This is a genomic window from Marivita lacus (assembly GCF_014637725.1).
GTDB classification, from domain to species: Bacteria; Pseudomonadota; Alphaproteobacteria; order Rhodobacterales; family Rhodobacteraceae; genus Marivita; species Marivita lacus.
Genome location: NZ_BMFC01000009.1, coordinates 112,808 through 169,496, shown reverse-complemented (window position 1 = coordinate 169,496; position 56,689 = coordinate 112,808). Strand labels below are relative to the sequence as shown.

The window sequence follows — 56,689 nt, the reverse complement described above, 5'->3', positions numbered from 1 at the left end:
ACGAACTCCACCGCGCAGATCATGCCCTCGCCGCGCACTTCGCCGACATGGGGGTGATCGGCAAGCGCATCGCGCAGTGCGCCGTTGAGGTAGGCACCGACCTCGCCCGCGTTGGAAATCAGGTTCAGGTCATCAAGAAGTTGCAGATTGGCCACACCGGCTGCCGCCCCGATCGGGTGCGCGGAATAGGTCCAGCCATGGCCGATGGGTCCGTTCTCGTCCGTGCCACGTTCGAGCACGGCCCAGACCTTGTCGGACACGATGGACCCGGACAGCGGCGCGTAGGCCGAGGTGAGACCCTTGGCGATGGTGATGATGTCGGGTGTGATGCCGTAATGTTCGGACCCGAACATGGTGCCCAACCGCCCGAACCCCGTGACCACCTCGTCGGCGATCAGCAGGATGTCGTGTTTTTGCAACACTTCCTGGATCGCCGCCCAATACCCGGCGGGTGGCGGCACGATGCCTCCGGTGCCCAGCATCGGTTCACCAATGAAGGCGGCAATGGTGTCGGCCCCTTCGCGGTCGATCAGCGCTTCGAGATCGGCGACGCACTGGTCCACGAACTGCGCCTCGGTCTGATCGAGGTTTTCGCGGCGGTAGTAATAGGGGGCGGTCGTGTGGATCACCTGCTCGACCGGCAGATCGAACTTCTTGTGAAACAGCTCGAGCCCGGTCAGTGATCCTGTGACAATGCCTGACCCGTGATAGCCACGCCAGCGCGATATGATCTTTTTCTTCTGTGGGCGGCCAAGGATGTTGTTGAAATACCAGACCAGCTTGACGTTGGTCTCGTTTGCATCCGAACCGCCCAGCCCGAAATAAACCTTGGACATATGCGACGGCGCGCGGTCGAGGATCATCTTGGACAGCGTAATCGACGCCTCGGTGCCGTGCCCGACATAGGAATGATAATAGGCCAGTTCATGAGCCTGGGCTGCAATGGCGTCGGCGATTTCGGTGCGCCCGTAGCCGACATTCACGCAATAGAGGCCCGCAAAGGCATCCAGCAGGCGATTGCCGTCCCGGTCCTCGATATGGACACCCGACGCGGTCTTGATCACGCGGCTCGGGCTTTCACCCCGCGCGTGTTGGGCAAGGTGGGTGGATGGGTGGAAGAAGTTGTCTCGATCCCACTGATCCAGTTGGTCATTCCGCAGCATGTCGTTTTCCAGTCATTTCGTGTGACAAATCGTTGTGCACATCAGGCGGGGATTCCTGATCATGTCAAGAAAAGTAACCCCGATTCTGTGCATCCTTCGGCAATCTGATTACCGAGTTGTGTACATCCTTACGTGAATTTGTGCCGAGGACCAACCATGCCCGACGGAAAAGCCCCGTTTAGCCGCTTTGAATATGATCGACGGATCGCGCTGACGCGCTCTGCCATGGACGTGGCGGGACTGGATGCCCTTTTTGTCACGGACCCGTCGAACCAGGCGTGGCTGACCGGATATGACGGCTGGTCCTTTTACGTGCACCAAGGAGTGCTTCTGAGGCTGGACGGTGAACCGATCTGGTGGGGCCGCTTCATGGATTCGATGGGGGCACTGCGCACCTGCTGGATGTCGGCCGACAACATCTTCGGCTATGCCGACAGTTATGTGCAGTCCACTCTGCGGCACCCGATGCAAGAGCTCGCCCTGCGTCTGCGAGACATGGGCCTTGGCGCGGCGACCATCGGCGTCGAGATGGAAAACTACTATTATTCGGCCAAGGCGCATGAGGTGCTGGTGACCGAAATGCCCGAGGCGCGGTTCGCCGATGCCACGGCGCTCGTCAACTGGCAGCGGCTGATCAAGTCACATGAAGAGATCGCGTTCATCCGCAAGGCGGCGCGGATTTCGGAACGGGTGATCGAGACAGCCATCGACCGTGCCGCGCCGGGTGTGCGCAAGAATGACGTGGTCGCCGATATCATGCATGCCGGGATCACCGGGGTGGACGATATCTGGGGGGATTATCCCGCCATCGTGCCGCTGACCCCGTCCGGTCTGGATGCGACCGCAGCCCACCTGACTTGGAACGGTGATCCGATGCGCCACGGCGAGGCGACGTTCTTCGAACTCTCGGGCTGTTATCGTCGGTATCATGCGCCGCTGTGCCGAACGGTGTTTCTGGGCACGCCGCCGAAAGAGATGCTCGATGCCGAAGCCGCGCAGCTTGAAGGGATCGAAGCCGCGCTTGATATCGCGCGGGCGGGCAACCGGACCAGCGATATTGCACAGGTGCTGTTCGATGTGTTGCAAAGCCATGGCATTTACCGCGAAGGGCGCTGCGGCTATCCGGTCGGGCTCAGCTATCCTCCGGACTGGGGCGAACGGACGGCATCGCTGCGGGTCGAGGACGAGACGATCCTGCAACCGGGGATGGTCTTTCACTTCATGCCCGCGCTCTGGATGGACACCTGGGGGCTTGAGACGACAGAAACCATCCTGATCACCGAAAACGGTCCGGCAGAGGCGCTGTGCAACATCGAGCGCAAGCTGTTCGTCAAGGATTAGAGCCGTGGATCACCTGCAGCGCACAACCGAGATCCTTGCAGAGCTGATCGGCTATCCGACGATTTCGGCGGACAGCAATTTCGACATGATCCTGCACATGGCGGGGCTTTTGGAAGACGTGGGCGCGCGCTGCGAGGTGATGTCCTCGCCCTGCGGGACCAAGGCCAACCTGTTCGCCACGCTGGGGCCGGACCGCAATGGTGGTATCCTGTTGTCGGGTCACAGCGATGTGGTGCCCGTGGCCGATCAGGCCTGGACCCGCGATCCGTTCCGTATGGAGGCCGCAGAAGGGTGCCTTTACGGTCGCGGAACCTGCGACATGAAGGGGTTTATCGCCGCGACTCTGGCGATGGCCCCGCATCTTGCAGAGCGGGTGCGTGACAGGCCGCTTCATTTCGCCTTCACCTATGACGAAGAGGTTGGATGTCTGGGCGCGCGCAACCTGGCCGACACCCTGTCGGAACGCGGTTTGACTCCGGGTGTGGCCATCATCGGCGAGCCGACGGAGATGCGTATCATCGACGGTCACAAGGGCTGCAACGAATACACCACGCGGTTCAATGGACTGGCGGGACATGGGTCATTGCCGGATCACGGGGTCAACGCGGTCGAATACGCGGTGCGTTATGTGACTCACCTCCTGGGTCTCAAGGACGCCTTGCGCGCCCGTGCGCCGGGTAATTCGCCTTTCGATCCGCCATGGACGAGTGTGAATGTCGGCGCTTTGGTGGGCGGTGTGGCGCACAATGTCATTGCGCCATCCGCTCAGGTCGATTGGGAAATGCGCCCGGTTCAGCCGGGCGATGTGCAATTCGTCAAGGACAGCCTGCACCATTATTGCGAGACAGAGCTTCTGCCACGGATGCGCGCGGTTCATCCCGGTGCCTTCATCACCACCGAAGTGATTGGTGAAGTGGTGGGCCTGATCCCGACGGATGAAAACGAAGCCCGCCGGATCGTGTCGGAACTGACCGGAGCCAACAAAAGCGACGTGGTGGCCTTTGGAACCGAGGCCGGGTTGTTTCAGGCGCTGGGCATGGATGTCGTGGTCTGTGGTCCCGGGTCGATCGAACAGGCGCACAAGGCCGACGAGTTCATCGCGATCGACCAGTTGGCGCAATGTCTGGGCATGCTCGAACGGCTTGGGGAAAGGCTGGATGGCTGATGCCGACTCGGGCCTGACGGTCAAGGATCGTCACGCGGCTGTCTATGCCGAACTTCGGCAACGGATCTGCCTGCTGGATTATCCACCGAGGGCGCAATTGTCCGAGATCGCCTTGGCCGGTGAATTCGGCACAAGCCGCACGCCGATGCGCCGTGTTCTTGCGCGGCTTGAGGAGGAAGGGCTTGTACAATCGGTTCACGGTGTCGGAACGTTTGTGACCGATGCCGACATCACCGAACTGGAACAGGCCTACAGGCTGCGCGTCGAATTGACCGGGCTGACCGGGCAGCTTGATCCGGTGACACCGGACACTGTGTTCCTGATGGAGTTGCAGCGACTTATTACCCGCGCGGCACAGATGATCGTGTCTGGCACGCCCCGCAGCTTTACCGAACTCGATATGGACGTGTTTCAGGCGCTTTTGCACCTGACGGCGAACGAACCGCTGCGGCGGGTTCTGGAACGCCTGTACTATCAGACCAAGCGGCTCTGGCTGGTCAAGGCGATCAAGGCGGAACTGGATTTGCAGGAGGAGTACGGGATTTTCCTGCACGAACTTCAGGCGATCCGGATTGCGCTGGAGTCGGGCGATCTGATGGCTGTCGCGCAGATCCAGCGCGCGCATATCTCGATGAGCTTCAACCGGCTGCGCAAGCAATCCGCGATCTGATCAGGGCCGAGGTCCGCCTTCAGATCGCAGTTTTGCTGACGGCGATCCCCGGGAGCAGATTATTTGACTTTGCTCCCGCCAACACCTGCGTCCGTATCACGTTGTCAGCCGCTGTTCGTCAGCCGTGTCGATACCGGATTGCGAACAGGGGCAACAAAGCCCCCAGAATGACCAGTCGAAAGACGTGATGCGCCGCCACCAGAGCCGGTTCCAACCCGGTTTCGATGGCAAGCGCGGCCATCACCTCGACCCCACCCGGAGCGAAGGCCAGGAACAGCGCGGCAGGCGGCATTCCGATCAACTTGGCCGCAAGATACGCCCCTGCAGCCGCAATCACACAGCCTGCCAGCGTGCTCAGCAATCCGGCAAGAAACGCGTTCTTTAGCAAGGACCGGTCAATCCCGCTGAACCGTGTGCCGATCAAGGCACCCATGCAGACAAAGGACGCGATGGTCAGCCAGGCTGGGGCGATCCCTGTCACGAAACCGCTTCCGTGGGTCAGCGCCGAAACCGCCATCGCCCCGATCAGCAAGGGAGCGGGAACGGTCAACCGTTTCAGGCCCAGCCCCGCCGCCAGCGCCAGCAGCAGCACCAGACCCAGATCAAAGGCTGAACTGGTGCCGTGATCCGCAAAGGTCGCCGTTCCGGTGACACCCCAGAACGAAATCAGCACCGGTACCAGAAGCGTCAGCAGGAACACCCGCACCGTCTGGATCAGCACGACCTGTGGCACATCTGCCCGCAAATCTGCGGAAAGACCCAGCACAAAGGTCAGGTGACCGGGGGCAGCCGACAGAAATGCTGTGACCCGACTGTGGCCGAAAAGCACCCGCAGGCTGATCGGGACAATCAGCATGATGGCGATCAGCGTCAGCGTCAAAATCAGCAGCGACACCGGCCAGCTCAGTGCTGCGGCGATCACGTCAGGTGTGACCGTGCTGCCGATCTGCGCGCCAATGATCAGAAAAATGATGTCGCAGAGGCGTGGGGGGATCTCGGTGCGCAGACCCATCAGGGTTGCAGCTGCAACAGCTGTGGCTGGTCCCGTGACCGCAGCGGCGGGAAACCCGATGAGATGAAACAGAAGCGCACCCGCTGCGGCGATCAGAAGGGTCGGCAGAACAGGCGGCAGCGTCAAGTCAGTTGCCCTCATAGGTCCATCGGTAGGACGGCGGGGTCGGGCCTTTGTTCCGACCACCCTGTTCCGTCTGCTCCCACGCATGGGCGAGGATACCGACAGAGCGCGACAAGCCGAAAAACCCGCGCGCCAAGGGGGGCGGACAGCCCAGTTCGGCGAAGATCACGGCGGTCGCACCGTCGATGTTCATCGGAACCGGCTTGCCACGCTCTTCGGCCAGCCGGGCCTCTATGGTGCGGCCTATCGTGGCATAGGCTCCGGACACAGCACCTGTCTTTGCGGCTTCGTCAACGAGGCCAAGCAGTCGCGGGGCACGCGGATCGACCGGTTTGTGAAACCTGTGTCCAAAGCCGGGAACGAAGCGACCGTGCTTTTCGCGCCACGCATCCAGACACGGAACCAAACCGTCCGGTCCGGCCTGTTCGATCTGACGGTAGAGCGTGACCGCCTGTTCGCCCGCGCCGCCATGCACGTCGCCCAGCATGTTCAGGCCCGTGGCCATCGCCGATTGCAAGCCGATGCCGCAGGTCGACGCCATCCGCGCGGCAGCGATGGAGGGGGCCTGCGGGCCATGATCGACCGCCGAGACCAAGGCCGCTTCGAACAGATCGGCGCGCGGGCCAGAAATGTCTTCGCCCACCACCATCAGCCAGATCATCCGGGCGAACCCCGTATTGCCGATCAGATCCTGCACAGGGTGCCCGCGCAGGTGAATGCGGCCCGGTTCCATGTCGATGATCCGGGTGCGCCACCAGTCGGCGACGTCATTGGCTCCGGTCAAATCACGCCCTCCTTGCGCAGCGTTTCGATCGTTTCGGCACTGTAGCCCATGCTTTCCAGAATATGTGTCGAGTCCTGACCCAGTTCCGGGGGCGGTGTCTTGACCGTCGGTCGTTTGCCATTGAATAGCGCGCCTACCGAGACAATGTCGACGGGCCTGTCAACGCCCGGCACGGTTTCGAACCGTTTGATGAAATCCCGACCCGTGATCTGCGGATGCTTCAGCGCGTCGGGCACCGACATCACGGCACCGGCGGGCACACCGATTGCATTGAGCTCTTCGGCCCAATCCCGCGCAGGGCGCGTGGTCAGCACGGTTTCGAGTTCCGCTTTCAGACGCAGCCGGTGCGCCTTTCGGTCCTCGCGGGTGGCGTATTCCGTTTGTCCGAGCAGGTCCGCACGTCCCAGATGGTGCGCCAGTAGCGTCCATTGCTCGTCCTTGTTGGCGGCGATGTTGATCAACCCGTCGGCGCACTGGAACGCCCCCGACGGCGCCGAGGTCGGGTTTTCATTGCCTTGCGCGGAAGGTGCAACGCCCCCGACAAGGTGGTTGGACACGACCCATCCCATGGTCGCCAACACGGATTCAAGCATCGACACGTCGATGAACGCGCCGTTCTCTTCGGCGTTCAGAGCGGCGCAGATCGTCATTGCGGCAGTCAGCCCGCCGACCGTATCCGCCAGCGGATAGCCGACCCGCAGAGGTGCGCTTTGGCTGTCGCCGGTGATCGACATGACACCGGACGCGCCTTGAATGATCTGGTCATAGGCGGGGCGGTCTGCCCATGGCCCGGTTTGCCCAAAGCCCGAGATCGCGCAGTAGATCAGCTTCGGATTGGTTTGCCGCAGTGTTTCGTAGCCAAGGCCCAAACGGTCCATCACGCCTGGACGGTAGTTCTCGACCAGAACGTCAGACCCCTGCACGAGCGTCTTGAGCACATCCTTGCCGCGCGGATCCTTGAGGTTCAGCGTCAGGGATGCCTTGCCTGCATTCTGCGCCAGAAAGCTGATCCCCATGCCCGCCGCCGACAGATCGGGATCGGCACCAAGGTTGCGCGCCAGATCGCCCCGTCCCACGGCCTCTACCTTGATGACCTCGGCCCCGAGATGGGCAAGCTGTTGGCAGGCGAACGGGCCTGCCAACACATTCGTCAGGTCAAGAACCCGGACCCCGCCAAGAGGTCCGGAGACTGTTTCAGTCGCCATCTGCAATGCCTTGCGCCCGCTTTCTGGCACGGTAGCCGCGATAGCTTGGCAGGACGACAAGAAGCATCGCCAGCACCAGGAGGCCCAATGTCATCGGGCGTTCAAGAATGAAGTCGAAGCCGCGATAGAGTTGCATTGCGCGCGCAAAGTTGTTCTCGAGCATGGTGCCGAGGATGAACCCGATCAGCAGCGGTGCCAGCGGGTAATCCGCAAAGCGCAGGATCGTGGCGATCACACCGAACCCGACAAGGATCAGCAGTTCCGTCGCATTGTTCTGACCCAGGTAACTGCCCATGAGGGTGAAGAACAGGATGAACGGGATCAGGAATGTGCGTGGGATCGTCAGTATCTTGGCGATGTAGGGGATCAGTGGCAAGTTGAGGATCAAGAGCACGAGGTTGCCCAGGTACATCGAGATGATGACAGCCCAGAACACCTCGGGCGTGTCGGTCATCAGCCGCGGTCCCGGTGTGACGTTCAACGCCAGCAAGGCCCCCAGAAGGATCGCAGTGGTGCCCGAACCCGGAATGCCCAGCGTCAAAAGGGGCACGAAAGACCCGGTACAGGCGGCGTTGTTGGCCGTTTCCGGAGCGGCCAGCCCCTTGATCGATCCTTTGCCGAACTCTTCCTGTTCTGCCCCCTTGGCGATGTTGCGTTCAACGGCGTAGCCGAGGAAAGAGGCAATCGTGGCCCCCGCGCCGGGCAGGACACCGATGAAGAAGCCCTGCAGGGATTGCCGACCGATCACGGGTGCGATGCTGCGGGCTTCGGCGCGGGTGATGCGCATGCCGGTGATCTTGCCGCTTTCGGCGCCAGACCCACTCGCCGCGCGGGCCGGGTTCATGACCAGAAACAACGCTTCGGGCAGGGCGAACATGGCCATGGCCAGAGTGATGAACGAGAAGCCGGATTGCAGATCCATCATTCCGAAGGTGAAGCGGGGCGTGTTCGACAGCGCGCCTTCGCCGACGGTGCCCAGCATCAGGCCCAGCAGCGTCATCATCAGCGCCTTGGCCACCTGTCCGGTGCCTGCAAACGCGGCGATGGCTGACAGGCCCACCACCATCAGGGCGAAATATTCCGCCGAATGGAACAACAGAGCGACCGAGGACAGCGCAGGGGCAAAGATCATCAACAGGATCGCGCCGATGGTGCCGCCGGCAAAGCTGGCGATGGCCGCGATGGTCAGCGCCTTTCCGGCCTGTCCCTTGCGGGCCATCGGGTAGCCGTCAAAGCTGGTGGCGACGGTGCCCGCGACCCCCGGCGCATTGAGCAGGATGGACGAGGTCGATCCACCGAAGATCGCGCCGTAATAGACCCCGGACAACAGGATCAGCGCCGCTGTCGGATCGCCGATGCCAATGGCTACGGGGATCATGATGGCGATGATCGACATTGGCCCAAGGCCGGGCAACATCCCGATCAGGGTTCCGATAACGCAGCCCATGACCACCATCATCAGGTTGAACGGTGTGACGGCCGCTGACAGTCCGATGAGAATTCCTTCGATCATGTCTAGGCCCCCCTACATGAACATGCCTGGCCACGGGCGCAGGAAGATCCCCAGCACCTCCTGGACCAGATACCAAATCGACCCGGCAGCAATGACAGCCACAGGGATCAGGATATGAAAACGACGTTCTCCGAGAATGATCGCCCCGAGCACGAGAAAGCAGACCGTCGATCCGACGAAGCCCAGCGGGCGCAGGGTCAACGCATAGGCGACCATCAGCACCAGCAAACCCAGCGCCTGCCCGACATGGTAGTCTCCGAGGCGGGTCAGATCGATCACGCCGTCCTTGGGCGCGCCGCCATCTGCGGGGGCTTTCTTGGTGAACAGGACAATCAGTCCGACCACTATTCCCATCACGGTCAGGATTTTCGGAAACGTCGACGGCCAGACCGGGTTGCGTTGCAGGATGGGCGGCAATTCACCATCCATGGTGAAGAACGCTGCATAGCCGTAGATGCAACACAAGGCGATAAAGGCCAAAGCGATCCAACGATCGAGCGCCATCTCTCAACCCTCCAAGCGATTTTTGTGAAGTCATGTGCGGCGGATACCCTGCGCCAGCCGTTCTGGCCGGGCATCCGCCTTGAAAAAGTCTCGACCCGAATGGATCGTGACGAGGATCAGAGGAAACCGAGTTCCCGCATCAGATCGCCGATCTGCTTTTCCTGCGCTTCGAGGAAGGCTCCGAACTCGTCACCGGGACGGAAAATGTTCACGAGGCCCATACGCCCGCGCACCTCTTCCCACTCGGGGGTTTCCATCATTGCCGCCAGCATGTCCTGATAGGCAGTCAGCTTTTCCTCGGGAAGACCGGGGGCTGCGAAGAAGCCGCGCCAGTTGACGAACTGCGCATCGATGCCCTGCTCGGCAAAGCTCGGGGCCTCGTCGAAGGCAGGCACGCGTTCCGGCGCGGTCACGCCAAGAATGCGGATCTCGCCTTGTTCGGCAAGGGCAACGGCTTCGGAGAAACCTGTCGACAGAGCGTCGATCTCACCGGAGAGCAACCCAGCCATCGCTTCACCGCCCGCATCATAGCCGATATAGTTGAACGCAGTCGGGTCTTCGCCCGCGGCCTGCATCACGATTGCTGCAACGAGGTGATCCATGCCACCCGGAACTGATCCACCGCCGATGGCGAAAGCGTTCGGGTCTTCACGGTACATCGCCAGCGCATCTTCCATGGAGTTGATCGGGCTGTCCGCAGTCACGACGAGTGCCGCATAGTCACCGACAGTGCCGGCCACCAGCGTCAGGTCGCGGAAGCTTTGCGAGATCTCGCCTGTCAGCGCCCGGATCACGATCGGGGTTGAATTGACCATCAGCGTGCCTTCGCTGCTGGCCGCGTTTTCGATCAGGTTGCCGATGGCCACACCGCCGCCGCCGCCGGACATGTTTTCATAGGTCGCCGTTCCGACAAGACCGGCATTCATGAGCGCTTCGCCCGTGCCGCGTGCCGTGCCATCCCAGCCGCCACCGGCGCCGCCGGGAATCAGGAAATGCACCGAGTCCATCTTCTGATGTCCACCGGCATACGCAATGCCGGAAACGGCAACAGTTGCAGTGGCCGCAGCAATAAGCGCACGGCGTGACCACTCAAGAGTGTTCATTGGTTATCCTCCCATTTGACAGACGGTCCTCCGCCGCCCATGGTCTTACATCACCACACAAAGCTGACAGAAGCCTGACACGGGGCCACGAGGGAGAGACGGGGTGCGCTATCTTCTGGTCGAGGACAACCAAGAACTGGCCGAAGCCGTCGTCAATCGGCTGGCGCTGGATGGACATGCGGTGGACCATGCCGCCAGTCTGGCCGAGGCCGAAGACTGTCTGGCTGTCGCGCAATACGACCTCATCCTGCTGGATGTGATGCTGCCCGATGGCGACGGCCGCGATTTCCTTGCCCGCAGCCGCGCGCATCTGGAAACGCCGGTCATCGTTCTGACCGCCCGGTCACAAGTGTCGGATCGCGTTGGTGCGCTGGATCAGGGCGCGGATGACTACATCACCAAACCCTTTGACTTTTCCGAGCTCGAAGCGCGATGTCGCGCCGTTCTGCGCCGCCGGGGCGGAGAGGCGCGGAACGAGATCCATCTGGGCGATGCCGTGTTCGATCCCTTGGCCGGCAACTTGCGATTTGGTGCTGAAACGATCGACCTGCGCAATCGCGAGATCAGATTGCTCGAGGTGTTCGCGCGCCACAAAGGGCAGATCCTGTCCAAGAGCCAATTGATGGACCGGCTTTTTTCCTATGATGCCGAGGTCACCGAGAACGCCATCGAAGTCTATGTCGGCAGGTTGCGCCGCCGGATCGACGGCATGGGCGTGCGCATCGAGACCGTGCGCGGCTTGGGCTACCGAATGGAGACCACGGAGGCGTGACCGGCACGGCCTCTATCGGGCGGCGGCTGACGCTGCTGCTGGCCGGGGTCGCCGCGCTTCTGTCGGTGCTCAGCTGGTGGATGGTGACCGGCCTTGCCCGGCAAGCGGCGGAACGCACGCAGGACAATGTCCTTGCGGCATCGGTGACCACCATCGCGGAAACTCTGCGCAGCGAACAGGGCGAGGTGCGGCTCGAGCTGCCCTATTCTGCTTTCTCGATGCTGGGCGCGATCAGCGAGGACCGGGTGTTCTACCGGGTCGCAACCGGCGACACCTTTCTGACGGGGTACGACGATTTGCCGGTTCCGACCGAGCAGATCTCCTCCGGGGGGCGCGTCATCTTCGATACCGGCGTCTACAGCGGCGAAGAGGTTCGGATGGCCACGGTCTCGCGCTTGGTTCTGGCGGGAACGCAGCCGGTCTCTGTCAAGGTTACGGTGGCCCAGACGCGGGGTGGTGTCGCGTCGATCTCTGCAGAGCTGTCTCAACTCGCCGCGTTCCTGTCGGTGGCGTTCTTTCTGGTTGCGGTGTCCCTGTCGGCCTTTGCGGCGCGCACATCGCTCAAGCCGCTGAACGAGATCGCCGCAGCCGTGTCGCGCCGGGGGCCGTCCGACTTGCGGCCCTTGCGCCGCGCGGCCCCGACCGAGCTTGCACCGCTGATGACATCGCTCAACCGGTTGATGGACCGGCTTGGTCAATCCATTCGCAGCGCCGAGGATTTCATTGCCGAGGCTGCGCATCGCATTCGCACGCCGTTGGCCACGGTCCGGGCGCAGGCCGAAATCGCGCTTCGGTCGGCAAAGGATGAGGACCAGAAACAGCGCCTGCGCCAGATGATCCGCGCAGTGGACGAAAGTTCGCGCTCGGCGGGGCAGTTGCTGGACCATGCCACAGTTGTCTACCGGTCCGACGATCTTGTGCGCACCCCGATCACCCTGTCGGATTTGGTGCGGCAGACTGTTGCCGGGCTGGAGCCGACCGCCGCCATGAAGGATATCCGCCTGCAGGTCGAGATGATGGAGGGCAAGGTGCAGGTCGATCCCGTTCTGATGGACAATGCCCTGCGCAACGTTCTGGACAATGCGATCAAGTATTCACCACCGGAAACCGATGTCACGATTGCCGTGTCCGCAGGGGACAGCGAAATCCGCATCGCCGTGTCTGATCAGGGGGCGGGACTTGGTGATGGCCCTGTCGACATGTTAACCCAGCGTTTTCAGCGCGGCACCAATACCCAAGGCGTTGTCGGGTCCGGACTTGGGCTGACCATCGCCAAGGATGTGCTGGTCGCGCATGGTGGCCGACTTGAGCTTGAAACCCTTGAAGGGAATAAGGGAACATGCGCCACACTTGTCTTGCCGTCCTCCTGAGCTGTCTTGCGACGTTCGTATCCGCGCTCGAAATCGAGGATTACCGCCTGTTCCCCGGAACCGGGGATCGTGTCTTGCGGGTCATCTCTACCGGCGATCTCGAGGTGTTCGAGCCCTACCTGCTGGCGTTTCAGGCACGCCAGCCCAGCTTGTCCATCGATTATACCGTCGTGTCCTCAGCGCAGCTTTATCAGGCCATCCGGGGTGGCGCTGTATTCGATCTTGCCTTGTCCTCGGCCATGGATCTGCAATTCCAACTTGCAAATGATGGATTTGCACAAAGCCACAGGTCGGAAACCACCACATCGCTTCCCGACTGGGCCAGATGGCGTGACCTGATCTTTGCCTTCACGGCTGAACCCGCGGTGGTCGTGTTGTCGACGCAACGTTTCGAGGGGCTGGACTTGCCAACGACCCGGCAGGAACTGGTCACCTTGCTGCGCGAATACCCGGATCGGTTTGATGGCGCGGTGGGCACGTATGACGTGCGCGACAGTGGTCTGGGATACCTGTTCGCAACCCAGGAGGCCCGGTCAACGGACGCCTATTGGCGCTTGTCCGAAGTCATGGGGCGATTGAACCCGCAACTTTACTGCTGTTCTGGCCAGATGATCGATGATGTGGCCGAAGGCAGGCTGGCATTCGCTTATAATGTGCTGGGCAGCTACGCCGCGGACCGGCTTGCACGGGATTCCGGTGGGAGGGTCCAGATCCTCGGGATGCAGGATTTCACGAATGTGATCCTGCGCACCGCGATCGTTCCGACCACAGCACGGGAAACCGCCGCTGCCGGGGCACTGATCGACATGCTTGCGGACTTGGGACAACGCGAAGCGCCCGGAGACTGGCCCCTGCCGCCGCTTGGCCAGACAGGCACCGACAACCTTGTCGAGTTCGGGCCGATCCGGCTTGGCCCCGCGTTGATGGTCTATCTCGATCCACTGAACCGTAGGGCGTTTCTGACGGAATGGGAAAACGCGATGGAACAGCGGTAGGGGCTGGTCATCCAAGCCAGCGGGCCGCCCGTTTCAATGTCCCGGACGTGGTGGCCTTCCGTCGTCAAGATGCACGAACGGCATGCAGTTATCGGCATTCCCGGCCCTTCCAGCCCTCTGAAACCGGGAAACATTTTGAAAACCCGCCCATGCCATGGTTCTTTAGGATATGGGAAAAGACGTTTTGAACAAAGAAAAAACCCCGGCACTCAGCCGTGCCCTCGCGGTCAAGGTCCACGAGATTTACCCTGACATCGATGCCGATATTCTTGCCTCCAAGGTGATCGACACGTTCTGGCCCGACGGCACGCATCGGCGGAAACGCGGGCGCAAGCCGGGCAATGCGCTCTGGTCGCAGCGCGATGCGTTGCTGATAACCTATGGCAATTCCATCGTCGATGGTGCGCACAAACCGCTGGACCTTCTGAATGACTTCCTGCGCCGCTACCTCAGGGGGGTCGTGAACGGGGTGCACATCCTGCCGTTCTTTCCGTTCACATCAGATGATGGTTTCGCAGTGACCGACTACATGGCCGTGAACCCGCAACTGGGCGACTGGCCGGACATCAACCGCATCGCGAGCGAATTCAAGCTCATGTCCGATCTGGTGCTGAACCATGTGTCGAGCCAGGGCACATGGTTCAATGCCTATCGGCAGGGTCAGCCGCCCTATGACCGCTTCTTTTTCGAGGCTGACCCCTCGCTCGATCTGAGCATGGTCGTGCGCCCCCGGACAACGCCGCTCTTGCAGGTGGTCGAGACAAAGACTGGCCCGCGCCATGTCTGGTGCACGTTCAGCCATGACCAGATCGACCTCGATTTCCGCAATCCGGAAGTGTTGCTTGAATTCCTGCGGATCATCCGGACCCATATCGACAACGGGGTTCAGATCATCCGGCTCGATGCGGTGGCCTTTCTGTGGAAAGAGGCGGGCTCGCCCTCCATCCACTTGCGGCAGACCCATGCCATCGTGAAGCTGATCCGCCTGCTCTGCGATTACGCCGTCGAACCGATCGTGCTGTTGACCGAAACCAACGTGCCCAAGGCCGAGAACCTGAGTTACTTCGGCAAGCGCGACGAGGCGCATGTGATCTACAACTTTCCGCTGCCGCCACTGATCCTGCACGCGCTGTTGTCGGGCAGTGCATCCAAGCTCGACAAGTGGCAACGCTCCATGCCACCTGCCCCGTTGGGCTGTGCCTATCTGAACTTCACCGCCAGCCATGACGGCATCGGAATGCGCCCCGCAGAGGGGCTTTTGACGGCCGAAGATCAGATCGCCATGATCAGGGCCGTCGAAGCTGCCGGCGGACTGGTGTCAATGCGCGCGCTGCCCGATGGCGGCGAGGCGCCCTACGAATTGAACACCACGTATTTCGAGGCACTTGGCCAGACTTTCGACGGGCCGGACGCTTATCATCTGGACCGGTTCCTGTGTTCGCAGACCATCGTGATGTCGCTCGAAGGAATACCGGCCTTCTACATCCACTCCATGCTTGCCACACCAAACGACATCGAAGCGGTGGAGCGGCGGGGTATGAACCGGGCGATCAACCGTCACCGCTGGGACTACGGGGCATTGCAAGCGCTTCTGGCAGAGGACACTTCGGTTCACGCGCAGGTGCTGAGCGGATTGAAGCGGCGTTTGAAGATCCGGCAAGAGCAATCGGCCTTCCACCCGAACGCGACGCAGTTCACTGTGAACACCGGGGATACACGGGTCTTCGGCATCTGGCGGCAGAGCCTTGACCGGCAGCAATCCATCTTTGCGCTGCACAATGTCAGCAAGGACACCGTGGCGCTTCCGGTCAGTACGCTGAATATCATCGCCGATGAGGATTGGCGCGATCTGCTTTCAGGCGAGGTGATCCCCGACGCGGATATTATCCTTGGGCCTTACCAGTGCCGCTGGATCAGCAATTCCGGTCACGTGTAGTCCTGCGCGTCTGCTGCTGCTGCCGCCTGCATGTCCCGCAGAAAGGTGGGGTCGGCGGCATGAACCCGGTTCCAGGTTGCGATGAACGGGGTCTCGTGCGGGTTGTCGAGAAAGGTCTGACCCGCGCGCATGATGTTTTCGGCGAAAAGTTCGATAGAGGCTTCTTCGGCATGTCGATCCACTGACAGCCCGTTCATCTGCGCATCGCTGTAATAGGCATCGAGGAGATCCAGCGCGCTGCGGTAATAGGTGGCCTTGAGGGTCCGGAACACGTTGGTGGTAAAGATCGTGCCATCGGCGGCCAGCTTGCGGAAAATCGCCTTGCAGATATCGGTCGACATTCGGTTGAGGCCGGTCTCTGCGTCCTCGGGGCTGAGCGCCTGATGCTTGTGATCATAGGCATCCGCGATTTCGACCTGGCACACGGCCTTGGGCGCGAGGTTGCGCCAAGCTTCGGACAAAACGCCGATCTCGAGCCCCCAATCCGACGGGATGCGCAGATCCGGCAGGATATTCGTCCGCATCGCGAATTCGCCCGACAGCGGATAGCGAAAGCTCCGCAGGTAATCGAGATAATCACGGTCGCCCACAACCCGCTTCAGCGCGATCAGGAGTGGGCTGACCAGAAGCCGGGTCACCCGCCCGTTCAGTTTTTCGCCGCCGATCCGTGCGTAATACCCCTTGGCGACCTGGTAGGGGAAGGTCGGGTTGGCCACGGGATAGATCAGCCGCGCCAGCAATTCGTTGGTGTAGGTGAGGATATCGCAATCGTGGATCGCCATGACCGCGCTGTCCTGACATCCGATCAGGTAGCCGATGGAGGTCCAGACATTCTTGCCCTTGCCCTGCTCGGCCGGTGCAAGACCCATCTCCTCGAGCCGGTTGTCAAGCGCGATCATGCGCGGGCTGTCATTCCAGATCACGATATGGTTCTGGTTCAGGCCTTCGAAGAACTGTTTGGCATGGCGAAACTGGTCCGCATCGGCCCGGTCAAGACCGATGATCACCCGGTGCAGATAGGTGACCTTGGCCAGCTCCGACAGGATGTTCGGCATCGCGTCGGTTTCCAGTTCGGAATAGAGACAGGGCAGGATCAGCGACATCTTCCGCGTCTGCGCAAAGGTCTCGAGCTCGTAGGTCATTTCCTCCAGAGAACGGGTCCGCAGGTTGTGCAGTGTCGCGATGTTTCCGTTCTGATGAAAATCAACCATTCCGCCTGTGTCCTTCTGCTGAACCGAGTGTATCGAGAAAGGCCATCACGGCGGCGTTCCAGCCAACTGGGCCCGCGTCCTGCGTGCGTGTGATCCGTCCCGCCTTTTCACCTACAAGCGAGGGCAGAGGCGGCCGGTGTGGATTCGCGACGATCACGCCCATATCGGCCTTTTCAAGCATGGTTCGGTCATTCGGCGCGTCCCCGAGTGCAAGCGTCAGGTCCGGGCAAAGCGCATTGATCACCGCGTCCATCGCATCCGCCTTTGTCCCGCCGAACGACACTGTCAGGAACCGCCCGCCGTGCTGGGCTGTCATGCCGCCTGCGGATAAAACTGCGATGAAACGATCAAGTTCCGTGTCGCTGCCCGACCAGATGCCCGGTTCGGAATAGCCCCGCGCCTGGGCAAGCCGGGCCATGTCAGGTGGAAGGCCGGTCACCTTGGTCAATTCTGCAACCGTCATGTCTCCGAACCCCCGAAAGCTGTGCCTGAGTGCGGGTGCGATCCGGTCCAACGCCTCGCGCAGGGCAGCGTATGTCTCGGCCTTGTCGATCCCCGGCACACCGATCACCCCGGCGCCGTTTTCGACAATCGCGGGCCGTCCGCTCAGCCCCATTTGTTCTTGCAGGATTTCGATCTCCCGCGCGGTCTTGCTACTTGCCAGCACAACCGGAATATCGCGTTCTGCTAGTCGATCCAAAGCAGGTTTCGCGGCGTCCCAGCTGTAGGTGTCATGATCCAGAAGAGTGCCGTCGAGATCCGAAAAAACAACAAGCTTGCGAAGATTCTGCATGCCCCAGTGTCGGCCGCTCCTTCCCTTGGCTCAAGTCCAAAAGGGCCGCTTGCGAAAGCCGAAGGTATCTTGCCGAAAAAACAGGCAGTTTTGGTGAGGTGGTCTAGGGTGCCGTGATGCGAGGTGGCGGTCGTAGTTTTCCGGAAACGGCCTTCCTGACTCGCCCGAGGCGCTTTTGCCGACAGACTTGTGACAGCACGAGATCCGAGGATGATCTGCGAGGATCGCTAAAGGAAATCCCTGACAACTGCCTGGAAGAGCGTGGATTTTTCCAGATGCGCCGCGTGCGCCGTTCCCGGGATCACGGCCAGCTTGCTGTCGGGCAAGCCGCGCCAGAGCGCCTCGACCTGGGGCCAGCGATAGGACTGATCGCCATCACCCCAAAGGACCAAGCTCGGCATTGAAATGCGCGCCAGCGCTGCGCGTCCGTCCCAGTGGCTCATGGCGTCCAGTCCGGCTTGCGCCGCTGGTTCTTTGGCCTGCGCGCCCAAGGACGCGACGAGATTGAACCCGGGGGCTGCATCCCCGTCCCGGAACCATGTCGCGCCGATGCGACGGATCGTACAGGCAACGCCATCCTCTGCCAAACGGCGCCGCGACACGTCCAGCGGTTCGAACCGATCCGGCATGAGGCCCAGCGGGCCCGTTCCGTACAGGATCAGCTTTTCGACCCGATCAGAAAACTGCGCCGCAAATTCCTGCGCGATCATTCCACCCATCGAGTGGCCCAGCAGGCAAAATCGCTCTATCCCCAACTCATCCACAAGCCCGGCCAGATGATGGGCAAAGCCTTCGATCCGGTCGATGCATCCAGCTGCGGCCGCATTCCCGTAACCGGGCAAATCGGGAGCGATGACATCAAAGCTGTCGGACAACCGCTCGAACTCGTTCTGCCACTGCGCCGCCCCGCCAAGATACCCGTGTACCAACACCAGGGCCGGGCCTGTCCCGGCGCGACGATAGGTCGAGCCATCGGCCCGCGTCACTTCATCTGTTCGGGCAACCACAGGGCGGTCTCCGGTATCAGGATCAGGACGAAGATGAGGACAACCAAAGCCGCAATGAACGGCAGGCAGCCGGTGATGACTTCCCCGATCGTGACCTGCCCGCGGCTGATGCCCTGGATCACGTAGAGGTTCAGCCCGACGGGTGGCGTCAGCACCGCGATCTCCATCGTGATCGTGTAGACCACGCCGAACCAGATCAGGTCGAAGCCGGCTGCGGCCATCAATGGAAAGATTGTGGGCAGCGTGATGAAGGTCATCGACACCGGTTCAAGGAACATCCCCAGAAGGATGTAGAACAGCAGAACGATGGTCAGCACCACGTATGGTGACAGGTCGAAGGCGAGGAAGAACTGCGTGAATTCATAAGGCACGCGGTAATAGGTCAAAACGAAGCCGAAGAGCGTACCGGCCGACAGAAGCAGGCCCAGATAGCCCATCGTTCGCATCGTCGACAGCGCGGCATCCCGAAACCCGTCCCATCGCAATCCTCCGACGCCAAAGGCCAGGATGACCGTCAGCAAAGCGGCGACCGCTGCGGCCTCGGTCGGGGTGGCGATGCCAGCATATATCGCGACGGTGATCACGAGGCCGATCAATGCGATGGGTCCCACGGTGGCGGCGATCTGGAACAGACCCATGCGCACGGCGTGTTCCTGTGCCGGGATGTCGTCCGGGCGCAGAATGCCCCAGATCATCACCACGATGCAGAACATCGTCACAAGGATCAGACCCGGAATGACACCTGCAATGAACAGATCGCCAATGCTCTGGTCGGTCACGATCCCGTAGAACAGAAGGATCAGACTCGGCGGCAGCAGCACGGACAACGTGCCCCCTGCTGCAAGCACGCCAGAGGACAATTTCTTGCCATAGCCCAGCCGCAGCATTTCGGGCAGCGCCACGCCACCAATGGTCAGCGACCCCACCATCGACGACCCGCACACCGCGCCGAACCCCGCGCAGGCCCCGATCGAGCCATAAGCGGCGGACCCGCGCAGTCGGAACCCCTGATGCAGGAACTGGTAGAGATTGGGTCCGATGTTTGATTTTCCAATCAATTCACCCAGGAAAACGAACAGCGGCACCGCCAGCAGGATATAATCGATCCATACGCCCCAGAGTTTCAGCTGCGAGGACACAAGCGATGTCTCAAAGGTCTGGATTTGCCACAGAAACGGCAGGGATGCCGCAGCCAGGGCGAAGGGGATGGGCAGACCGATGCCGATCAGCAGCATCAGGAGCCCCAGCAGGCCAAGCCCGACCTCGTACCATTCCATGTCTCAGACCTCCTGTGCAGGGGTACGGATCAAGCGCGCGAGAAGCAGAACCGCGTAGAGCGAGAAAACGATCAGTGAAACGGCGCCCGGTGCCCAGAACATCCAGCGGGGCCAGAGAAGGATTTCCGAGGATGCGCCGGAATTGAACGCGCTTTGGGTTGCGCGGATACCGGCCAACGAAAAGAACAGACCCACACCCGCCATGATCGACAGGTTGAGGATCCCTACAAGCTTGCGCCCCATTGGCGGCATCCGGTCTGTCAGCATCGTGACCTTGGGATAGGCATCTTCGCGCATCGCATAGGCCAAGCCGGCGAATGCGACCGGGAACAACAGGAGCGCGGTGGCTTCGGTCACCATTCGGTCAGGCGCGTTCAATGCGTAGCGTGTAAAGACACCGTAGCTGATCCAGACCATCTGGATCACAATGATCAGCGCCCCACCGGCAGCCAACCAGACGACACTCCGTTCCATCACGGCGATGGCGCGATCCAGTCCCGTTTGCATGTCACATTTCCTTGCACGTCAAACCCTCCGCCCGGCACAACGCAGGGCGAAGGGTATAGCCATCGTGATCAGGGCGCGTTTTCGGCGAACAGCGCCAGCACCGAATTTGCAAGATCAGCACCGCAGGCTTCCTGAACGGTCTCGTTCCAGGTGCCTTGAACGCTGTCGATCAACTCCATCCGCTTGTCTTCGCTGATGGCAACAGCAGCACCGCCACCCTTCATCACGGCATTGCCGACCCGCTGATCGACCCAGTCTTCATAACGCGGCTTGAGCCATTCCTCGGTCTCGCGGGCAGCAGCCGTCACGGCAGCCTGCTCATCCGGGGTCAAGCTGTCGAACTTGGACTTGTTCATCATGTACTGGATGTTGCCGTAAAACAGGCTTGCATTGACCATGTAGGGCATGACTGTCCAAAGCTGCCAGCTTGAATAGGTGGCCACACCCATGTTGATCCCGTCGACTACGCCGCGTTCGGCAGACTGGAACACTTCCTTCGGAGCGACGAAGACCGGTGCGCCGCCCCAGGTTTCGATCATCATGCTGACCAGAGGTCCGATCGACCGCACCTGTTTGCCCTGCAGATCGCCCAGATCGGCAATCGGTTCCTCGAACCACCATTCCTGATCGTAGGAATAGTTCGAATTGAACAACGGCACGAGGCCCACATTGGCCGACTCGTCGCGGATCAGGTCGGCATAGGCGGCATCCATTTCGACCTGGTTGTCCAGATTGATGGCAACGGGGTAAAGCGATGTGACGCGGTAGCAGGGCAGCCGTTCATCCGCCGAGATCCAGCTGATGTCGGATACGCCGCCTTGCAGCGCATCGACGCCTTCGGACCAGCCATGCAATGTGGAGGACGGGAAGATCTGCACTTCGACGCTGCCCCCGGTCTTTTCCTCGACCAGTTTGGCAAAATGCACAAAGCCATCATACCGGATGTCGGACTCGTTCACATAGGTGGACAGGCGGATCGTGGTATCGGCAGCCTGTGCCGCAACAGTGGCCGCCGCAATCGCGCCGGCGGCCGAAAGAACGGTTTTCCAGGAAAAATTCATCTCAAACTCCTTGTCGTTGGGATCGCGAGGCCGCGTGCCGACCTTCTTGCATCTGTTTTTCGGACCTGTGCCGATTCGGCGCCATGCCGTGGCAGGGAACACGAGGATGATAGGGCCGGGTTTCGGAATGAGACCAATTCAAATGGAACATCAAACTATTCTGATATTGCATGGTTGGTGAGCGCCGCCTAGCGTGGGACTGAAAGGGGGCTGGTGTGGACATCAATTGGCTGGGCGATTTCGTCTGCCTCGGGCGGACTCTGAATTTCACCCGCGCGGCGGAAGAGCGGAACATCACCCAATCCGCTTTCAGTCGCCGTATCCGGTCCTTGGAAAACTGGATCGGGGTGCCGTTGATCGACCGCGCGACCTACCCTGTGCAACTTTCCGAAGCGGGACGGCACTTCCTCCCGATCGCGCAACAGACCGTGGCACAGCTGACCGACACACGCCAAGCCATCCGCGAAGCGGAACGCGGCAATGCGTCATTCCAGCGGATTGCTGCCCTGCACGCCATTTCTGTGAATTACCTGCAACCGCGTTTGGCGGAGTTCGAAACCCGTCACCCAGAGTTGCGCACGCGCGTGCTGTCCGACACTTTGACCGCCTGCTGCCAGCTCTTGTCAGAAGGCGCGTGCGAGTTCCTGCTCTACTACCGGCATCAGGACGTGGCACCGATCCTCGACGAAACACGTTTCGTGCGGAAGGATATCTGCACCGAACTGTTGATCCCCGTGGCGCTGCACGATGCGGCGTCCCATCACGGGTGGCGATTGCTGGGCGACGGCAGTATCGCGGTGCCGTACCTGAGCTATGATCCCAACACGTTCCTTGGCACGGTGGTTGATCGGACCATCGGCAATCGCGGGACCGCGCTGTCGATCAGGTACATGGACGCGCTCGCCGAAGCTCTGAAGCGGCGCACTCTGGCCGGCGCGGGCGTTGCCTGGCTGCCGGAATTCTCGATAAAGAACGAATTGGAGGATGGCACGCTTGTGCGCATGGGCGGCGAGACGTGGACCGCCAGATTGACCATCTCGCTCTTTTGTTCGATCGAACGGCTGGACGACATGGGCAAGATGATCTGGGATGAGTTCTAGATTGGAATGGTCGGAATGGAAAAGGCTGCTGCCAGTTCGCAGTCACTGTGACCTTGTACAGTCCGGATATGTGGACCGACCCCAAGGTCAACGCACGGGGTCGGTCCAAGGTGCATCGGGTCAGTCCTGCTGCAACTCGTAGAGATACGCCAGAAGGTTCTTCCGGTCCTCCGCGTTGCGCAAACCGGCGTAGGACATCGAGGTCCCGGGCGCATATTCGCGCGGGTCTTCCAGCCAGGCATCAAGCTCTTCCGGCGTCCATTCCTGCCCTTGAAGATCCTTCAACGCATTGGAGTAGCGAAAGCCCTCGATCGAAGCCACGTCACGACCAATGATCTCGACGAGATGCGGACCAACACGGTTCTGTGTCTCATCCGCCACATGGCACGCCGAACATTGGCGCCAGACACGCTCACCGGCATCGGGGTCGCCATCAAGAAACGCGACTTGTTCCGCGCTCCACTGGTTGCCTGACGCCCCTTCGGAGGCTGTTGTTTCCGCGTCACTTACCGCGGCTGTGGTGGCAGTGGCATTTTCATCACTCGCTGCGGTTTCAGCTTCGTCGGAACCTGCTGTTTCCGTGCTTTCACTCGCATCGGTTTCCGCTGTGGAAGCACTGGTGTCCTCGTCCGATACCTCCGCAGTCGTGTTGCTTGCCTCATCAGTTGCTGCGTCGCTTGAAGGCGCCTCGCCCGAAGTTTCCTCGGACGTGTCTTCCATCGTGTCCGTCGTGGTCTCCTCGGTCATTTCGGCCATCTCCGCCGGAGGCTCCGACACGTCTGGCGAAGGATCCTCTACCGTATCTGCCGCCGCCATCTCGGTGTCGTCCTCGGCGGGCATCATGTCTTCCGTGCTCGCCTCGGAGGTCGTATCGGTCTCCGCGCTTTCTTGTGCGTTGGCTTCCTGCCGATTGTCTTGGCCCATATCCAGTGCGGCTAGAAAAAGGATGATCACAAGACCTGCAATGGCCACCCCTTTGACGGCCTTTTCGCCGTCGATATTCGAGTAATTCATTGTCCTGAAGCTCCCATTCTTCACGAGGATCAAAGTGGGGCAACGCGCTTGTATGCCAACAGTTGCACACCGCGACGAATTGGCCCCCTACCTCAATCCGCGCCGATAACCACCTGTGAATGCTGAACCACCGACCATTCCTCATGCGCCTTGCGGCGGTAGACAGAGGTGCACGCTGCCTTGAAGCGCTTTTCGCCCTTTTCGGCGATGATACGATAGCCGACGACGATCAACCCTTCTTCCGGCCTTGAGATCGTTTTCTCGGAGAAGCTCACACTCTCCCATTCCGGCGTGCCGCTGACGGCTTTCACTGCGTCATCACCGCTGTAGAGATAAGGAGCGTGGCTCAGCGCCATCACGCATTCGGCATCGACCTGCTCATGGTAGTGATCTTCCGAAGCCCTCCAAAGGCTCTCTTCAAAACGCCAGACCCTGTCATCATTCATCTTGTCTATCCCCTTGTAATTCTGACGGCTAACCAAGGCGCTGCTTTTCAGTTCCAAGATTTCGGACGCATGGATCCCAAGACAGGGAGCCCAATGGCTGATTTTGAAAAGGCCTTTTCCGGTTTCAACCGGAGGTAAGTTCTGCGGGGTGGGTTTGAGTCTTCGACCAACCAAGACGCGTTGGTGAATTTTCACATCGAGAAACGAATATGGCTCAGCTGCTCGAAATATCGAGTGAAAGCCGATCAACGCCTGTGCAATCGGTGCTTTCAGCTATTTTGATGGTCATAAATGGTGCCCGGGGGCGGAATCGAACCACCGACACGAGGATTTTCAATCCCAGATTGTGGATGGAAGATCAGGCGGTTACGGGCGAAATTTCTGTCAAACCCACCACGGGAAATCAGGCACTTACGGGCCGATTGTCAAACCATTTGCAGGCCCGGAAAGAGGCTTTGGGCGGATGGTGCGACGGCGTTTTCCGTTCTGTCAAGCGGTATGATCCGTCGCCGCCAAGGGGTCGCTGCGCCCCCTTCCCGGGGGGCCGCGCATGAGCTGGAAGATTGCCAATCTCTGCGCCGACCGGATCTTCGGCAGCGCCGCGCGCAAGCAGATCATCATGTTCCTGGCCGACAAGGCGAGCGATGACGGATCGGGCATCTGGTGTTCCAAGGGCACGATCCAACGGCACACCGAATTGGGCGAAAGCACCGTGAAGCGGACCATCACCGACTTCCTGCGCGAGGGCATCCTGATCGAGACCGGGCGGCGGACCTGCAAGAACGGTTTCACCGTGATCTACCGGATCGTGCTCGACCGCGTGATGGCCTTGGAAAGCTCCGCCGAACCCGACGAAGGAACGGGGTCCACAGTGGACCCCGTCCAGCATGACCCCAGTAGGGGGTCCAGGGTGGACGGGGTACCGGGTCCACGGTGGACCCCAAACCACCCTGAAACCATCCATAAACCACCTACGCGCAGGCGCGCGGAGGCGGCGGTGGATGAAAGGGTTGAGAAGATCTGGTCGGCCTACCCCAAGGACCGGCAGCGCGGGAGGGCTGCGTGCTTTGCCCAGATCGGAGAGGCACTAAAGGAAGGGATCGACCCCGACGACCTGCTGCGCGCCGTGCAGGCCTATGCGGCAGAAAGCGCGGGTTTCACCCGGTCGAAGGTCTGTTTCTCCGACAACTGGTTCGCCACCCGCCGCTGGCAGCGCTTCCTCGAAGTGGCGGCCGAGGAACGGCAGGCGCGGACAACGCTGGCCGCCGATCATCACGCGCGGCTGGCGGCCTGGGTGCGCGACCGCAGCCCGATGTGCAAACACATCACCGCCCCGCAGGTGACAGCACTGGTGGCGGCGGGGCTGGTCACTGATGGGCAATTGCGCGCGGCGGGGTTGGCGGGATGAGCGGTGTGTTCTCCGCAACATGCACCGTGCATCGCGTCCCGTGCATCGCGCTTTCCGGAGCGTGTGCCGTGTCCCGTCTCCATTGCGCCGCGCCTTCCGCATCGCGCATCGCGTCCTTTGCGCCGCGTTTCCTGCCTCGTGCTGTGCGCATCGCGTTTCCCGCATCGCGTCCCCTGCACCCCGTCCAACCAAGCAAACCCACCGAAACGGACTCCAAGCCCCTGATCCGCCTCCGCTGACGCTGGGAGGCGGGGGGCTTGGAGGAAGTTGGCAAGAAATAGGAACGTAAACTTCACATGCGCCACCATCGCAAACTGACCGACGACGAACGCCGCCAGATCATCGAAGCCCGCGCCGAGGGCACCCCTGCGGCCCTGCTGGCCCGCCGCTTTGGCGTCTCGACCCGGACGATCTACAACACGCTGAGCCGGGCCAAAGGCGCACGCTCTGCTTCGACAACAACGATCAGCACCCGCCTGAGCGCGCGCCAGTTGGCAGGGCTTCAGGCCGCACTGGCACGTCGCGGCATCACCGACCAACCCGCCGCCCTGCGCCGTCTGATGGAGGCGGCCGACATCCTGCTGCGCCCAGCCGATCCGGTCGTCCTCGACCACCTGCAAGCTTGGGGCGCGCAGGTCGCCACCGAGGGTGCAGCGGTCAACCACATCGCCCGCAAACTGAACGAGGCCAAGCTTCGCGGCCGCCCGCTGCCCTTCACCGATGACGACATGACCACGATCCGCACCTTCGCCGGGGGCCTAGTCGAATTCGCCGAGGCGTTCCGCATCCTTTGGGAAGCACAGCTGGCCGCGAAGACGCGCGAGGTCGACAAGGCGCTGGAGGGGTTGGGGGCGCAGTCAGAAGCATTCGCCGACGCCAGCCAACCCAATTTGTCTCGCAAGTAAAACAGAAAATTGATTTTTGTATCATTTACAAAACAAAAACCGACTGAAGACATAGGGTGGGGGTTGCAACGGGGGGTTGGTTCATCATATCTTTGGTATCACAAGTAAGACAAATAAAACCTTTCTGACCGAGATGCGGGACAATGACTACCAGCACCGACAAAGCAGCACGCACCAAGGGGAGCGCGGTTCATCCCTCGATCGCCCGCGGTATCGCGCGGCTTGGGCAGGACATCTCCCGCGCACGCCGGGCACGCCGGATATCTACAACCGACATGGCGGCGCGCATGGGCGTTGGACGCAGCACGCTGCACCGCCTGGAACAGGGCGATCCGGGCGTCTCGCTGAACACACTGGCGATGGCCTTGTCGGTTCTGGGGCTTTTCGACCGGCTGGCCGACCTCGTCGATCCGGCATCGGATGAGCTCGGATTGATGCTGGCGGAGAAGACGCTGCCCAGGAACATCTCCCGTCGAAGGAGGTCACCGTCGGAGAAGAGCCAAGGTCCGGCTGCGCAAGCCGCTGACGACGCGCCGGAGGGGTGGTGATGCCGACACGACGTATCGATGTACGGATCGGCGACCGGGCGGTTCCGGTGGGCGAATTGATCTTCGAGGCGGACGGGACCCGCGAAACTGCGGCCTTCACCTACCATGAAAGCTGGCTCGCGCTTAAACGGGCCTTTCCGATTTCGCCGGACATGCCGCTCGGGGCCGCACCCTTCTACGGCCGCCGGGACGGTGAACGCTTTGCCCTTCCATTGTCGATGACGGACACCGCGCCCGACAGCTGGGGGCGCAAAATCATCGAATTGCTGCGCGGTACGCAGTATCTTACCGAACTCGACTACCTGCTTGAGTCCGACGATCGCCTGAGGATCGGGGCCTTGCGCTATTTCGACGGTCCAGGGGCGGAGGCCACTGCGCTTGCCCCACCGCGCGCGGATGGCGTGAACGTGCCACGCTTGCACGACCTTGACGAAGTCATCCGCCAGGCGCGCGCCTTCGAGGAAGATCCCGCCGGTTATGCCCGACGTCGCGCCGAGCTTGTTGGCGGTGATCTTCTGGCCGAAGCGGTCGGCTCTCTGGGCGGTGCCCGGCCCAAGGTGAATGCGCGCGACCGCGAAGGTGCGCTCTGGATCGTCAAGCTGCCCAAGATCGACGACGACTATGCAGTCGCCCGCGCCGAGGTCATGACGCTTAGACTTGCGGGTGAGGTGGGCATAGACGCCTGCGTCGCGGATATCCTGAACACCTCGCAACGGTTCCCGGCCGCTCTCATCCGCCGCTTTGACAGGGTCGGGGCCGATCATTCGGACCGGGTCCCGTTCATCTCGGCCCAGACCTTTCTGGGATTGAGCGGAACAGCCGCAAGCAGCTACGAGGACCTTGCGATGGCGATGCGCCGCCATTGCGTGGATCCTGCCGGGCAGATCACTGAGCTGTATCGCCGGATGGTCTTCGGCATCCTGATCCGGAATACCGACGATCATCTGCGCAATCATGGCTTCTTGCGCGCGCCCGGCGGCTGGCGGCTGTCACCGGCATTCGACATCAACCCCGAACACCGTCCGGGCGGCCGGATGCAGACCGCGATCTCCGAAATCCATGGCAACCTGCCCTCGATCGACGCGGCGCTCGATGCCTCCGCCTTTTTCGACATCGACAGGCGGACTGCGGAGCAGATGACCGGTGACATGGCGCGCCACATCGCAGGGGCCTGGCGCCGCATCGGTGGCCAGCTTGGCATGGATGCCCGCGATTTCAGCGCTGTCGGCGCGGCAATCGAGACCGAGGATCTGGCGAAGGCCTGCCGCCTCTAGATCGGACTTAGCAGGTCCCCCATCTGCGCCGCCCGCTGGATCGCATCGCTTGCGATCGGCTCGCTGACCGCCGCCGGGACCTGTTCACCCACCGCCAGAAGCGTCCGCTCCAGCGCAGGGCCCAGCCGATCGGTCATGTCCTGCAACAGCTCCAAGGCGCGGCCCTTCGGCAGACCCGCCGCGCGCCCTTCGGCCTCGAAGTGACGCGGCACGATCTCGTCGATGCCGTAATGGCCATCGATCGACATGGCGAGGCGGTAGCGCTTTCGCTGCAGCCGTCCGGCGCGGACGACCGGGGCGATACTCAGGATGTCATAGAGGGGCGCAAGCGTGAACCGCGCCCGGCGCCCCAGACGCAGGCTGAAGTTCTTGGCGTGCCCGTCCGAGGCCCCGATCAGGAAGAAGAAAATCTGCGCCCGGAAGAACATCTCCCGATCCTCGATGGGCGTGTCGGATTCCCGCAGAAGCTCCATGATCTGCGCGACACCGGGGCCGCCCAGCCTCTGGTACTTCATGGCAGAAGGATAACCCAGCGACTGGCAGATATCCTCTTGCGGCAGGCGTTTCAGGGTGTCGCCGTGCCAGACGCGATCGAACCGCTCGACCGACAGAACGACCTGCCCGGAAAGGGTGAGCTTTTCGACATGCGCGACGGGCAGACCGATTTCGCGCGCCAAGGTCATGCAGAACAACTCGTTCTCGACGCTGTCGCTCAGGTCGATCTGCTCGGGGCCGGGAATGATGCCCATGGGCGTCTTGAAGATATGGCTGGTCGGCGTGATGCCCCGCGGCTTGGCCCACTGCCCGTCGATACGCAGATAGGCCGTCTTCTCCTGCGCGCCTGCGATGGAAATCCGGAAATCCTCGTCTTCACCCTGGGCGAGCGGCGCGGCGGCGAGGTTCTTCAGGTCGGCGACCATCTCCTCTTCCGAAATGACGCGATACTGCATGTCCTGTTCGGACGGGGCCTCTTCCACCGGCAGAAATTGCAGCGCGCCGACACAGTCGCGCCCCAGCACGGACAGCAGCGAGAACACATCCTTGCCCTTTGCGCCTACACGCGCAGCGATCTTCTCGCGCAGCTCGCCTTCGGCATCGGGCAAGAGGTTGTCGAAGGCGGCGACAACGGGATCACCCTGCCATTTGAGCTTGGTCAGCGGAAGGGCACTGGCAACCGGAAAAGCACCCTCAGATGCGAGCCAGCCAGGATCATAGGTGAACGCGATGGCCCCATCCGTTGCGCGGGTTAGCGTGCCCACCCTCGCCCTTTCGTACCAGACGGCTGTCTTGCTTTGGCGTGTGCGGCGACCAGCACGGGCGATGCGTGCCATCTCAGGGCTGCCCCGGATCCGCTATACGATCCGTCGCGGACAATTCCGCACCCAGGGCCTCCAAGAGGCGCAGGTAGACATCGAGGCTGACGGAAACGACACCGTTCTCGATGTCGGAAATGGTGGATTGTGCCGTTCCCGTCATCTCGCCCAGCTGCTTCTGGCTCATCTTCCTTGCCGCGCGCCGCGCCTTGAGCACGGCCCCGGCTTGGCGCAGGCTTCGGATGGGATATGCAGGCAGCGTGTCCATGGCATTTTGATAGCTCAAGGACGATATTGTGTCAATATAGCGCGAGAGCTATAAGCGTCGCATATAGCCCATGGGCTAATTCTCAATCTCTGTGCGTAGGGGAAATTCATGCCGACCGACATCAAGAAGCCATGCCATACACGGTCGACGATCCACCACCACTTGCTCGGCAGAAGGCGAAGACGAACGCAGATGGAAAATGTCTTTGGGATCATAAATCGTAATTATCACCCACAGAACATATTGATTCAATATGATCCTCCGATCATCTTCCCCGGGAAAGGATCACCCGGATGGATCAGATCGCCCGCACCACCAAGGACCTCGGCCAGACCCTGCGCGCCGCCCGCAAAGCCAAGGGCATTACGCAGGCCGAGCTTGCCGCCCGCGCGGGCGTCTGGCAGCGCACGGTGTCCAACATCGAGACCGGCGCCAGCGGAGCCAAGGTGGACACGATCTTCGACCTGCTGGCAGCGCTCGACCTCGAACTGCGGATCGTGCCGCGCAGCAAGATGACGCAGCGTGATCTCGAGGACATCTTCTGATGGGGCGCAAGCGCGCCTATGAGCCGATCGACGTCTACATGAACGGCCGCCGCGTGGGGCAGTATTTCCGCGCGCCGGACGGGGCCTTCGCCTTCACCTATGCGCCGGAATGGCTGGCCTGGGAGAACACGCTGCCCATCTCGCGCGCCCTGCCCCTGCGGCCCGAGCGCTACACCGGCCCGCCCGTGATCGCGGTTTTCGAAAACCTGTTGCCCGACAGCGACCTGATCCGCCGCCGTGTGGCCGAACGGGTGGGGGCGGATGGTGTGGACGCCTACAGCCTGCTTGCGCGGATCGGGCGCGATTGCGTGGGCGCGCTGCAATTCCTGCCCGAGGGCGAGGTGCCCGGCGACGCCCGCGCGCTGACCGGTGAGCCGTTGAGCGACGCCCAGATCGGCGCCATGCTGCGGGATCTGGCGCAGACCCCGCTTGGCATCCGGGCCGAGCAGGATTTCCGTATCTCCGTCGCCGGTGCGCAGGAGAAAACGGCGCTTTTGTTCCATGACGGCCGATGGGTGCTGCCCACCGGCACAACGCCGACGACCCACATCCTGAAGCCTGCCATCGGCCGCCTGCCCAATGGCATGGACCTGATCGACAGCATCGAGAACGAACACTTTTGCCTGCGCTTGCTTGCAGGCTTTGGCCTGCCCGTGGCACGGACCGAGATCGCGGATTTCGCTGAGACGCGCGCGCTGGTCATCGAACGGTTCGACCGATTGCGCGCCCACGACGGCCGCCTGATCCGCCTGCCGCAGGAGGATTGCTGCCAGGCCCTGTCCGTGCCCCCGACCCGCAAGTACCAGAACGAGGGCGGCCCGGGCATCGTGGAGATCTGTGATCTGCTGACCGGCAGCGACGAGCCGCAGCGCGACCGGGCGGATTTCCTGAAGGCCGTGGTCCTGTTCTGGCTGATCGGGGCGACGGACGGGCACGCCAAGAACTTCAGCATCGCCCTGATGCCCGGCGGGCGCTTCCGCATGACGCCGCTTTACGACGTGCTGACGGTGCAGCCCTCGCTGGATGCGGGGACGTTGCAGATCAAGGACATGAAGCTCGCCATGTGCGCAGGCAAGGGGCGACATTACCTGGTCGCGGACATTCACGGGCGACACTTCGTGGAGACGGCACTGGCGGCAGGGTTCTCACGTGAACAGGTGTGGGGGTGTTCGAGGATATTCGGGAGCGGGCGAAGCGGGCATTTGACAGGGCACAAGCAGAGATGCCGCCGGGGTTTCCCGAGGGGCTGGTGGCCGCAGTCAGGCAGGGGTTCGAGAAGAGGGCGGCGCGGCTGGTCGCGGGGAACGGCGGATGACGTGCGGGCGGAAAGCGGCCGTTCCCTTCAGCGGCCTTTTCGACACGGTAGTGGTTGGGAAGCGGACATTAGATCTCCGCAAACTTAAGAGGCGATTAAGCTATTGGTTGCGTCGTCAGTGTTCCCAAATGTCGTGTGCTGAATTATACAGAGCTACAAATTATTGTGTGGCGGTGTAGCTATGGCCATCTTCGATATTGAAAAGGATGACCTACTTCGGTTGTCCGATGAACGACTGGAAGAGTTGATAGCGCGCCTTTCAGAGGCGGAGGTCGCGGCACACGGCCATAGCCCTGCGAGTGTAAGTTGGTCAGGCTCGATCAAGGCACCAGATGAAGGTATCGACATTCATGTGGAAGTGGATACCTCCGAACTGGAAACGGGCTTCCTGAGCCGTCCGAATACTGTTCTCCAGTCCAAGAAGGACTCTATGCCAAAGTTTGCAATCGCGGCGGAGATGCTGAAGGATGGAGAACTAAATCCAACCATCGCAAACCAAGCCCAGATTGGCGGCAGCTACATCATCGTGAGCCTCGCCGACGATTGTTCACCACCGATGAAGAAGGATCGCCTCGAAGCCATGCGGGCAGCGTTGGCCAATGACCCAAACAAGGACAACATCCACCTCGATTTCTTCGACCGTTCAAAGCTGGTCCAATGGGTGCGGCAGCATCCGTCCGTGTTGCTGTGGCTGAAGGGTAAGCTTGGTCAGGGTTATTCAGGATGGCAACCTTATGGAGCCTGGAGCAACCCGCCCAAAGGATCACCTGACACCCTTATCTCTGCTCCAGGCGTGACTGTTCACGTGCCGACTGAGCGAGGTCAGGAGTTATCAATCGAAGACGCCATAGAACCTATGCGTCGGCTGATACGCACATCAAACAAAGCGATCCGCATCACGGGGCTTTCTGGAGTTGGTAAGACACGCATTGTGCAAGCGCTCTTTGATGAAACTGTCGGTACCGACCCGCTCGATAGAACTATCGCGGTCTACGTTGATACAGGACAAGACCCTGATCCTTCCGCATCTGCTATGCTGGACCGTCTAATTGCCGAAGGCCGTCGTGCGGTGATGATCCTCGACAACTGCCCCTCCGATCTGCATTCGGCACTAGCAGCCAAGGTGTCTGCCGGAAGTGGTGATGTCAGTCTGATCACGGTTGAATACGATATCAGAGACGACAAGCCGCAAACTACCGAAGTGATCCACATCGAAGCGAATGGACCGGACGTAGCCGAAGAACTTCTGATGCGCCGTTTTCCCGAAATTGGACAGGGTAACGCAAGGCGGGTCGCCGAGTTTGCCGATGGCAATTCCAGGGTTGCCTTGGCGATTGCAGAAAGAGTTGAACAGGGTGAGAGTCTAGCCCAACTGTCGAACGCCGAGTTGTTTGACCGTCTTTTCCAACAGCGGAAAGGAGTCGATGGTGATCTTCGTGAACAGGCCGAGGCTCTGTCTTTGGTGTATTCGTTCTCGGTTTCTGACCCAGAGGTCGGTAATAACGAATTAGAAGTCCTTGGCTCGATTTCAGGGCATTCAAGGGCCCAATTGTTCAAGGCCGCCAAGAAACTAGCAGACCGACATGTCGTGCAAAGGAGAGCCCATTGGAGGGCGATATTGCCTCATGCAGTCGCAAACAGGTTGGCAGGCTCTGCGCTAGAGAGCGTCCCTGTAGAGACCCTAAGATCAACGTTTGAGGCACCTGGAAATAGCAGGCTTCTAATGTCGTTCGCACATAGGCTTGGCTTGTTGCATGATCACCCTGTCGCCAAAGAGATCGTCGAGGCATGGCTGCAAGCTGATGGTCTGCTAGGCCGTATTTCCGACCTCGATGAGAACGGATCGAGAATCCTAGACTACATTGGACCTGTGGCACCAGAAGCGCTGCTTGATCGGATCGAAGCCGAACTCACCGCTCCCGACTTTCAGGGTATGGAGCCGAAGCATAATCCCCGCAGGACCACGATCCTCAACCTGCTGCAGTCCTTGGCTTACGAGGCCCATGCCTTTGAACGCTGCATGGCACTGCTGATCCGCGTTGCGGACCATGAAGATGAAAACAACAATTATGATGCGGTAAGGGATAAGATTTCGAGGTTCTTTCAGCCCTATCTTTCAGGCACTCATGCTTCCCTGGCGCAACGCCTCGTCATCGTAGAGAGTTGTCTGAGCTCCGAGGGTGCGGGACGGCGTTCCTTGGGTCTGAAGCTTCTTTCAACGGCACTCGATGGACCGCCATGGACGGGCTTCGGTCTTAACGAGTTTGGGGCAAGGCCGAGAGATTATGGATACCGCCCCAACCATGAGCAACTCGTGGAATGGCGCACTACCTTCATTGATCTGGTAACTCGGCTGGCAAATTCTGACGATGATGACATCAAGGGCAGTGCACGGCGGGTCCTAGCGAATGAGTTTCGCGGTCTTTGGCATCAGGAAGCAATGCGGGATAGGCTTGTCGAAGTAGCGCGGGCGATCAATGATCACGAGCCGTGGGGAGCAGGCTGGAAGGCCGTTCGTTCGATCATCTATTTCGACCACACAAAGGACAAAAATGAACCTGAACCAGAGCCGCTTCCCCAGGAACTTGCTGATCTAGATCGCGATCTAGAACCACGCGACCTGATTGCGAAGATCAAAACATACGTGCTTGGTAGCGGGCATGACTACTGGGCACTTGACGACGAGTTCGATGACAGCAGCGACGACAAGTATCGTGCGGCTGAAGATCGGTTGGCTGCAAAGGCAACAGACTTGGGTGAGAGCTTTGCAGCTTCAGACCATACCCTCGATGAGTTAGGGGATAACTTGTTCTCAAACGACTGGATGCCCTATCGCAGAGCGTTCGGTGTCGGCCTTGCGAAGGGGGTCCACAACTATCGTGAAGGTTGGCAAGGCTTGCTGGAACACCTCGCTAATTCATCCGGTTCGAACCACGACTTTGCGGTGATAGGTGGCTTCATCGAAGAGGTCGCAGCAAACGATTACGGACTTTCAAGAGAACTCTTGGATGAATGCGCAAAACACCCACAACTTCAGAAAGTCCTCGTGGGCCTGCATCCGTGGAACGATTTCACGGAGGCCGATCTTGATCGGTGCATAGCCTTGCTCGATCAGGAAGAGACACGAACCTGGATGTTCGGGCCTATCCTTTGGCGAGACAACTACGCGCATCTACCTGCTGAACGATTGTTGGAGCTTGCACGGAAGCTGGTGATGAAGTCGGGCGGCGACGACACGTTGCTCGAGGCACTCAGTATGAAGCTTCACAGTAAAGACCCTGTGGTCGATACGCTAGGACCCGAACTGAGGAAACTTGGGTTGAAGGCGGCAACCAAGTCCCTGCTGGCCGATCACAGCGACCCTGGTGGCAGCAAGGATTATCGCATGGAAACCGTTGTCCGTGCCGCACTCAGCTTCGATGGTAATGAAGCTGAGAAGACTGAGTGGGTAGATACGATCTTTTCCGTCGTGGACGAGCGTTACGGTTTTATTCATTCGTTTGAGAAAGCGATTGAAACAACGGCAGGGCTTATGCCCAAGGAATTTCTGAACCGCGTGTTCCAGGGGACCGAAGATCAACAGCATCGACGTTCATACTTCATTCGACACGGTGGCATACGTCGCTGCCCTCTCTCCAAGGTCGATGTGGTCGACTTGATAGAGTGGTGTCAGCAAGGGAACGAGCCTGATGTCTGGGGTTTGGTCGCGTCAGGCATCAAGCTTTGGGAGAAAGGCGATGGTCACAGGGACGGCTCTTCCATTACGGCATCTGCTGTTGAGTTCCTTGAAGCCGCACCAGAGCCAGAACCAGTTCTTCACGCTTATGCAGATCGTGTCACCCCATCGTCGTGGTCTGGAAGCCGTGCAGACGTCATGCAGCCACGGGCTGATGCCATTGCGGAACTGATACAGCATGAGCGGGAAGACATAGCTCAGGCCGCAAAGTCGGTGTCAGGTCAACTGGCCAAGGAAATCGAACGAGAACGTGTGCGTGACAGACATAGAGATGAGGAACGCGAACAGCGCTTTGAGTGAAATCGCGCAACAAGCACGACCGCTGTGATTTCGCAGTGGCAGCGAATGTCCGGTCTGGCGGGCCGCACCGCAGCGGCGGGTCGTGGCCAACGTCGGCAAGGGCCGCTTGAGCCAATGAATTGGCCGCCGCACCACTACCAGACGCCCACGGCGTCACTGCCGGGCTTCAAAGATCACCGCCACGCGGCTCAAGATGTCCACGGGCTCCCCTTCGGACAGTACCCGGCACGCCGCAATCAGATCATCCATCCGAGCGCGGACGGCATCGCGAACGTCGGCGGGTTGCGCGCAAAAAGCCGTGTAGATCGCGTCAATTCCAAGGTAATCGGGGATTTCGCCGCCCGATGCGCTGCGCTGGCTTACGGCTTCCTTGGCCTCGATCCAGAAGACATCCAGTTCGTGCGCCCAGGCTTCGGCCAGTTTTTCGAGCGCCGGCAGGGTCAGATCTCCAAACTGCCTCTGGCCGCCATCTGTCACTGTACGGCCGGTCAAGAAGCCTGCCAGGGAAGCCAGCAGGGAAACCGTGCGTGCCGGGCGGATATCCCAGTGTGTCAGTTGGCCGAGTGTGCCGCGCAAACGGTCTAAGGTTGCGGTCAACTGTGAAAATTCAGGGCGAACGTCATGAAGGCCGAGGCGGCGCGTTTCCGCATAGGCATCCGAGAGAAGTCGAGCGGCTTCTGTCTGATCTCCGATGATCTCTGCTCGCCCACCATCTTCGCGCACAGCCAGAAGGCGGGGAGGCAAGACGGTTGGGTCTTGAGGGCTGCCAGTACGCCCTCCAAGTAGGAGGATCGTCACGGGTTGCCGTGATGCAAGCAGGGACAGTTCTGCACCCCACAGGCCGCGCGGATTGGCGCTTTGCACACGTTCGAACACCTCGCGCGGCACCGATCGGCGCAGCCCCTCGATCTGATCGAAATAGTTTCCAGACCGCAAAATCCTTGGCTTCTTGATCTGATCAAGAACCAGATCAGTCAGATCTCCGGCAGCAAACTCGACCAGTTCCGAGGGCAGGTCATCCGCACCGACCCCAGACAGTAGGGCGATGCTGGCAACACGGGCGCGTGCCTTGTGATCGGACGACAGAACAAGGCCCGGCAGATCAAAGGTGTGGTAGTGGATGCGCGGGTTTGGGCTGTCGATCCTGTCGATCCGACCCAAGCCTTGGATCAGGCTTTTCACGTCTGACGTCACCCCGATAATCCCAAGTGCTGGCGCAAGTTGGAGGTTGATCCCCTCCGCCATCTGAAAGGTCAGGAACATGGCCCGCGGCTTCATGGTATCGACATGCTTCCCGTCGATTCCGAAGTATTCCTGCGCTTCGGCCCCGGATCGGATGTGATGCATCTTTTTGCCCGGTTTGATCCGGGCACCTGGGGCGACCACATAGACCTCGGGGCCCCGGCCTCGATGCCCCGCCAAAAGGCGCGCATACACCTCGAGCACGCCGACGCGTTCGGCGAGGAAGATCGCGTGACCGTGCTTACGCAGAATACCGCGCATCACCTCGGCACGTGCCTCGTCGATGCTATCGAGGCTCGCATGGTTCAAAAGGCGCGTGATCCTGTCGCAAATCGGTGTCTGGGATTCTTCGACCTCGGACGACATTTCCTCCGGCAGAACACCTTCAGGCACCGCCAGTCGGCGCATGTTTTGCCTTTCGGCGCGTCGCAGGTTCTCGCCGATTGAGGCGCGTCCTCGTTGGTCGGCTTCGCTGTCGCGTTCTCGCGCCCATTCTTCGCGTGCGAAGATGATTGATGCGCGGAGCAGTGCTAAGAAATTACGTATGTGAATTCGTGACTTATCGTGAAACTTGATCTCTGTCTGGCCTGCGCGTTGCGGATCTGCGGAGACAAGGGTGATCCCAGTCGTGATGCATTCGGCCAGGGTCTTGATCCGCGCAATGATCTGGCGCTGCTGGTCGGTGAGCGCCGTATCTTCGCGATGGCTGCGGGTAAGCGGGTAAACAAATGCACCGCTTTTTCTGTTGGCACTTTCCCCTATGCAAGCGCGCTGGCGGCGCACCACATAGGGCGCGAGGGCATCCGCCAGGCCTTCCTGCAACGCGCTGATTTGCAGGCCGTCTGCTTCAAGCTGGCGTTCAATGCCAGCGACATCTTCCCTCAGACTCTCTGCGCTGTGGAATAGGTCTTCCTGCACATTCTGCGCTTCGATGCGACGATTGACCTGATCCAGCTGCCGAACAAGTTCCCCCCGTGCGCGCACCTTGGCCATATGCTGATTGATCTGATCTGTGATCACCGGCGGCACATAGATGGACGCTCGCTTTTCATGGAAAGCGAGCAAACCATCGAGCCCCTGGTTGCCCATCAACGTGGCTGAAAGGCAGGCCGTCCAAATGGCCGGGCTTCGTTCAAACACCAGCGAGCGCGCAGAAGGCGCAAGATAACGCGAGCTTAGCCTGTGGCTTTCATCCACGATCATCGACGCAGACGAGCGGACGGCGCGGTTGATTTCATCCAACTCGGCGGCCTCGTCCTTTTTCTGGCGAGACAAGTGGCTGTGCTTGATTGGCTTGAAATTTGCGGGGGCATTCGTCGTCCAGTTTTTCAGAACGCTGGCGGGGATCAAGGCGAGCGAACCGAGGCGTTGCTGATCTGCCCGCTCACCCCATGAAAAGACGGTCTGCGCATGGCTGACCGGCAGCACGGTTGCCAGGTGCTTTCCGATGTCCGTTTTTCCTGCCCCAGTCGGGGCCTCGACGAAAGCAAAGCCGTGTTCGTAAACTGTTCCCGCGGCCTCATAGACCAGGTCTGCTTGAAATGGTTGAGGCGGGCGACCTGCACTCGTGTTTCCAGCCACGCGCCAAGGTGTGAAGGTCGTGGCTTCGTGAACGGTCCGCGCGACCGCCTCCTCGGGTGTAACCAGCCGGATGAGCGAGCGCAGGATCTCCAACGCTGTTTCAGTCCAGGCGCGGCCCATCTCCCAGTATTGCTCTGCGGCAGCGCGCCTTGCATTGGCGACGTCCGGCCAGGCATGGGCATCGTCAATGAATTCGAGGTTGCGGCGCAGACCATTGATTGAAAAATTCGCGCTGCCCGACAGTGCAGAGCCTTCGCCAATAATCAGCTTTGCATGCAGCATAGGCGGTCTGCGACCCAGCTGTGCCTCTGCAAGGGCTGGATCGAAAGCGCGAAACTGGATGATGCCACGCTCGATCGCATCCATCGCGAGAACGGCGCGAAGGTCAGCCAAGTCGACAACTGACAGGCCCCGAGCACCGAGAAAATACTGGCGGGCTTCCTGCGCGACTGACCGCCCGCCACCCCCAAAATGTCGGCGGCCGTCCGTGTTCGATCCGAAAACGATACGGATGCTGCCCTCTGGCCGTTCTGCAAGATCATGGACGGCATCAAGCACGATTGTCAGGGAAGACAGGAAATCTTGGTACCCGGTAACAATCAGGCAGCGCGGTTCCTGCAGCACGGATTTGACCAGGGTATGGACCGGGCGAGTCGCGTTGTCGCCCCATGCGTCGCGGCCCTCCGAAGGTGGGCCCTCTGACGCGTTCTCTTGCCGGTCGCCATCGCCGGTCCGAGAGAAGAAGCGCGAGATCAGCCCCTGCCGCTCCATCTTTTCCCTTATGGCCATTTATCGATCGCCGTGCCGGCGACGGCTTGCGCTGCTAAACTCTGGCGATCAATCATTATCTGGAATTCCAAGCTCTGCCCAAAGTTCGCGCGGGGCGGGAACCGGTAAATCCCAGGTCACTTCGATCGGTTTCTCCCCTTTCCAGTCGACAAACTTCGGCTCCCCGCAATAGATGAACGGGTTGACCTTTCCGCTCACCTTGTTCCCGCGGCGGATGAACAGGTGCACTTCGTGGCCTTCCTCGCCGCTGATGATCCGGCCATGTTTGTCGCTCTGTCTTGTCCGGTTCTGGCTGAACCATTTCAGCCGTGACGCGCTAAGGAATGCATTTTCGTAGGTCAGGTCCTGGGTCGAGACATTGGCGAGAAGGATCATGATCTTCTTTTCGGACAGCGCCTTCATCCCGGTGCGCCAGACGTTTTGCTTGTACTCTTCCCCAAAGAACTCAGCGATGTCCGGCACATAGTAGCGCTGCCAAAGCGCCAGCTCTTTCGGTTTGCCGACATATGTTGGAGACGCCGGGGCAGAGGCCCCTTGCCGTATTGGCGTTTCCGCCAAGCGCCATTCGACCAACTCGCGCACAAGCGACTCCAGCGCGCCGGAGGCGTCAGGTCGCACCAGCCGAAAACCGTCGCTGCCCTGCGCAAGGTGCGGGTTGAAGGCGAGCTCTGACGCGCCATCGCTCGGCTGCCGTCCGGCTACGACGTCGCGCAATCCGGTCAAGGCGGATCGGGACAGACCCTTGGGACGCTCCATCTCGCGGAGCAGCCGGCCGTGAGTGGCGAAAGGACGTTCGGGCAAGGCATCGCCCATGTCGCGCACGAAATCGAACCAGCCGCCATGGCCGGAAGCGCGGGGATCGAAGCCGTTGCGGAAGACTTCGACAGCCGTGGGGCGGGTGCCGTTCCGGTCCCGGAAGTCGACATAAAAGGCTTCGAGTTCTGCCGCGCCCTCCTTCGGGCGAAGGAGATTGCGCAGGATGTCGATGACCTGCAGCTCATAAGTGATCTCGCAGCCTTTCGGTATCTGGAACTCACCGGCCTGAAGCGCCTCTAACTTGGTCGAGATCGAGCGATCCCCCGCGCCAGCCTGCAACAGGGTGGCGACCTTCGTCAGGAAGCTGCGATGGTTGCCGATATAGTCGATCACCTGCAGCACCTTGCCTTCGACGCGGCGCAGACCGCGGCCAAGCTGCTGCAGCCAGATGATCGCGCTTTCGGTAGGGCGCAGCATCAGCACGGTCCCGATCTCGGGCACGTCGACGCCTTCGTTGAACATGTCGACCGCGAACAGGATATCGATCTCGCCCCTACCTAGCGCAGCCAGGGAGCTTGCTCGCGGGGCGGAGCTTTGGCCCGAGTGGACGGCCACAGCCACCAGCCTGGCGGCGCGGAAATAATCCGCCATGTAGTCGGCATGGCGCATCGAGCAGCAAAAGCCGATCGCCGGCCCACTTGCGCGCTTGCGATATTGTTCCAGCGCATTCAGCGCCCGCGCCTCGGTCGCCAAGGCGGCGTCGAGAGCGGTTGGGTCGAATTGGCCAGATCGCCAGGGGATCTGCGCGTAGTCGACATCGTCGGGCACACCGAAATAATGAAACGGTGACAGATGCCCCGCATCGATCCCGCGAAACAGGTCGCATTGGTAAACCAGGTTTTCGCCGCATAGCCCCAGCAAGTCAGCCCCATCCGTCCGGTCGGGCGTCGCGGTCAGACCCAGCAGGAACCGGGGCGTGAAATGGGAGATCAGCTTCTGGTAGGTGCTGGCGGCGGCGTGGTGGAATTCATCAACAACGATGTAGTCGAAATGGTCGCGGTCGAATTGGCGCAGATGACCGATACGGCCCAACGTCTGGACCGAGGCAAAGAGGATTTCCGCATCGGCCTCTTTCTCGGTACCGGTGTACCGGCCCAGCTTGGCATCTGGTCTTACCTTGCGAAAGGCCGCCATAGCCTGGGTCAGGATTTCGTCGCGATGGGCCACGAAAAGGATGCGGCCCGCCTTGGCGCGGATCGTGTCGAAGGCGGCCAACCAAGTTTTTCCAAGGCCCGTCGCCAGCACGACTAAACCGGCGCGGTGGCCGTTCGATCGGCTCAGCGATAGGGCCTCCAGCGCCTCTTGCTGAATGGAGTGCGGCTCTGGCGGTGGCCCTTCCTCTGCCACCACGCGGGCGGTGAACTCGGGCATCGGCCGCGTTCTGCGGCGTTTGGCATAAGCATCGATCCAGGCGGCGGTGAGGGGTTTTACCTCTGGGCGTTCCACCAGCTCTTCGAAAGCTGCGGCGACGCTGTCAGCTGCATCTTCGGAATGCAGGTTCCACTCTACGCCTTCGGTCAGCGCCGACTGCGATAGGTTCGAGCTGCCGACAATCGCCGCCCCCCGCGCATCCGCGGCGCGGAACAGCCAGGCTTTAGGGTGGAAACTGAGACCGCCTGTTTCGAACACGAACAGTTCGGCCTCTTCTAGGTCCAAAAGGCGGGCCAAGGCGGTTGGGTCGGTCGTGTCAAGGTAATCGCCGACCACTATCCTCAGCCGACCACCCCGCGCCAGCAACTCGCGGAACCAAGGCTCGAGCAGTGCCACACCGCTGTCCATAGCAAAGGCAATGGCGAGGTCTACGGACTGCGCCGTGTCCAGTCGTTCGGCGAGCAAGGGCAAAAGCGGGTCGCGCCCCCCAGTTGTCAGACGCGATCCGGACGCTTCCCTCAGGTGGAAATGGTCATAGGCTGACGAAGCGACAAAGCCAGAGGTTCCGCGCCCGAGTGCTGCGCCCACCTCGGCCAGCATCGCCATCTGTTCAGGCCCGTTCAGTTCATCCCATTTCGCCACATGACGCGGCGCCGGGATCAACCCCGCCTCTCGGCGCAAACAGATCGGGCAAGACAGGCGCGGGTCAGACACAGAAATCCTTGGGATACAAAGCTACAGAAGCATTGGACGGCATTGAACGACACTTGTCCAGGCACTTGGTTTGGTTGAAGAAATGGGTTGGTGCATCCGGATCAGCCAGAGATCCGCGCCAACCGCCCCCGCAGATACCGCTCTACCCCGACCGCCAACACAAAGGCCGGAGCGACCAGCACCAGCACAGACGCAGACATCGCTGCCACGGCCACCATAGCCCCGGCAGCAGCCCCAAGCACCATCACCACCGCCCAGCTCGCCAGATAGGCCACCCCGCACAGCCCCACCACGCGGATCACCGGATGGGTATAGCGCGCCATATCCCGCTGCATCCGCTCCATCGTCGCCAGCTCTTGCCGCTTCCACGCGTCGCTCTTCTCGATCTTCATCATCACTCTCTCAACAATTCGATCCATGTGTGGACATCATCCATGGGAATTTCCTTCCCCTCCAGGAACGACCGGTACCAGCGCGCGACGATCGCACCGCGTTTCTCGCTTTTCAGTCGGATGCCGGTCGCGCCGAGGTGGCGGTCCAGCGCCGTCTCGAACCCTTCCAGCGCCGCCAGATCATGGCCCGGACGCACGGCCTCCACCCCCAGCAGGATCCAGTTGAGGTCCACGCCGAACTGGCGGTGCATGTCGACCAATGCCTCGACCGGCATCGAGCGTTTTCCGGTCTCGTAGCTCTGATAGGCGCGCTGCGACATGCCAAGCGCCTCGGCCATCCGGGCCTGCGACAGGCCAAGCTCGTTGCGTGCAATCGCCATGCGCGCGCCGAGGCCGCCGAGGTAGGTTTCCGGACGATTCACCATTCTTGCCATCAATCAGCTTGCTATGACGCATGAACGCATATAAGCGTACGTTTGTGCGTTAACGCCAGCGTTCCACCATCGAACCACGGCCCGGCACCGCATTCAATGCGCTTTCGTCCATTTGCAGGAAAGGAGAGGGGTTTGTCACAGGAAAAGCTGCTGTCGCCCAAGGAACTTGGTGCCCTTGTGGGGCTCAGCACGGCGCAGATTCGTGCCTTGATGAACGACGGGCGGCTCGAATTCGTCGAGATCACACCCAAGACCCGCCTCCTGACCATGACGGGTTGGGAGCGGTTCCAGAAGCGCGCCACCAAGCTGCGCGGGGACGAGAGGGAGAGGGATGGTTCGGTGTCGAGTGTGAATTGATCAGGGGGAGAGCCGATGGGCACGACCAATCTCAACATCAGCGTGATCGACAAGCGCATGCTGAAGCAATCCGAGGCAGCCAGCTACACCGGTCTCGCCATAAAGCATTTCAAGGCAAGCTGCCCGGTGCGGCCTGTCGAGCTGGCGCGCGGCACGCTGCTGTGGGACCGGCGCGACATCGATCGCTGGATCGACACGATGAAGGCCGACCATGTCGAGATGACGCGCGACGACATCCTGGACCGGCTCTGATGACCCATGTGCGCGTCAAGGGATTCAAGATATTCAAGGATCGCCACGGCCGGATGCGCTGCTACCACCGCGCGACGGGCCACAAGATCGATCTGACCGAGGCACCGCTGGGGTCGGCCGAATTTCTGGCGCAATGCGAGACGATCCGGGCCATCGCCGTGGCGCAGAAGGAAAAGGGCCCTCGTGCGGGTACTTTGGGCGGGCTGATCAAGGGCTATTTCGAGACCGGGCATTTCGCCAACCTCGCCGAGGCCACGCGCCGCGATTACCGCTAATGCGCGGATTTCCTGGCCCCAATCCGCGACACGCCAGTGCATGTGATCGACACGCCGCTGATCGCAGGCATCCACGACAAGGCCGCGAAAAAGATCGGCTGGCGGCGGGCCAACATGGTGCGCACCCTGCTGAGCGAGGTGTTCCGCCATGCCATCCCCCAAGGTCTGATCGCGGCGAATTACGCCAAGGACGTGATCCCCAAGCGCCGCCCGCGCGACCGGGCTTATGCCAACCGGCCCTGGACCATCGAGGAGCGCGACATCGTCCTGTCCCGCGCCAAGCCGCATGTGCGGGTGGCGCTGGCGCTGATGATGAATACCGGGCTCGACCCGTCGGACGCGTTGAAGCTGCGCAAGGACCAGATTGACGGTGACACGATCTGGGGCGTGCGCGGCAAGACCGGCGAAGAGGTGGCGATTCCTGTCAGCCCGACCTTGCAGGCGGCCCTCGACAGCATCCCCGGGCATGAGGCAGCCACGGTGCTGGCCAGTTCGCAGGGCGGGCCTTGGACCTACAACGGCTTTTCGACCGTCTGGCACCGTTTCAAGACCGGGTTGGAAGAGGAAGGGCTGATCGCGCCCGGCCTCACGCTCAAGGGCCTGCGCCATACTGTTGCGACGACGCTGCGCGAGGCGGGGCTGGATGAGCGGCGCATCGCGGACCTCTTGGGGCAGAAAACACCGTCCATGGCGCGGCACTATTCACGGTCCGCGAACCTTGCCGACAAGAACCGCGAGACGATGGCGACGCTGGAAAAAGAGAACGCAAGACGTGCGAAGATTGTCAAACCTTCCGCCGAAAAGCGTCAAACCCGACCCTGACGAGGACCAGACATGAGCACAAAACCCAACCATTTCAGCTTTTCAAGTGGTGCCCGGGGGCGGAATCGAACCACCGACACGAGGATTTTCAATTGGCCTGTTGATCCGCGCGCGCTGTCTCAGGATCGCTCAACCCGTAACGTAGTCGATTGAAAACCTTAACCTTTGCGCTTGGCAGATCGTTTCGACCCGTCTCACGCCGGAGCGTTCAAGCACACCGCTTCTGCTACCCCAGTGATACCCGAGGACGCCGAAGACCACACGGGTATCACGGTCCAGCGCAGACCGATCCAAAACCCTGCAAACCCTCTAGGGTTGTCCCTGACGCGGTTCATCCGCCCATCTTATCATGGGCTTATGAAACGCAAGCTCACCACCAAGTTCATCGAAGGCCAGAGGCCCAACCCGTCAAAACGTCTCGATTTCCGCGACGAGTTGATGCCGGGTCTGGTCCTGCGCATCAGCGCGTCCGGCACCAAGACATTCTGCCTGCACAAGCGCATCAACGGCAAGATGCGCCGCCTGACCATCGGGAGGTTCGGCGTCGTGTCGCTGGCCGAGGCGCGCGAACGGGTGCGACAGGTTCTCTACGAAATCGAGACGGGCCGGTTCGAGGATCGGACGGGCGTCGAAGTCGAGACCAAGCCAACGCTGGGTGACGTGATCCCCGATTACATCGAGAAGCACGCCAAGGTTCACAATCGCGACTGGAAGCGCAAGGAAGCCCTGCTGGCGAAGTTCACCACCCTGCATGGCAAACGGATCGACGAGATCAAGCGCGCCGATGTCGTGAAAGCCTGCGACGTGATCCACAAATCCGCGCCGGTCAGCGCGAACCGCGCGCTGGCCCACCTCAAGCACCTCATGGGCTGGTGTGTCGAGCGCGGCATGATCGACGCCTCCCCTATCGCCGGGATGAAACCTTTGTCCAAGGAACGGTCGCGCGAGCGCGTGTTGACAGACGACGAGCTGGGCGCGCTGTGGACGGCCTGTGACGCCGAAGGCTATCCTTTCGGGGATTGCATGAAGCTGCTGATGCTCAGCGGCCAGAGACGCGCCGAGGTCGCCGAGATGCGCTGGTCGGAACTCGACCTCGAAAAACGCCTGTGGACCCTGCCTTCGCAGCGCGCCAAGAACGGCAGGCAGCACACCGTGCCGATCACCGACGCGATGCTGGACGTGCTGCGCAGGGTTCCGAGGTTCCTCGGGTCTGACTACGTGTTCACGACCACCGGCAAATCGCCCGTGTCGGGGTTCGGTCGACTGAAAGACCGGCTCGACAAGGCGCTGCCCGAAGGCACGGACCCGTGGATCATCCACGACCTGCGCCGCACGATGTCCACCAACATGGCGATGCTGGGCGTCCCTCAGCCCGTCACCGAGGCGCTGTTGAACCACAAAACGGGTGTGGTCTCGGGCGTGGCCGCTATCTACAATGTCTATTCATACGCGGACGAGAAGCGCGAAGCCCTCGGCGCATGGTCGCAACACGTGATGAAACTGGTCAGGTCAAGCAATGACGCCACCGAAACCGAAATTGCGCAAGCGTCATGTTGACCTACTGCTTCTCAGTATCATTCGCGCCTACGAACATCCCGATAGGAAAAGCGAGGCCGAACGTCTGGCAATCGTGCGCGAGGCCCTATTCGGCGAAAAGCGTGGGCGTGGTCGAACGGCTGCATTCGATGATCTGGCGCTATTCAAGGTCATTGACGAGGTGCGCAAGCGCGAACTTGATGGTCTTCGACGCGCCATCGCGAAGAAGGACGAAAAGCTTCAAACGCCCGAATGGGAAACTGAAATCGCGCGTGACCCCATGAAGGTTCGCGAGGCCGCGCGGCGTTTCGCAGAACTGGCCGGAAAGAGCGACAACGTGAGCGATGACGCTGTTGAGCATCGCCTGCGCAGAAAAGCCGGTGCCCAGTTGACCACAGGGGAAATGGCCGAGATCGAGTCTCTGTTCGATCCCGACGCGCCCCATACCCGAACGATGATTGCCGTTCTCGAATTGCTCGAAAACCTCGGCGTTCAGTCTGATGCGATCTGGGACGAAAACACCTGATTTGTGTCCCGCGCATCGGCGCATCGCCCCTGCTAATCTTCGACTGCATGCACCCTTTGGGGTCGACCCCTTCATCTAACCGATGGAGGACCATCATGAATATAACCGACGGTCGTAAGACCTTGGCCACGCGCGCTGACCTCAAGCGACTTGGCATCAACGTGAGCAACACGACCCTGCTGCGCTGGGAGGCCCGTGGGCGCTTCCCTCGGCGTATCAGGATGGCCGGGACCAGCGTCGCGTGGTTCCTGTCCGAGATCGAGGACTGGCTCGCTGAACGCGCCGCCGAGCGCGCCCGCACATACTACGCCGAATACTGACCGGCGATCCCCCAAAAACCCACCACTGACGTGCAACGCGCTTTGGCGCGCGCCTCATGGTGTGCCTTCTCGAAAGACAAGACAATGGAAAAGCACAAGAAAAAGACTGAATACCCTGCCCTGATGGCCGAAGGCGCAACAGAACGCGCCGTTCTGCAAGGCCAATACGATTTCCTCTGCGATCTGTGGTACGACCCGGCGTTTCTCGCACCCGATGCTTTCGGAAACCTGTGTTTCCGCCGAAGGGGCACCACGAAGATGATCGACAAATTCGTTCCCTTACGAGGAAAAATCAGGATCGACCGCCTTCTCCGTCGCTATGATCGCCATCGTTTCGATCAGTACTTCAGCCCTAATGTCTATGCGCGCCCGAGCCGGAAGGTCAGTTGCGTCCAGATCACGCGGCTGGGCTGGTGCGACGTGGACGATGCCGACCCGTTCGCCTTCGATCCGAAGCCGTCCGTGGTTTGGGAAACCTCGCCGGGACGCACGCAGGCACTGTGGTTTTGGGATAGGCCACACACGCCCGTGCAGGCGTCGGCCTTCTCGAAGGCGCTCACGTATCGTCATGGCGGCGACAAGGGCGGAAGCGCGCCGAACAAGCTGCTTCGGTTGCCGGGGTCGTTCAACCACAAGCCCGACTACGACAGACCGTTCATTCCACTGGTGCATTTCGATCCAAGCCCGATCACGGCCCGCCCCAAGCTGCTGACGGATCGATACGGCGTCGGCGCGGCGGAACCCGAGTCGCTGGACATGAACCCCCATGCGCATGACCCGCTCGCTGTCCTGAGGAAATACCGTTCGAAGCTCACGGCCTCGACGCGGTCACTGATCCGGCACAACCGCGTGATGGCACCAAACCGTTCCAGCCGGATCTTCGCGATGGTCGCTGGCCTGCACGAGGCCGAGGCGTCGCTCGACGAGATCGCCAGCGTGATCTGGTCCAGCCCATATTTCCGCGACAAGTACGGCGAAGACCAGAACGCGCTGGAAACGGAGGTATCGCGCATCATCGCGCGAGTGGGAGGGGCGCAATGACCAAGCGGCATTTCCCGAAAGGCAATAGACGCCAAAACCCGAAGACCACACCGCGCCCACCGAAACGGAACAATCGCACCGCGAAGTTCGCACCAATGTCCGCGACGGGTGAAGCGATTACGACAATTACGGCCAACGCCCTTCAATCCAAGGAGTTCCCACCCCTTCGATATGCCGTGGACGGCTATCTTGCCGAGGGCGTGACCCTGCTGGCTGGCAAGCCGAAGATCGGAAAGTCGTGGATGGCGCTTGACTTCGCAATGGCCGTCGCCACCGGGGACTTGGCGCTGGGAAGCGTCAGATGTCGCCAAGGCGCGGTCCTGTATTGCGCGCTGGAGGACAACCATCGCCGTTTGAAAAGGCGCATGAGCCAACTCTACGGCGATGTCGAGCACTGGCCACCAGGCCTGCACTTCGCCACGCAGGTCAGGCGTTTGGGCGACGGGCTGGTTGACGACTTGCGCGACTGGATCGAGGCACACCGCCCGAAACTCGTCATCATCGACACCTTCGCTGGCGTTCGCCCGCAGTCGCGGCGCGAGGGCTACGACGCCGATTATGCGGCCCTGTCACCCTTGCAGGAAATGGCCGGTCAGATGGGCGTGGCGATCCTCGTAATCCATCATCTTCGGAAAATGTTGGGTGATGACCCGTTCGACATGATTTCCGGCACAACCGGGCTAACGGGCGCGGTCGATACCGCCTTCGTTTTGCATCGTGGCAAGCAGGGGGTCACGCTCTACGGTCGAGGCCGGGAAATCGAAGAGATGGAACAAGCTGTCGAGTTCGTCGGCGGCATGTGGAAGGTGCTGGGTGATGCTGCCGAGGTTCGGCGGTCGGAAGAACGCAGCGCAATCCTCGAAGTTCTGGAAGCGGCTGACGAGCCGATGGGGCCGAAGGAAATCGCCGACGCCTTGGGCTGGAAGACGGACAACGTCAAGCAACTGCTGTTCAAGATGCACAAGGACGGTGAACTCAAGAAACAGGGGCGCGGTCGGTATTGCGTCGCTGACGAAACATGACGAACACGGTAACCTCGGTAACCTGATAACCAACGGCCATGCCCAAGGTTATCGCGTTACCGAAGTTATCGATGGTTGCCGGTTTCACGGCTAGGGGCCGAAAATCTTGGCAGTACGCATGACCCCTTGTCCGCCAACGGGGCGCGCGCCGATAAAAAAACGCCTCCCCCCATCCCCCCTGTGGTCGCCCTTCGACAGCGCGGCGCGGACCGCCTCGGAGCGACCCGTTGATCATGAATCAGTCTGTCGGACGCCAGCCGGACCCGAATTGCCGAGTCTTTTCATACGGTCCGCATCCACTCTGAGTTTCGACATCGCGCGCCGGGTTCCACTCGGGTGGCAAACTGCTCGGGCGGTCACTCTTGCACCCACCCTTTGCGATGGTAATGCCGCAGCACGATGGCGCGGTTGAATAGGGGGAAGCCGATCCACAGGCCATTCAAGGTGAAGAACGACAAGATCGCCCATAGGAACATGCCCTTGAACAGGTAGTAGAACGGGCCGAACAGCAGGCACCACAACCGGTGCCAGTTTCCCAAGATGATTTTCGTCTGGCCATTGAAGGCCCATGTCGCGCGTATCGTCATGTCGATTTCCTCGCTGGCTGGTTTCGATGCGATTGCAATAAGATCGAGGACCGTCGCCCGTCAGGGTAATTCCCGCGCCGTCGAGGGTGACCATATGCGCAGCCATGCCGATGCACCGTGTCCGTGCAGATACCATGCGCCGCCAGCATGATCGGCGTGAGCGCCGCACACAGCGCGCCAGCCGGGATTGCGACGGGATCACCACGTCCGAGGCGCCCCCCGGCGCTCCTGGCTCAATACAACGCCGCCGCGCGCGCGTTTGGCTCTCGGTCCTCGGGGTTTGTTGCAGGTCATGTCAGCTTCGCCCAAGCGCGCGGCGCAGGTCGCTCAGCGTCGATCTGAACGGATGCGCTGACATGCTCAGGTTGAGCGGCAAGGGTGGGCCGTTCCTGATCAGCGTTTCCTCAAGGGACCACGGTTCGTCATGCTGCACGACCGAGATCGCCGCGTGCTTGGCGATCCATTCTGACAGCCTGTCCTCGTAGTGGCGGTCCATGCGAACTCGGTTTCGCTTGTCGCGCCAGAATGCCAGTTCAAGCTCCTGTTCGAGAAGGGCCGCAAGGGAATGCCTCAAGGTCGAGGAGCGCACGGTCCCGCGTAGATGGTTTCTCCAAAGTCGGCTTTTCACAGGCGTTGGCCCACCTCGGCGCACTGACCGGTCTTTCGGGGGGGCAATGCCAATGTAGAGCAGGTGTTTCCCGTCACGCTCGATGCATCCCTCCCTCGGCACCAGAGGCAGGCGGTTGTCGAACCACCAGCCATAGACGCCGTGCGTGACCGCGTGCCGGTCGATGAAATCCAAGACATGATCGGGCAGCAGAAGGGCCTCGGGCGACAGGACGGCCCTCGCCTCCTCAGATAGACTATGAGTCAACCACGAGGGCGCACGTCCCCCTGCCTCTTCCTGCATTCCTGAATGTCGCCAGTGACTTCGGGCCTTCCGTGAGCCTAAGTCGAATATGACTTATAGTCTATGGTCGAAGACATGACCGCCATGCGCCATGCCGCGCATGTCAATTCAATCGCGCGTTTCGAGAAATATCCAGAGGATCAGGAGGGAGAAGGGCCTTTCGCAAGAAGAGGTCGCCCATCGCGCGGACATTCACCAGACCTACCTGAGCGGCGTCGAAACCGGGAAGCGCAACCCGTCGATCTTGGTGGTCGAGCGCATCGCCAAGGCCCTCGGCGTGGACGTCTCGGAAATCTTCAAGCCGAACTAGGGTTATCCCTGACACGCTCTGACCTTGCGTCTTATCGACCTGCATCAGCAACTTAGGAGATCGACATGACCGATATCGTAACGCTCAAGGCCATCTGCGACGAACTCAAGATCGACCCGCGCGAGGCCCGCGAACGGCTGCGCGCCGCCGCAAGCGCCGCCAAGGCGAACCCCGAACTGGCGAAGGCACGTAAGCCACGCACCCCGTGGCAGTGGGTGAAGGGGTCGAAGGCGCTTGAAGAAGCAAAGCGCGCACTGAGGCCGACAAAAGCCCAGTAGACGCGGTAACAGCTCCGGCCGAAAAACTGATCAGGGGCGTACAAGGCGCCCTTGTTTTTTATTCACGAACCCGGACACTGCCATCCACCCAACAAGTACTTTCAACTGTTCAATGCTTGAACGAAAAATTCAGTAAACACAGGGTTTCACTCTGTCCCGCCGGATATATCCGACGGTGGATTCTCCAAAAAGGTGAGGCCCCACGTAGACAAAGAAGTAAATCTTTTCCAGAAATCTCAAAAGAAATACATGGTAAGAAGCTCAAATCGCAAGGAAAAGAGATCAAAGTAAACTCTCTGAACCAATCTTAACCCAACGTTCCTTCCCATCACTGTCTTCAAGTTCAAACACAAGCGCCTTTAGTCGGTTTTCGGCAGAAATCCGACTCGCAAGCACAAGTCTTTGGTCTACCTCTCTCGCAACAATAAATCCGCGAACGATTTGGCCGATCTCTGCTTCGTTCATCATGCTGCCCATATACCGGGCTATTTGACCGAACACCTTGTCAGAAGCGCGGCCCTTTTTCAGTTCAATGACAACCAAATCCCCATTCGCTGCCACCCCCAACAGGTCCAATGGACCCGTCGCAGTCTGGTACTGCCTCGATTTGAATACCAGACCTGGCTCAATTAACTCCATATTCCTTGCCAAAAACTGCTCAAGGTCCCTCTCAAGAAACTGTTCTTTCTCAAAGTCTTCAACACTTTGTCCAGCCCGAAACTCATCGGGAAGCTTCTTGAATGCTCGAACAGCATTTTCCACATCAGAAACATCCACATAGTGCTCAAGTTCTTCCAGCGGCGTCTTCGTTTCTGGTTCGCTGGCGATAAACTCAACGTAGTCTTTTTCTGTTTCAAAATGATACAGGGGGGCACGTTGCTTGAATAGTTCGAGCCTGCGTTCGAGCGACGCTACGTTCGCATGCCTGACGGAAAGAGTCTGACCGCCCTTGCTTATAGCGAGATCACAGTTGTGGAATGCAAACGCATATGATCTATTTCTTTCAATTGTTTGAAGAACTGTACCAGACAATCGATTTCTTATCGTTTTTCTCTCATTTTCTTTGAGACCCCTCCACTCTGCGATACGTTCAACAGACTTCTCCACATCCTCTGGCTTCATTGATCTTGCAACGAACAATGCGTATTCTTCTGCGCTGATCTCAAGCATGCCTCGCAAAAGAACTTCGACCAAAAATGGATGGGGATGAAGCGCAATGCCGTGTGTGACATCGCTGTCATTGACTGGTGTCGGCAATTGATATCGCCAAATAGAACGATCCAAAACTCTACTCGGTCCGCTATCTTCATCCAAGAACTGCTTTCCAATGTTCGTAATTCTAATTGGCTGGTCGCTTTCTACAATGCAAAGCCCCATAACCTCAAATACTCGCTTGATCATTCGTGGCAGAGCGGCCCCAGCAGAAGAGAGTCCCTCGCTTCGCAGTTCTCGCAGAATCTCTCCATGAAGATCAGGGCGCCAAATCATACCCTCAAAAAGATCGAAAACCCGGAATTTTTCCCTGAATTGATCCGTGTCTACCGTCGAACCCTTAGGAAAAAACCAATAAACTTCGCTGCTAGAATACTCTTCGACAAATGCATCCCAAAATCCGCCTGCCGCCATGACTACACCGATCTTGCGCCCAGCTTCAGCTCAAACTCGATAAGATGAACCTTTGTATCATGGGCATCCCTTGCCGCTTTCAGTTTTTCGTCAATTGATCGCGCTACAATCACGCCATGGACGTCTTGTCCAGGTGAAGCAAGGTTTCGTCGTATCCAACCCATGTAACGTGAGCACTGGCCAAAGACCTTATCCGCTGACCGGCCTTTTTTTAACTCCAAAACAACGTAGTCTCCTGTCTTCCGATCTTTTGCTAGAAGATCAATTGGACCAACAGGAGTGCTGTATTGTCTTCCAACAAGTTCAAGGTTGCTTTTGACGCGATCTCCGACAGCATTCAGGTTATGCTCCAAATAATCTTCAAGAGCTTTCTCTGAAACGATCATGTCCTCAAATTCATCAAAATCAGCCTTGCTCTTCGATTGCTTTTTCTTTGTGGCTTTAGCTTGTTCGATCTTGCCTCGCTTTACATAGTACTCAAGGGCACTAGACTGATTGGGCATCTCAGCAGTTCCGCCGTAAAATGCGATCCAGTCTTCTTCATTATCGAACTGAATGTATTCCCCGGATGCGTTGTATGAGTTCAGGAGCCTCCTGGCATTCAAGTGCTGACCCGAAGAAAGCACAATTTTTCCATCATCGCCGATCTCAAATAGCTCGGATAAAGAAAAGAATTTCAATGCATACGAACGATTTAGCCGGATGGTGTTAAGCATACTTGTCCGGCGCACACCTGCCAATTTATAGCGCTCGCATTGGTCAATTATCGCCTTCTGCTGGCCTTCGCCGAGTTGCCGAAAGCGGTGAATGCGATCAACTACTGCCTCGAAATCGCCATATTTTTTTGCCCGTGATAGAAACAGCACATATTCAATTGGTGAAATGAATCTATCATCGGTATTACGAAGGGCTTCGACAATGAACGGCACCGGATGAACATTAACGGCATGGTGGACTGACGCGTTGACGCTTGGGTTGGTGAACTGATATCGGAAGACTTGCCGGGACAACACTTTCTCAGGCTCAGAAGAGTTCAGAAATTCATTTCCAACATCGGTGAGTTCGATCAAATCAGAAGGTTGAACCCAAGCGAGTCCAAGCATTGCAAATACTTGCTTAAGCATTCGCGCCAGGGGAGCACCCCCACCGTCCCATTCGGCGCGTGCTGATGATATACCTTGATTGTTCAACGCCTCAACAAAATCATGCTGGACGTCGCGCCATGGATTTGTGTTCTCGAACTGTTTCAGAACTCTTAGGCGATGCTTGATAGCATCAACGCTGACGGCCAGCCCTTTAGGCACATACCAGTAATGCTGCTCTTTACCGTATTCGTTGACGAACTTCCGCCACTCTTTAGGGACGGCAACCTTCCCCTTCGCCATCCGTAAACTCCAGTTTGTCTAGAACAGATTAAGCTGATCCGTTTCTTTTATCGGCACAGTGCGACCGTATGTCTTGCGCTTATGCTTGGCTTCGGCTTGTTTTCCCTTACTCCCAGCATCCGACTGCGCAATTTCCAAAAGCTCCTCTTTTCCGGGGTATTTGGCGCGACCGACGAGGAGAAGGGGGTCAAAAGGTGGGGCGTTTGCGATCTTTTGCTCAGCAAGCGCAATATACTTTTCGTTGATGTCGATCCCAATGAACCGTCGACCCATGGACTTTGCAACAGCACAAGTAGTTCCTGTTCCAACGAACGGATCCAAAACTATTTCTCCGTCGAAGTTGCCCACTGCACCGTAGGTATATAGTCTGACCAAGCGTGCAGGGAGCTTCGAAGGGAAAGGGGCCGGATGGTCGCCATCGCGCTTTACATCTTCAGGATACATGAACCAAACCTGCTGTGCGAGATCGATCCATTCAGTACGCGTCAACCTATTGGCTTCTTTAACCTCAGGTTCGAATTTTGGCGGCTTGCCGGGCTTCACGTAGACATTGATGAACTCAACAGTATTATTCTCGATAATGTTTCCGGGATATGGGTAGCTCCCAAACATCATCTTTGATGTTTGTTTTTGCCAAACAAATAGGCTGTACCGCTCTAGGTCGGTACGTTCCAAAATCATGTGTTCCAAGTCGAATGCAATATTTTTCAAGTGCCGCGTATGTTGTTCAATCACCGCCTTTGGAACTGGCATGATTGGGGCATTGATGCAGAGTTTTCCGTTAGGCCGTAGTACTCGGGCACACTGTGCCCAAACGCGCATCATCTCCTCTAGGTACTCGTCATAGCTTGCCCAAGACGCCCTACCTTGGTCATATTCGACAGCGTCCCAGTATGGAGGCGATGTTACAATTAGGTCGACGCTACCGTCAGGCAGCTCCTTCATGATTTCTGCAGAGTTTCCAACCAGTAAGCTGTCGATCATTCTCAATCCTTTGGCGCCATTTGCTCTTAGGGACGACTCGCGGCTGCCTTCTTCATTGACGCTACAAGATATGGTGTGTGCGAGCAACGTCGCACCCTATCTAAGTGATACTCCATTGCCTACCGCCAGCAAGCTAGCCAACTGGGGGTCAAAACAACCTCTGCTGATCTGGGGGGTGCATCCTTACCGTTAGACAACTGGTCGCAACCTAGCTGTTTTTTGCTACCCGAATGATACCCAAGGCGCAGTCGACGCAGCTAGCGAGTCTTCGGCGCTTGATTAAGATATTGTTTTAATTTGTTTTTGTGGTGCCCGGGGGCGGAATCGAACCACCGACACGAGGATTTTCAATCCACTGCTCTACCCCTGAGCTACCCGGGCACGGGAGAACGATATACGTTCGGGTGGCGGCGTTCTAGGTCACGGTTTGGGGCGTGTCCAGTGGGTATTCCACCTAAATCGCAAAAACACATACGCGGCGCCAAACCGGGCGATGGATGATACGAAAACGCCCGCCGTGCCTTGCCTTTGCGGGCGGGTTGGTCAAGTTGGGGGCATGGGACCAAGCTTTGATGTTGAAGACGGTTTGCGGATGCGGGGCGTCATGCGGATCGCCGGTGTGGACGAGGCGGGCAGGGGGCCTTTGGCCGGGCCGGTTGTTGCGGCTGCGGTGATCCTTGATCCCGCAAGGGTGCCCATCGGCCTCAATGATTCCAAGATGTTGACGGCCAAGAAACGGAACGCGCTACTGGACCTCATTCTGGCGCAGGCCGAGGTGGGCGTCGGGCTGGCCAGTGTCGAAGAAATCGACGAGATCAACATCCTGCGCGCCAGTCATCTCGCCATGTGCCGGGCGGTCGCGGCACTAAGCGCATCCCCCGATCACGTGCTGATCGATGGCAATCTTGTCCCGCGTGATCTGACCCTGTCGGCGACGCCAATCGTGAAGGGAGACAGCCTGTCGCTGAGCATCGCCGCGGCGTCAATCATGGCGAAAACACGGCGTGACGCGATCATGTGGGATTTGGCGCAACAGTTTCCCGGCTACGGCTGGGAGCGAAATCAGGGATACCCCACGAAATGTCACAAAGAAGCCCTTCGAAATCTTGGTGCAACCCCACACCATAGACGTTCGTTTCGGCCGGTGCACAATATCTTGTGACAAGTCAATTTCATAACCAATTGATTCAAAAAAGAAATTGACCGCGAATCGCCTTTGACTCATCTTTCTGGGCAACCACAGAGCGCAACAACTGCGCCGGGATGATAGGCAGAGAATGACAAAGATGACCAAGCCGAACAGCGCGGATGCGTTGCCGATCAACACGATCCTTGCAGGTGACTGCATCGAGATCATGAATGGATTGCCCGCCGCGTCGGTCGATCTGATCTTTGCGGATCCGCCCTACAACCTGCAGCTCAAGGGTGATCTGCA

Annotated in this window: 54 protein-coding genes and 2 tRNA genes (2 of these 56 cut by a window edge); 28 read left to right on the top strand and 28 right to left on the bottom strand. The window is 59.9% G+C overall.

Going from position 1 to position 56,689, the window contains the following annotated elements; translation table 11 throughout:
- Window positions 1-1,163, bottom strand: the 5' portion of a protein-coding gene (locus IEV82_RS16255) for an aspartate aminotransferase family protein (RefSeq protein WP_188483077.1). Its footprint begins 211 nt before the window's first position; only the first 1,163 of its 1,374 coding nucleotides appear in the window; the start codon lies at window positions 1,161-1,163; its stop codon lies off the left edge, out of view.
- Between the two features lie 156 nt (window positions 1,164-1,319).
- Here IEV82_RS16255 and IEV82_RS16250 point away from each other — a divergent pair, with 156 nt between their 5' ends.
- From IEV82_RS16250 to IEV82_RS16240, 3 genes are read left to right on the top strand one after another with little or no spacing between them, the layout of a single operon-like run.
- Entirely contained in the window at window positions 1,320-2,504 is a 1,185-nt protein-coding gene (locus tag IEV82_RS16250) for a M24 family metallopeptidase (protein ID WP_188483076.1), read from the top strand.
- Between the two features lie 4 nt (window positions 2,505-2,508).
- Complete coding sequence (gene argE / locus IEV82_RS16245) at window positions 2,509-3,669, top strand: acetylornithine deacetylase (RefSeq protein WP_188483075.1); 1,161 nt, start codon at window positions 2,509-2,511, stop codon at window positions 3,667-3,669.
- Window positions 3,662-4,339, top strand: a complete 678-nt coding sequence (locus IEV82_RS16240) for a GntR family transcriptional regulator (RefSeq protein ID WP_188483074.1) — start codon at window positions 3,662-3,664, stop codon at window positions 4,337-4,339. The genes argE and IEV82_RS16240 overlap by 8 nt, the downstream gene beginning before the upstream one ends.
- 118 nt (window positions 4,340-4,457) lie before the next feature.
- Here IEV82_RS16240 and IEV82_RS16235 read toward each other — a convergent pair whose 3' ends face one another.
- From IEV82_RS16235 to IEV82_RS16210, 6 genes are all read right to left on the bottom strand, one after another.
- Window positions 4,458-5,477 (bottom strand): AbrB family transcriptional regulator, encoded by a 1,020-nt coding sequence (locus IEV82_RS16235; RefSeq protein WP_188483073.1) that lies wholly within the window; start codon window positions 5,475-5,477, stop codon window positions 4,458-4,460.
- Between the two features lies 1 nt (window position 5,478).
- Window positions 5,479-6,207: a citryl-CoA lyase gene (locus tag IEV82_RS16230; RefSeq protein WP_373285240.1), complete on the bottom strand. Its 729-nt coding sequence runs from the start codon at window positions 6,205-6,207 to the stop codon at window positions 5,479-5,481.
- 47 nt (window positions 6,208-6,254) lie between these two features.
- Window positions 6,255-7,463, bottom strand: coding sequence for a CaiB/BaiF CoA transferase family protein (locus tag IEV82_RS16225; protein WP_188483071.1), 1,209 nt, complete (start codon window positions 7,461-7,463; stop codon window positions 6,255-6,257).
- Window positions 7,453-8,976: a tripartite tricarboxylate transporter permease gene (locus tag IEV82_RS16220; protein ID WP_188483070.1), complete on the bottom strand. Its 1,524-nt coding sequence runs from the start codon at window positions 8,974-8,976 to the stop codon at window positions 7,453-7,455. The genes IEV82_RS16225 and IEV82_RS16220 overlap by 11 nt, the downstream gene beginning before the upstream one ends.
- 12 nt (window positions 8,977-8,988) lie before the next feature.
- The gene (locus IEV82_RS16215) at window positions 8,989-9,480 is read right to left on the bottom strand and encodes a tripartite tricarboxylate transporter TctB family protein (protein WP_188483069.1); all 492 of its coding nucleotides are present in this window, start codon (window positions 9,478-9,480) and stop codon (window positions 8,989-8,991) included.
- A gap of 116 nt (window positions 9,481-9,596) precedes the next feature.
- Window positions 9,597-10,583 carry a tripartite tricarboxylate transporter substrate binding protein gene (locus tag IEV82_RS16210; protein ID WP_188483068.1) on the bottom strand — a complete coding sequence of 329 codons (987 nt, stop codon included), beginning with the start codon at window positions 10,581-10,583 and terminating at the stop codon, window positions 9,597-9,599.
- Between the two features lie 103 nt (window positions 10,584-10,686).
- Between IEV82_RS16210 and IEV82_RS16205 the strand changes: the two genes are divergently transcribed.
- The 4 genes from IEV82_RS16205 to IEV82_RS16190 all read left to right on the top strand — a co-directional run bounded on the left by IEV82_RS16205 (window position 10,687) and on the right by IEV82_RS16190 (window position 15,656).
- Window positions 10,687-11,355, top strand: a complete 669-nt coding sequence (locus IEV82_RS16205) for a response regulator transcription factor (RefSeq protein ID WP_188483067.1) — start codon at window positions 10,687-10,689, stop codon at window positions 11,353-11,355.
- On the top strand, window positions 11,352-12,725 hold the full coding sequence (locus IEV82_RS16200; protein WP_188483066.1) for a sensor histidine kinase: 1,374 nt from the start codon (window positions 11,352-11,354) through the stop codon (window positions 12,723-12,725). The genes IEV82_RS16205 and IEV82_RS16200 overlap by 4 nt, the downstream gene beginning before the upstream one ends.
- Entirely contained in the window at window positions 12,695-13,720 is a 1,026-nt protein-coding gene (locus tag IEV82_RS16195; protein ID WP_188483065.1) for an ABC transporter substrate-binding protein, read from the top strand. Before IEV82_RS16200 ends, IEV82_RS16195 begins: the two co-directional genes overlap by 31 nt.
- Window positions 13,721-13,904: 184 nt before the next feature.
- Window positions 13,905-15,656, top strand: coding sequence for a sugar phosphorylase (locus tag IEV82_RS16190; protein ID WP_229747869.1), 1,752 nt, complete (start codon window positions 13,905-13,907; stop codon window positions 15,654-15,656).
- Here IEV82_RS16190 and IEV82_RS16185 read toward each other — a convergent pair.
- The 6 genes from IEV82_RS16185 to dctP form a co-directional block, all read right to left on the bottom strand.
- On the bottom strand, window positions 15,647-16,867 hold the full coding sequence (locus IEV82_RS16185; RefSeq protein ID WP_188483063.1) for a glycosyltransferase family protein: 1,221 nt from the start codon (window positions 16,865-16,867) through the stop codon (window positions 15,647-15,649). The genes IEV82_RS16190 and IEV82_RS16185 overlap by 10 nt on opposite strands.
- On the bottom strand, window positions 16,860-17,660 hold the full coding sequence (locus IEV82_RS16180) for an HAD-IIB family hydrolase (RefSeq protein WP_188483062.1): 801 nt from the start codon (window positions 17,658-17,660) through the stop codon (window positions 16,860-16,862). Before IEV82_RS16180 ends, IEV82_RS16185 begins: the two co-directional genes overlap by 8 nt.
- Window positions 17,661-17,887: 227 nt before the next feature.
- Window positions 17,888-18,667, bottom strand: coding sequence for an alpha/beta fold hydrolase (locus tag IEV82_RS16175; protein WP_188483061.1), 780 nt, complete (start codon window positions 18,665-18,667; stop codon window positions 17,888-17,890).
- On the bottom strand, window positions 18,643-19,944 hold the full coding sequence (locus IEV82_RS16170; protein WP_188483060.1) for a TRAP transporter large permease: 1,302 nt from the start codon (window positions 19,942-19,944) through the stop codon (window positions 18,643-18,645). The genes IEV82_RS16175 and IEV82_RS16170 overlap by 25 nt, the downstream gene beginning before the upstream one ends.
- Window positions 19,945-19,947: 3 nt before the next feature.
- On the bottom strand, window positions 19,948-20,451 hold the full coding sequence (locus tag IEV82_RS16165) for a TRAP transporter small permease (protein ID WP_188483059.1): 504 nt from the start codon (window positions 20,449-20,451) through the stop codon (window positions 19,948-19,950).
- Between the two features lie 68 nt (window positions 20,452-20,519).
- Window positions 20,520-21,512 carry a TRAP transporter substrate-binding protein DctP gene (gene dctP, locus IEV82_RS16160; protein ID WP_188483058.1) on the bottom strand — a complete coding sequence of 331 codons (993 nt, stop codon included), beginning with the start codon at window positions 21,510-21,512 and terminating at the stop codon, window positions 20,520-20,522.
- Window positions 21,513-21,727: 215 nt separating this feature from the next.
- Between dctP and IEV82_RS16155 the strand changes: the two genes are divergently transcribed.
- Entirely contained in the window at window positions 21,728-22,612 is an 885-nt protein-coding gene (locus IEV82_RS16155; RefSeq protein WP_188483057.1) for a LysR family transcriptional regulator, read from the top strand.
- 120 nt (window positions 22,613-22,732) lie between these two features.
- Here IEV82_RS16155 and IEV82_RS16150 read toward each other — a convergent pair whose 3' ends face one another.
- From IEV82_RS16150 to IEV82_RS16140, 3 genes are all read right to left on the bottom strand, one after another.
- Complete coding sequence (locus IEV82_RS16150) at window positions 22,733-23,659, bottom strand: c-type cytochrome (RefSeq protein WP_505716431.1); 927 nt, start codon at window positions 23,657-23,659, stop codon at window positions 22,733-22,735.
- A 59-nt stretch (window positions 23,660-23,718) separates the two neighbouring features.
- Window positions 23,719-24,129: a hypothetical protein gene (locus IEV82_RS16145; RefSeq protein ID WP_229747868.1), complete on the bottom strand. Its 411-nt coding sequence runs from the start codon at window positions 24,127-24,129 to the stop codon at window positions 23,719-23,721.
- Between the two features lie 235 nt (window positions 24,130-24,364).
- Window positions 24,365-24,491: transfer RNA gene (locus tag IEV82_RS16140), tRNA-Ser, on the bottom strand.
- A 131-nt stretch (window positions 24,492-24,622) separates the two neighbouring features.
- Between IEV82_RS16140 and IEV82_RS16135 the strand changes: the two genes are divergently transcribed.
- From IEV82_RS16135 to IEV82_RS16120, 4 genes are all read left to right on the top strand, one after another.
- Window positions 24,623-25,480, top strand: a complete 858-nt coding sequence (locus IEV82_RS16135) for a hypothetical protein (RefSeq protein WP_188483055.1) — start codon at window positions 24,623-24,625, stop codon at window positions 25,478-25,480.
- Window positions 25,481-25,776: 296 nt separating this feature from the next.
- Window positions 25,777-26,385: a helix-turn-helix domain-containing protein gene (locus IEV82_RS16130; protein ID WP_188483054.1), complete on the top strand. Its 609-nt coding sequence runs from the start codon at window positions 25,777-25,779 to the stop codon at window positions 26,383-26,385.
- A gap of 143 nt (window positions 26,386-26,528) precedes the next feature.
- On the top strand, window positions 26,529-26,933 hold the full coding sequence (locus IEV82_RS16125) for a helix-turn-helix domain-containing protein (RefSeq protein WP_188483053.1): 405 nt from the start codon (window positions 26,529-26,531) through the stop codon (window positions 26,931-26,933).
- Entirely contained in the window at window positions 26,933-28,207 is a 1,275-nt protein-coding gene (locus tag IEV82_RS16120; protein WP_188483052.1) for a type II toxin-antitoxin system HipA family toxin, read from the top strand. The genes IEV82_RS16125 and IEV82_RS16120 overlap by 1 nt, the downstream gene beginning before the upstream one ends.
- On the opposite strand, the gene IEV82_RS16115 is transcribed toward IEV82_RS16120, so the two are convergent.
- Window positions 28,204-29,538 (bottom strand): type II toxin-antitoxin system HipA family toxin, encoded by a 1,335-nt coding sequence (locus IEV82_RS16115; RefSeq protein WP_188483051.1) that lies wholly within the window; start codon window positions 29,536-29,538, stop codon window positions 28,204-28,206. The two genes, IEV82_RS16120 and IEV82_RS16115, sit on opposite strands and share 4 nt — an antisense overlap.
- Window position 29,539: 1 nt before the next feature.
- Window positions 29,540-29,788 (bottom strand): helix-turn-helix domain-containing protein, encoded by a 249-nt coding sequence (locus tag IEV82_RS16110; RefSeq protein ID WP_188483095.1) that lies wholly within the window; start codon window positions 29,786-29,788, stop codon window positions 29,540-29,542.
- 293 nt (window positions 29,789-30,081) lie between these two features.
- Between IEV82_RS16110 and IEV82_RS16105 the strand changes: the two genes are divergently transcribed.
- The 3 genes from IEV82_RS16105 (at window position 30,082) to IEV82_RS16095 (ending at window position 35,684) form a co-directional block, all read left to right on the top strand.
- Window positions 30,082-30,333 carry a helix-turn-helix domain-containing protein gene (locus IEV82_RS16105; protein WP_188483050.1) on the top strand — a complete coding sequence of 84 codons (252 nt, stop codon included), beginning with the start codon at window positions 30,082-30,084 and terminating at the stop codon, window positions 30,331-30,333.
- Complete coding sequence (locus IEV82_RS16100) at window positions 30,333-31,736, top strand: type II toxin-antitoxin system HipA family toxin (RefSeq protein WP_229747867.1); 1,404 nt, start codon at window positions 30,333-30,335, stop codon at window positions 31,734-31,736. The genes IEV82_RS16105 and IEV82_RS16100 overlap by 1 nt, the downstream gene beginning before the upstream one ends.
- 93 nt (window positions 31,737-31,829) lie before the next feature.
- The gene (locus tag IEV82_RS16095) at window positions 31,830-35,684 is read left to right on the top strand and encodes a hypothetical protein (RefSeq protein WP_188483049.1); all 3,855 of its coding nucleotides are present in this window, start codon (window positions 31,830-31,832) and stop codon (window positions 35,682-35,684) included.
- Between the two features lie 153 nt (window positions 35,685-35,837).
- Here IEV82_RS16095 and IEV82_RS16090 read toward each other — a convergent pair whose 3' ends face one another.
- The 4 genes from IEV82_RS16090 to IEV82_RS16075 all read right to left on the bottom strand — a co-directional run bounded on the left by IEV82_RS16090 (window position 35,838) and on the right by IEV82_RS16075 (window position 43,014).
- On the bottom strand, window positions 35,838-39,296 hold the full coding sequence (locus tag IEV82_RS16090; protein ID WP_229747866.1) for a phospholipase D-like domain-containing protein: 3,459 nt from the start codon (window positions 39,294-39,296) through the stop codon (window positions 35,838-35,840).
- A gap of 48 nt (window positions 39,297-39,344) precedes the next feature.
- A complete protein-coding gene (locus tag IEV82_RS16085) occupies window positions 39,345-42,146 on the bottom strand; it encodes a DUF3427 domain-containing protein (protein ID WP_229747865.1) in 2,802 nt (933 codons plus the stop codon).
- A 152-nt stretch (window positions 42,147-42,298) separates the two neighbouring features.
- Window positions 42,299-42,592, bottom strand: a complete 294-nt coding sequence (locus IEV82_RS16080; RefSeq protein ID WP_188483048.1) for a hypothetical protein — start codon at window positions 42,590-42,592, stop codon at window positions 42,299-42,301.
- On the bottom strand, window positions 42,592-43,014 hold the full coding sequence (locus IEV82_RS16075) for a helix-turn-helix domain-containing protein (protein ID WP_188483047.1): 423 nt from the start codon (window positions 43,012-43,014) through the stop codon (window positions 42,592-42,594). The genes IEV82_RS16080 and IEV82_RS16075 overlap by 1 nt, the downstream gene beginning before the upstream one ends.
- 141 nt (window positions 43,015-43,155) lie before the next feature.
- Here IEV82_RS16075 and IEV82_RS16070 point away from each other — a divergent pair, with 141 nt between their 5' ends.
- The 9 genes from IEV82_RS16070 (at window position 43,156) to IEV82_RS16030 (ending at window position 49,174) form a co-directional block, all read left to right on the top strand.
- Window positions 43,156-43,380 carry a hypothetical protein gene (locus IEV82_RS16070; protein WP_024811261.1) on the top strand — a complete coding sequence of 75 codons (225 nt, stop codon included), beginning with the start codon at window positions 43,156-43,158 and terminating at the stop codon, window positions 43,378-43,380.
- 15 nt (window positions 43,381-43,395) lie between these two features.
- Entirely contained in the window at window positions 43,396-43,632 is a 237-nt protein-coding gene (locus tag IEV82_RS16065; protein ID WP_024811262.1) for a hypothetical protein, read from the top strand.
- Complete coding sequence (locus IEV82_RS16060) at window positions 43,632-43,907, top strand: hypothetical protein (protein WP_188483046.1); 276 nt, start codon at window positions 43,632-43,634, stop codon at window positions 43,905-43,907. Before IEV82_RS16065 ends, IEV82_RS16060 begins: the two co-directional genes overlap by 1 nt.
- 36 nt (window positions 43,908-43,943) lie before the next feature.
- Window positions 43,944-44,729, top strand: a complete 786-nt coding sequence (locus tag IEV82_RS16055; RefSeq protein ID WP_188483045.1) for a tyrosine-type recombinase/integrase — start codon at window positions 43,944-43,946, stop codon at window positions 44,727-44,729.
- Window positions 44,730-45,086: 357 nt separating this feature from the next.
- Window positions 45,087-46,286, top strand: coding sequence for a tyrosine-type recombinase/integrase (locus IEV82_RS16050; RefSeq protein ID WP_188483044.1), 1,200 nt, complete (start codon window positions 45,087-45,089; stop codon window positions 46,284-46,286).
- The gene (locus tag IEV82_RS16045) at window positions 46,246-46,791 is read left to right on the top strand and encodes a hypothetical protein (protein ID WP_188483043.1); all 546 of its coding nucleotides are present in this window, start codon (window positions 46,246-46,248) and stop codon (window positions 46,789-46,791) included. Before IEV82_RS16050 ends, IEV82_RS16045 begins: the two co-directional genes overlap by 41 nt.
- Before the next feature lie 95 nt (window positions 46,792-46,886).
- On the top strand, window positions 46,887-47,111 hold the full coding sequence (locus tag IEV82_RS16040; protein ID WP_188483042.1) for a helix-turn-helix transcriptional regulator: 225 nt from the start codon (window positions 46,887-46,889) through the stop codon (window positions 47,109-47,111).
- 84 nt (window positions 47,112-47,195) lie between these two features.
- Entirely contained in the window at window positions 47,196-48,152 is a 957-nt protein-coding gene (locus tag IEV82_RS16035) for a DNA-primase RepB domain-containing protein (protein WP_188483041.1), read from the top strand.
- A 95-nt stretch (window positions 48,153-48,247) separates the two neighbouring features.
- Window positions 48,248-49,174, top strand: coding sequence for an AAA family ATPase (locus IEV82_RS16030; RefSeq protein ID WP_188483040.1), 927 nt, complete (start codon window positions 48,248-48,250; stop codon window positions 49,172-49,174).
- 356 nt (window positions 49,175-49,530) lie between these two features.
- Here IEV82_RS16030 and IEV82_RS16025 read toward each other — a convergent pair whose 3' ends face one another.
- Together IEV82_RS16025 and IEV82_RS16020 are read right to left on the bottom strand one after the other, a co-directional pair.
- Window positions 49,531-49,761 carry a hypothetical protein gene (locus IEV82_RS16025; protein WP_085525672.1) on the bottom strand — a complete coding sequence of 77 codons (231 nt, stop codon included), beginning with the start codon at window positions 49,759-49,761 and terminating at the stop codon, window positions 49,531-49,533.
- Between the two features lie 295 nt (window positions 49,762-50,056).
- The gene (locus tag IEV82_RS16020) at window positions 50,057-50,563 is read right to left on the bottom strand and encodes a GIY-YIG nuclease family protein (RefSeq protein WP_188483039.1); all 507 of its coding nucleotides are present in this window, start codon (window positions 50,561-50,563) and stop codon (window positions 50,057-50,059) included.
- Between the two features lie 199 nt (window positions 50,564-50,762).
- Between IEV82_RS16020 and IEV82_RS16015 the strand changes: the two genes are divergently transcribed.
- Both IEV82_RS16015 and IEV82_RS16010 read left to right on the top strand, forming a co-directional pair.
- Window positions 50,763-50,981 carry a helix-turn-helix domain-containing protein gene (locus tag IEV82_RS16015; protein WP_188483038.1) on the top strand — a complete coding sequence of 73 codons (219 nt, stop codon included), beginning with the start codon at window positions 50,763-50,765 and terminating at the stop codon, window positions 50,979-50,981.
- Between the two features lie 65 nt (window positions 50,982-51,046).
- Window positions 51,047-51,259: a hypothetical protein gene (locus IEV82_RS16010; RefSeq protein ID WP_188483037.1), complete on the top strand. Its 213-nt coding sequence runs from the start codon at window positions 51,047-51,049 to the stop codon at window positions 51,257-51,259.
- 282 nt (window positions 51,260-51,541) lie between these two features.
- Here the strand turns inward: IEV82_RS16010 and IEV82_RS16005 are convergent, their stop codons facing one another.
- The 4 genes from IEV82_RS16005 to IEV82_RS15990 form a co-directional block, all read right to left on the bottom strand.
- Entirely contained in the window at window positions 51,542-52,885 is a 1,344-nt protein-coding gene (locus IEV82_RS16005; RefSeq protein ID WP_188483036.1) for an AlwI family type II restriction endonuclease, read from the bottom strand.
- A gap of 2 nt (window positions 52,886-52,887) precedes the next feature.
- The gene (locus IEV82_RS16000; protein WP_188483035.1) at window positions 52,888-54,270 is read right to left on the bottom strand and encodes an AlwI family type II restriction endonuclease; all 1,383 of its coding nucleotides are present in this window, start codon (window positions 54,268-54,270) and stop codon (window positions 52,888-52,890) included.
- Window positions 54,271-54,288: 18 nt separating this feature from the next.
- On the bottom strand, window positions 54,289-55,254 hold the full coding sequence (locus IEV82_RS15995; RefSeq protein ID WP_188483034.1) for a DNA-methyltransferase: 966 nt from the start codon (window positions 55,252-55,254) through the stop codon (window positions 54,289-54,291).
- 306 nt (window positions 55,255-55,560) lie between these two features.
- Window positions 55,561-55,635, bottom strand: a tRNA-Phe gene (locus tag IEV82_RS15990).
- A 175-nt stretch (window positions 55,636-55,810) separates the two neighbouring features.
- Here IEV82_RS15990 and rnhB point away from each other — a divergent pair.
- Both rnhB and IEV82_RS15980 read left to right on the top strand, forming a co-directional pair.
- Window positions 55,811-56,416 (top strand): ribonuclease HII, encoded by a 606-nt coding sequence (gene rnhB / locus IEV82_RS15985; RefSeq protein WP_188483033.1) that lies wholly within the window; start codon window positions 55,811-55,813, stop codon window positions 56,414-56,416.
- A gap of 115 nt (window positions 56,417-56,531) precedes the next feature.
- Window positions 56,532-56,689, top strand: the 5' end (the start) of a protein-coding gene (locus IEV82_RS15980) for a site-specific DNA-methyltransferase (protein WP_188483032.1). 946 nt of this gene lie beyond the right edge of the window; the window shows 158 of its 1,104 coding nt (coding positions 1-158); it begins with the start codon at window positions 56,532-56,534; its stop codon lies beyond the right edge, outside the window.

What these genes read in the sequence shown, in the direction of transcription:
- IEV82_RS16225 (WP_188483071.1), bottom strand. Translation starts at nt 7,463, where the DNA reads ATGGCGACTGAAACAGTCTCCGGACCTCTTGGCGGGGTCCGGGTTCTT.
- IEV82_RS16015 (WP_188483038.1), top strand. Translation starts at nt 50,763, where the DNA reads ATGCCGCGCATGTCAATTCAATCGCGCGTTTCGAGAAATATCCAGAGG.
- IEV82_RS16220 (WP_188483070.1), bottom strand. Translation starts at nt 8,976, where the DNA reads ATGATCGAAGGAATTCTCATCGGACTGTCAGCGGCCGTCACACCGTTC.
- IEV82_RS16110 (WP_188483095.1), bottom strand. Translation starts at nt 29,788, where the DNA reads ATGGACACGCTGCCTGCATATCCCATCCGAAGCCTGCGCCAAGCCGGG.
- IEV82_RS16090 (WP_229747866.1), bottom strand. Translation starts at nt 39,296, where the DNA reads ATGGCCATAAGGGAAAAGATGGAGCGGCAGGGGCTGATCTCGCGCTTC.
- IEV82_RS16010 (WP_188483037.1), top strand. Translation starts at nt 51,047, where the DNA reads ATGACCGATATCGTAACGCTCAAGGCCATCTGCGACGAACTCAAGATC.
- dctP (WP_188483058.1), bottom strand. Translation starts at nt 21,512, where the DNA reads ATGAATTTTTCCTGGAAAACCGTTCTTTCGGCCGCCGGCGCGATTGCG.
- IEV82_RS16170 (WP_188483060.1), bottom strand. Translation starts at nt 19,944, where the DNA reads ATGGAATGGTACGAGGTCGGGCTTGGCCTGCTGGGGCTCCTGATGCTG.
- IEV82_RS16095 (WP_188483049.1), top strand. Translation starts at nt 31,830, where the DNA reads ATGGCCATCTTCGATATTGAAAAGGATGACCTACTTCGGTTGTCCGAT.
- IEV82_RS16250 (WP_188483076.1), top strand. Translation starts at nt 1,320, where the DNA reads ATGCCCGACGGAAAAGCCCCGTTTAGCCGCTTTGAATATGATCGACGG.
- IEV82_RS16130 (WP_188483054.1), top strand. Translation starts at nt 25,777, where the DNA reads ATGCGCCACCATCGCAAACTGACCGACGACGAACGCCGCCAGATCATC.
- IEV82_RS16125 (WP_188483053.1), top strand. Translation starts at nt 26,529, where the DNA reads ATGACTACCAGCACCGACAAAGCAGCACGCACCAAGGGGAGCGCGGTT.
- IEV82_RS16215 (WP_188483069.1), bottom strand. Translation starts at nt 9,480, where the DNA reads ATGGCGCTCGATCGTTGGATCGCTTTGGCCTTTATCGCCTTGTGTTGC.
- IEV82_RS16025 (WP_085525672.1), bottom strand. Translation starts at nt 49,761, where the DNA reads ATGACGATACGCGCGACATGGGCCTTCAATGGCCAGACGAAAATCATC.
- IEV82_RS16195 (WP_188483065.1), top strand. Translation starts at nt 12,695, where the DNA reads ATGCGCCACACTTGTCTTGCCGTCCTCCTGAGCTGTCTTGCGACGTTC.
- IEV82_RS16045 (WP_188483043.1), top strand. Translation starts at nt 46,246, where the DNA reads ATGACGCCACCGAAACCGAAATTGCGCAAGCGTCATGTTGACCTACTG.
- IEV82_RS16040 (WP_188483042.1), top strand. Translation starts at nt 46,887, where the DNA reads ATGAATATAACCGACGGTCGTAAGACCTTGGCCACGCGCGCTGACCTC.
- IEV82_RS16120 (WP_188483052.1), top strand. Translation starts at nt 26,933, where the DNA reads ATGCCGACACGACGTATCGATGTACGGATCGGCGACCGGGCGGTTCCG.
- IEV82_RS16165 (WP_188483059.1), bottom strand. Translation starts at nt 20,451, where the DNA reads ATGCAAACGGGACTGGATCGCGCCATCGCCGTGATGGAACGGAGTGTC.
- IEV82_RS16100 (WP_229747867.1), top strand. Translation starts at nt 30,333, where the DNA reads ATGGGGCGCAAGCGCGCCTATGAGCCGATCGACGTCTACATGAACGGC.
- IEV82_RS16050 (WP_188483044.1), top strand. Translation starts at nt 45,087, where the DNA reads ATGAAACGCAAGCTCACCACCAAGTTCATCGAAGGCCAGAGGCCCAAC.
- IEV82_RS16210 (WP_188483068.1), bottom strand. Translation starts at nt 10,583, where the DNA reads ATGAACACTCTTGAGTGGTCACGCCGTGCGCTTATTGCTGCGGCCACT.
- IEV82_RS16240 (WP_188483074.1), top strand. Translation starts at nt 3,662, where the DNA reads ATGGCTGATGCCGACTCGGGCCTGACGGTCAAGGATCGTCACGCGGCT.
- IEV82_RS16075 (WP_188483047.1), bottom strand. Translation starts at nt 43,014, where the DNA reads ATGGTGAATCGTCCGGAAACCTACCTCGGCGGCCTCGGCGCGCGCATG.
- IEV82_RS16065 (WP_024811262.1), top strand. Translation starts at nt 43,396, where the DNA reads ATGGGCACGACCAATCTCAACATCAGCGTGATCGACAAGCGCATGCTG.
- IEV82_RS16035 (WP_188483041.1), top strand. Translation starts at nt 47,196, where the DNA reads ATGGAAAAGCACAAGAAAAAGACTGAATACCCTGCCCTGATGGCCGAA.
- IEV82_RS16005 (WP_188483036.1), bottom strand. Translation starts at nt 52,885, where the DNA reads ATGGCGGCAGGCGGATTTTGGGATGCATTTGTCGAAGAGTATTCTAGC.
- IEV82_RS16115 (WP_188483051.1), bottom strand. Translation starts at nt 29,538, where the DNA reads ATGGCACGCATCGCCCGTGCTGGTCGCCGCACACGCCAAAGCAAGACA.
- IEV82_RS16230 (WP_373285240.1), bottom strand. Translation starts at nt 6,207, where the DNA reads ATGGAACCGGGCCGCATTCACCTGCGCGGGCACCCTGTGCAGGATCTG.
- IEV82_RS16000 (WP_188483035.1), bottom strand. Translation starts at nt 54,270, where the DNA reads ATGGCGAAGGGGAAGGTTGCCGTCCCTAAAGAGTGGCGGAAGTTCGTC.
- IEV82_RS16180 (WP_188483062.1), bottom strand. Translation starts at nt 17,660, where the DNA reads ATGCAGAATCTTCGCAAGCTTGTTGTTTTTTCGGATCTCGACGGCACT.
- IEV82_RS16135 (WP_188483055.1), top strand. Translation starts at nt 24,623, where the DNA reads ATGAGCTGGAAGATTGCCAATCTCTGCGCCGACCGGATCTTCGGCAGC.
- IEV82_RS16105 (WP_188483050.1), top strand. Translation starts at nt 30,082, where the DNA reads ATGGATCAGATCGCCCGCACCACCAAGGACCTCGGCCAGACCCTGCGC.
- IEV82_RS16080 (WP_188483048.1), bottom strand. Translation starts at nt 42,592, where the DNA reads ATGATGAAGATCGAGAAGAGCGACGCGTGGAAGCGGCAAGAGCTGGCG.
- IEV82_RS16060 (WP_188483046.1), top strand. Translation starts at nt 43,632, where the DNA reads ATGACCCATGTGCGCGTCAAGGGATTCAAGATATTCAAGGATCGCCAC.
- IEV82_RS15995 (WP_188483034.1), bottom strand. Translation starts at nt 55,254, where the DNA reads ATGATCGACAGCTTACTGGTTGGAAACTCTGCAGAAATCATGAAGGAG.
- rnhB (WP_188483033.1), top strand. Translation starts at nt 55,811, where the DNA reads ATGGGACCAAGCTTTGATGTTGAAGACGGTTTGCGGATGCGGGGCGTC.
- IEV82_RS16030 (WP_188483040.1), top strand. Translation starts at nt 48,248, where the DNA reads ATGTCCGCGACGGGTGAAGCGATTACGACAATTACGGCCAACGCCCTT.
- IEV82_RS16185 (WP_188483063.1), bottom strand. Translation starts at nt 16,867, where the DNA reads ATGGTTGATTTTCATCAGAACGGAAACATCGCGACACTGCACAACCTG.